This window comes from Streptomyces sp. WAC05374 (assembly GCF_004353505.1).
Lineage (GTDB): Bacteria > Actinomycetota > Actinomycetes > Streptomycetales > Streptomycetaceae > Streptomyces.
Genome location: NZ_SMNQ01000001.1, coordinates 396,752 through 453,028, shown reverse-complemented (window position 1 = coordinate 453,028; position 56,277 = coordinate 396,752). Strand labels below are relative to the sequence as shown.

48 protein-coding genes and 3 pseudogenes (1 of these 51 running past the window's edge) are annotated in these 56,277 nt (G+C 73.5%); 16 read left to right on the top strand and 35 right to left on the bottom strand.

Annotated elements, in window-relative coordinates; translation table 11 throughout:
* Window positions 1-816, bottom strand: the 5' portion of a protein-coding gene (locus tag E2B92_RS02115) for an aminoglycoside phosphotransferase family protein (RefSeq protein WP_126888058.1). Its footprint begins 303 nt before the window's first position; the window shows 816 of its 1,119 coding nt (coding positions 1-816); its start codon is at window positions 814-816; its stop codon lies off the left edge, out of view.
* Between the two features lie 234 nt (window positions 817-1,050).
* On the opposite strand from E2B92_RS02115, the gene E2B92_RS02110 reads away from it, so the two are divergent.
* Complete coding sequence (locus E2B92_RS02110) at window positions 1,051-2,538, top strand: DNA-binding protein NsdB (RefSeq protein ID WP_126888059.1); 1,488 nt, start codon at window positions 1,051-1,053, stop codon at window positions 2,536-2,538.
* A gap of 359 nt (window positions 2,539-2,897) precedes the next feature.
* Here the strand turns inward: E2B92_RS02110 and E2B92_RS02105 are convergent, their stop codons facing one another.
* On the bottom strand, window positions 2,898-4,343 hold the full coding sequence (locus tag E2B92_RS02105; RefSeq protein ID WP_126888060.1) for a PP2C family protein-serine/threonine phosphatase: 1,446 nt from the start codon (window positions 4,341-4,343) through the stop codon (window positions 2,898-2,900).
* A gap of 160 nt (window positions 4,344-4,503) precedes the next feature.
* On the bottom strand, window positions 4,504-5,298 hold the full coding sequence (locus E2B92_RS02100; protein WP_126888061.1) for an SDR family NAD(P)-dependent oxidoreductase: 795 nt from the start codon (window positions 5,296-5,298) through the stop codon (window positions 4,504-4,506).
* Window positions 5,299-5,483: 185 nt separating this feature from the next.
* On the opposite strand from E2B92_RS02100, the gene E2B92_RS02095 reads away from it, so the two are divergent.
* A complete protein-coding gene (locus E2B92_RS02095; protein WP_399432221.1) occupies window positions 5,484-6,503 on the top strand; it encodes an SDR family oxidoreductase in 1,020 nt (339 codons plus the stop codon).
* A 172-nt stretch (window positions 6,504-6,675) separates the two neighbouring features.
* The gene (locus E2B92_RS02090) at window positions 6,676-7,569 is read left to right on the top strand and encodes a hypothetical protein (RefSeq protein ID WP_126888063.1); all 894 of its coding nucleotides are present in this window, start codon (window positions 6,676-6,678) and stop codon (window positions 7,567-7,569) included.
* Here E2B92_RS02090 and E2B92_RS02085 read toward each other — a convergent pair.
* From E2B92_RS02085 to E2B92_RS02070, 4 genes are all read right to left on the bottom strand, one after another.
* Window positions 7,557-8,828: a cation:proton antiporter gene (locus E2B92_RS02085; RefSeq protein WP_126888064.1), complete on the bottom strand. Its 1,272-nt coding sequence runs from the start codon at window positions 8,826-8,828 to the stop codon at window positions 7,557-7,559. The two genes, E2B92_RS02090 and E2B92_RS02085, sit on opposite strands and share 13 nt — an antisense overlap.
* On the bottom strand, window positions 8,825-9,631 hold the full coding sequence (locus E2B92_RS02080; protein ID WP_126888065.1) for a VOC family protein: 807 nt from the start codon (window positions 9,629-9,631) through the stop codon (window positions 8,825-8,827). Before E2B92_RS02080 ends, E2B92_RS02085 begins: the two co-directional genes overlap by 4 nt.
* Window positions 9,632-9,760: 129 nt before the next feature.
* Window positions 9,761-10,642: a ribonuclease BN gene (locus E2B92_RS02075; protein ID WP_126888066.1), complete on the bottom strand. Its 882-nt coding sequence runs from the start codon at window positions 10,640-10,642 to the stop codon at window positions 9,761-9,763.
* A gap of 96 nt (window positions 10,643-10,738) precedes the next feature.
* Window positions 10,739-11,434, bottom strand: a complete 696-nt coding sequence (locus tag E2B92_RS02070; protein WP_133087364.1) for an HAD family acid phosphatase — start codon at window positions 11,432-11,434, stop codon at window positions 10,739-10,741.
* Window positions 11,435-11,593: 159 nt separating this feature from the next.
* Between E2B92_RS02070 and E2B92_RS02065 the strand changes: the two genes are divergently transcribed.
* On the top strand, window positions 11,594-12,541 hold the full coding sequence (locus E2B92_RS02065; protein WP_126888298.1) for a GNAT family N-acetyltransferase: 948 nt from the start codon (window positions 11,594-11,596) through the stop codon (window positions 12,539-12,541).
* A gap of 2 nt (window positions 12,542-12,543) precedes the next feature.
* Here E2B92_RS02065 and E2B92_RS02060 read toward each other — a convergent pair whose 3' ends face one another.
* Entirely contained in the window at window positions 12,544-13,119 is a 576-nt protein-coding gene (locus E2B92_RS02060; protein ID WP_126888297.1) for a TetR/AcrR family transcriptional regulator, read from the bottom strand.
* 51 nt (window positions 13,120-13,170) lie between these two features.
* On the opposite strand from E2B92_RS02060, the gene E2B92_RS02055 reads away from it, so the two are divergent.
* Complete coding sequence (locus tag E2B92_RS02055) at window positions 13,171-14,070, top strand: DUF2867 domain-containing protein (protein WP_126888296.1); 900 nt, start codon at window positions 13,171-13,173, stop codon at window positions 14,068-14,070.
* A 4-nt stretch (window positions 14,071-14,074) separates the two neighbouring features.
* On the opposite strand, the pseudogene E2B92_RS33210 reads toward E2B92_RS02055, so the two are convergent.
* A pseudogene (locus E2B92_RS33210) lies at window positions 14,075-15,298 on the bottom strand (tannase/feruloyl esterase family alpha/beta hydrolase); the annotation flags it as partial.
* A gap of 561 nt (window positions 15,299-15,859) precedes the next feature.
* Window positions 15,860-16,861: pseudogene (locus tag E2B92_RS34070) on the bottom strand (extracellular catalytic domain type 1 short-chain-length polyhydroxyalkanoate depolymerase); the annotation flags it as partial.
* Between the two features lie 259 nt (window positions 16,862-17,120).
* Between E2B92_RS34070 and E2B92_RS02045 the strand changes: the two are divergent.
* Window positions 17,121-17,312 (top strand): hypothetical protein, encoded by a 192-nt coding sequence (locus E2B92_RS02045; protein ID WP_126888295.1) that lies wholly within the window; start codon window positions 17,121-17,123, stop codon window positions 17,310-17,312.
* A gap of 96 nt (window positions 17,313-17,408) precedes the next feature.
* Here E2B92_RS02045 and E2B92_RS02040 read toward each other — a convergent pair whose 3' ends face one another.
* The 4 genes from E2B92_RS02040 to E2B92_RS02025 all read right to left on the bottom strand — a co-directional run bounded on the left by E2B92_RS02040 (window position 17,409) and on the right by E2B92_RS02025 (window position 23,633).
* Window positions 17,409-17,759: a hypothetical protein gene (locus E2B92_RS02040; RefSeq protein WP_235023645.1), complete on the bottom strand. Its 351-nt coding sequence runs from the start codon at window positions 17,757-17,759 to the stop codon at window positions 17,409-17,411.
* 57 nt (window positions 17,760-17,816) lie between these two features.
* Complete coding sequence (locus E2B92_RS02035; protein ID WP_126888294.1) at window positions 17,817-19,601, bottom strand: ThuA domain-containing protein; 1,785 nt, start codon at window positions 19,599-19,601, stop codon at window positions 17,817-17,819.
* A 19-nt stretch (window positions 19,602-19,620) separates the two neighbouring features.
* Window positions 19,621-22,452: a PQQ-dependent sugar dehydrogenase gene (locus tag E2B92_RS02030; RefSeq protein WP_133087363.1), complete on the bottom strand. Its 2,832-nt coding sequence runs from the start codon at window positions 22,450-22,452 to the stop codon at window positions 19,621-19,623.
* A gap of 263 nt (window positions 22,453-22,715) precedes the next feature.
* Window positions 22,716-23,633 carry a S1 family peptidase gene (locus tag E2B92_RS02025; RefSeq protein WP_126888292.1) on the bottom strand — a complete coding sequence of 306 codons (918 nt, stop codon included), beginning with the start codon at window positions 23,631-23,633 and terminating at the stop codon, window positions 22,716-22,718.
* Between the two features lie 892 nt (window positions 23,634-24,525).
* On the opposite strand from E2B92_RS02025, the gene E2B92_RS02020 reads away from it, so the two are divergent.
* Both E2B92_RS02020 and E2B92_RS02015 read left to right on the top strand, forming a co-directional pair.
* Window positions 24,526-24,720 carry a hypothetical protein gene (locus E2B92_RS02020; RefSeq protein ID WP_126889654.1) on the top strand — a complete coding sequence of 65 codons (195 nt, stop codon included), beginning with the start codon at window positions 24,526-24,528 and terminating at the stop codon, window positions 24,718-24,720.
* A 384-nt stretch (window positions 24,721-25,104) separates the two neighbouring features.
* Window positions 25,105-25,644 (top strand): hypothetical protein, encoded by a 540-nt coding sequence (locus E2B92_RS02015; protein ID WP_126885502.1) that lies wholly within the window; start codon window positions 25,105-25,107, stop codon window positions 25,642-25,644.
* Between the two features lie 10 nt (window positions 25,645-25,654).
* Here the strand turns inward: E2B92_RS02015 and E2B92_RS02010 are convergent, their stop codons facing one another.
* The 9 genes from E2B92_RS02010 to E2B92_RS01970 all read right to left on the bottom strand — a co-directional run bounded on the left by E2B92_RS02010 (window position 25,655) and on the right by E2B92_RS01970 (window position 32,702).
* Entirely contained in the window at window positions 25,655-26,917 is a 1,263-nt protein-coding gene (locus E2B92_RS02010) for a PP2C family protein-serine/threonine phosphatase (protein WP_399431605.1), read from the bottom strand.
* 61 nt (window positions 26,918-26,978) lie between these two features.
* Window positions 26,979-27,362, bottom strand: coding sequence for a hypothetical protein (locus tag E2B92_RS02005; RefSeq protein ID WP_126885501.1), 384 nt, complete (start codon window positions 27,360-27,362; stop codon window positions 26,979-26,981).
* 63 nt (window positions 27,363-27,425) lie between these two features.
* Window positions 27,426-27,800, bottom strand: a complete 375-nt coding sequence (crcB, locus tag E2B92_RS02000; protein ID WP_126885500.1) for a fluoride efflux transporter CrcB — start codon at window positions 27,798-27,800, stop codon at window positions 27,426-27,428.
* The gene (locus E2B92_RS01995) at window positions 27,797-28,150 is read right to left on the bottom strand and encodes a DUF190 domain-containing protein (RefSeq protein ID WP_126885499.1); all 354 of its coding nucleotides are present in this window, start codon (window positions 28,148-28,150) and stop codon (window positions 27,797-27,799) included. Before E2B92_RS01995 ends, crcB begins: the two co-directional genes overlap by 4 nt.
* Window positions 28,147-28,557, bottom strand: coding sequence for a FluC/FEX family fluoride channel (locus tag E2B92_RS01990; protein ID WP_126885498.1), 411 nt, complete (start codon window positions 28,555-28,557; stop codon window positions 28,147-28,149). Before E2B92_RS01990 ends, E2B92_RS01995 begins: the two co-directional genes overlap by 4 nt.
* Window positions 28,558-28,578: 21 nt before the next feature.
* Complete coding sequence (locus E2B92_RS01985; protein ID WP_126885497.1) at window positions 28,579-28,851, bottom strand: hypothetical protein; 273 nt, start codon at window positions 28,849-28,851, stop codon at window positions 28,579-28,581.
* Between the two features lie 71 nt (window positions 28,852-28,922).
* Window positions 28,923-30,218 (bottom strand): vanadium-dependent haloperoxidase, encoded by a 1,296-nt coding sequence (locus E2B92_RS01980; protein ID WP_235023644.1) that lies wholly within the window; start codon window positions 30,216-30,218, stop codon window positions 28,923-28,925.
* A 123-nt stretch (window positions 30,219-30,341) separates the two neighbouring features.
* Entirely contained in the window at window positions 30,342-31,703 is a 1,362-nt protein-coding gene (locus E2B92_RS01975; protein ID WP_126885496.1) for a phytase, read from the bottom strand.
* A 123-nt stretch (window positions 31,704-31,826) separates the two neighbouring features.
* Entirely contained in the window at window positions 31,827-32,702 is an 876-nt protein-coding gene (locus tag E2B92_RS01970) for an MBL fold metallo-hydrolase (RefSeq protein ID WP_126885495.1), read from the bottom strand.
* A 326-nt stretch (window positions 32,703-33,028) separates the two neighbouring features.
* Here E2B92_RS01970 and E2B92_RS01965 point away from each other — a divergent pair, with 326 nt between their 5' ends.
* Window positions 33,029-35,212 (top strand): SpoIIE family protein phosphatase, encoded by a 2,184-nt coding sequence (locus E2B92_RS01965; RefSeq protein WP_126885494.1) that lies wholly within the window; start codon window positions 33,029-33,031, stop codon window positions 35,210-35,212.
* A gap of 60 nt (window positions 35,213-35,272) precedes the next feature.
* Here the strand turns inward: E2B92_RS01965 and E2B92_RS01960 are convergent, their stop codons facing one another.
* On the bottom strand, window positions 35,273-35,785 hold the full coding sequence (locus tag E2B92_RS01960) for a hypothetical protein (protein WP_126885493.1): 513 nt from the start codon (window positions 35,783-35,785) through the stop codon (window positions 35,273-35,275).
* Between the two features lie 133 nt (window positions 35,786-35,918).
* On the opposite strand from E2B92_RS01960, the gene E2B92_RS01955 reads away from it, so the two are divergent.
* On the top strand, window positions 35,919-37,022 hold the full coding sequence (locus E2B92_RS01955; protein ID WP_126885492.1) for an AI-2E family transporter: 1,104 nt from the start codon (window positions 35,919-35,921) through the stop codon (window positions 37,020-37,022).
* 374 nt (window positions 37,023-37,396) lie between these two features.
* A complete protein-coding gene (locus E2B92_RS01950) occupies window positions 37,397-37,687 on the top strand; it encodes a hypothetical protein (protein WP_126885491.1) in 291 nt (96 codons plus the stop codon).
* A gap of 124 nt (window positions 37,688-37,811) precedes the next feature.
* On the opposite strand, the gene E2B92_RS01945 is transcribed toward E2B92_RS01950, so the two are convergent.
* From E2B92_RS01945 to E2B92_RS01930, 4 genes are all read right to left on the bottom strand, one after another.
* Window positions 37,812-38,117: a hypothetical protein gene (locus tag E2B92_RS01945; RefSeq protein ID WP_126885490.1), complete on the bottom strand. Its 306-nt coding sequence runs from the start codon at window positions 38,115-38,117 to the stop codon at window positions 37,812-37,814.
* A gap of 122 nt (window positions 38,118-38,239) precedes the next feature.
* Window positions 38,240-38,860, bottom strand: a complete 621-nt coding sequence (locus E2B92_RS01940; protein WP_126885489.1) for an L-threonylcarbamoyladenylate synthase — start codon at window positions 38,858-38,860, stop codon at window positions 38,240-38,242.
* A 59-nt stretch (window positions 38,861-38,919) separates the two neighbouring features.
* Window positions 38,920-39,702: an SGNH/GDSL hydrolase family protein gene (locus E2B92_RS01935; protein ID WP_126885488.1), complete on the bottom strand. Its 783-nt coding sequence runs from the start codon at window positions 39,700-39,702 to the stop codon at window positions 38,920-38,922.
* Window positions 39,689-40,303, bottom strand: coding sequence for a PadR family transcriptional regulator (locus tag E2B92_RS01930; RefSeq protein ID WP_126885487.1), 615 nt, complete (start codon window positions 40,301-40,303; stop codon window positions 39,689-39,691). The genes E2B92_RS01935 and E2B92_RS01930 overlap by 14 nt, the downstream gene beginning before the upstream one ends.
* Window positions 40,304-40,422: 119 nt before the next feature.
* On the opposite strand from E2B92_RS01930, the gene E2B92_RS01925 reads away from it, so the two are divergent.
* Entirely contained in the window at window positions 40,423-40,878 is a 456-nt protein-coding gene (locus E2B92_RS01925) for a nuclear transport factor 2 family protein (protein WP_126885486.1), read from the top strand.
* An 89-nt stretch (window positions 40,879-40,967) separates the two neighbouring features.
* Here E2B92_RS01925 and E2B92_RS01920 read toward each other — a convergent pair whose 3' ends face one another.
* Window positions 40,968-41,597 (bottom strand): class I SAM-dependent methyltransferase, encoded by a 630-nt coding sequence (locus tag E2B92_RS01920; RefSeq protein WP_126885485.1) that lies wholly within the window; start codon window positions 41,595-41,597, stop codon window positions 40,968-40,970.
* Between the two features lie 36 nt (window positions 41,598-41,633).
* On the opposite strand from E2B92_RS01920, the pseudogene E2B92_RS01915 reads away from it, so the two are divergent.
* Window positions 41,634-42,545: pseudogene (locus E2B92_RS01915) on the top strand (IS5 family transposase).
* Here the strand turns inward: E2B92_RS01915 and E2B92_RS01910 are convergent.
* On the bottom strand, window positions 42,542-45,445 hold the full coding sequence (locus E2B92_RS01910) for a tetratricopeptide repeat protein (RefSeq protein ID WP_133087362.1): 2,904 nt from the start codon (window positions 45,443-45,445) through the stop codon (window positions 42,542-42,544). The pseudogene E2B92_RS01915 and the gene E2B92_RS01910 sit on opposite strands and share 4 nt — an antisense overlap.
* Window positions 45,446-45,575: 130 nt before the next feature.
* Between E2B92_RS01910 and E2B92_RS01905 the strand changes: the two genes are divergently transcribed.
* Both E2B92_RS01905 and E2B92_RS01900 read left to right on the top strand, forming a co-directional pair.
* Window positions 45,576-46,745: a serine hydrolase domain-containing protein gene (locus E2B92_RS01905; protein ID WP_126885483.1), complete on the top strand. Its 1,170-nt coding sequence runs from the start codon at window positions 45,576-45,578 to the stop codon at window positions 46,743-46,745.
* A gap of 202 nt (window positions 46,746-46,947) precedes the next feature.
* Complete coding sequence (locus E2B92_RS01900) at window positions 46,948-47,895, top strand: alpha/beta hydrolase (RefSeq protein WP_235023643.1); 948 nt, start codon at window positions 46,948-46,950, stop codon at window positions 47,893-47,895.
* Between the two features lie 69 nt (window positions 47,896-47,964).
* On the opposite strand, the gene E2B92_RS01895 is transcribed toward E2B92_RS01900, so the two are convergent.
* Together E2B92_RS01895 and E2B92_RS01890 are read right to left on the bottom strand one after the other, a co-directional pair.
* Window positions 47,965-48,981, bottom strand: a complete 1,017-nt coding sequence (locus E2B92_RS01895; RefSeq protein WP_126885481.1) for a hypothetical protein — start codon at window positions 48,979-48,981, stop codon at window positions 47,965-47,967.
* Window positions 48,982-49,154: 173 nt separating this feature from the next.
* Window positions 49,155-50,126, bottom strand: a complete 972-nt coding sequence (locus tag E2B92_RS01890) for a GlxA family transcriptional regulator (RefSeq protein ID WP_126885480.1) — start codon at window positions 50,124-50,126, stop codon at window positions 49,155-49,157.
* A 429-nt stretch (window positions 50,127-50,555) separates the two neighbouring features.
* Between E2B92_RS01890 and E2B92_RS01885 the strand changes: the two genes are divergently transcribed.
* Complete coding sequence (locus E2B92_RS01885) at window positions 50,556-51,032, top strand: hypothetical protein (RefSeq protein WP_235023642.1); 477 nt, start codon at window positions 50,556-50,558, stop codon at window positions 51,030-51,032.
* Between the two features lie 51 nt (window positions 51,033-51,083).
* Here E2B92_RS01885 and E2B92_RS01880 read toward each other — a convergent pair whose 3' ends face one another.
* The 3 genes from E2B92_RS01880 to E2B92_RS01870 form a co-directional block, all read right to left on the bottom strand.
* The gene (locus E2B92_RS01880; protein ID WP_126885479.1) at window positions 51,084-52,604 is read right to left on the bottom strand and encodes a diacylglycerol/lipid kinase family protein; all 1,521 of its coding nucleotides are present in this window, start codon (window positions 52,602-52,604) and stop codon (window positions 51,084-51,086) included.
* An 83-nt stretch (window positions 52,605-52,687) separates the two neighbouring features.
* Window positions 52,688-53,995 (bottom strand): hypothetical protein, encoded by a 1,308-nt coding sequence (locus tag E2B92_RS01875; RefSeq protein WP_235023641.1) that lies wholly within the window; start codon window positions 53,993-53,995, stop codon window positions 52,688-52,690.
* Window positions 53,992-56,139, bottom strand: coding sequence for a transglycosylase domain-containing protein (locus tag E2B92_RS01870; RefSeq protein ID WP_126885478.1), 2,148 nt, complete (start codon window positions 56,137-56,139; stop codon window positions 53,992-53,994). Before E2B92_RS01870 ends, E2B92_RS01875 begins: the two co-directional genes overlap by 4 nt.
* Between the last annotated feature and the right edge of the window lie 138 nt (window positions 56,140-56,277).

The following is a 56,277-nucleotide window of genomic DNA, read 5'->3' as shown; positions in this document are numbered from 1 at the left end:
CGTCGCCAGGTCGTAGCCCGGCAGGTACCAGCCGGCGTGCTCCCAGTCGACCAGCACCGGACCGGCGGGCGACAGAAGGATGTTGGAGAGCAGCGCGTCCCCGTGGCAGAACTGGCCCATGCCCTGGCGTCCACCGGCGTGCGCCAGGCCGTGCAGCAGCTTCTGGAGGTCGTCCCGGTCCCGGTCGGTGAACAGCCCCAGCTCGTGGTAGCGGGAGATCCGCGACCCGTAGTCCAGCGGGGCGTCGAACGTCCCGGCGGGCGGCCGCCAGGTGTTCAGCCGGGTGATCGCGCCGAGCGCGGCCCGCAGGTCCGCCCGGGGCGGGGCCTCCAGCGGGTGCCGCGTCAGGGCCGCCGCGCGCCCCGGCATCCGCTCGATGACCAGCGTGCAGTTGTCGGGGTCGGCGGCGATCAGCCGCGGCACCCGCACCGGAGGCCGGTGGCGTACGAAGGCCCGGTAGGCGGCGATCTCGTGCCGGAACCGCTCGACCCACGCGGGGGAGTGGTCCAGTAAACACTTCGCGACCGCCGTGGCGCGTCCGGTGGTGCCGACCAGCAGGACGGAGCGTCCGCTGCGCCGCATCACCTGGACCGGGTTGAACTCCGGGCAGATCCGGTGCACCGACGCGATCGCCTTCCGCAACTGCGCGCCCTGCGGGCCGGACAGGTCGATCCGCCCGCTGAGCGGGCCGGCCACCGTCCCCGCCCAGCGCCGGGCCCGGCCCGCCTGGGTGGGATCCAGATACGGTCCGCTGCCGGCCGGGACGGTGCGCTGCGGCCGGGGCGGGGCGGACACGGAGGACGATGCTGTGTACATGGGCGAGACAGATCCCTTCGTGTGCCGGCGATGTACGTACGCTGCCCCGTCCCGACAACCGGCCGACACCCTGGGGAATGAGGGCCGGTTGCCGGGGCGGGGTGGCGCTTTCCTACCTGACACCCGGGCGCGGGTGGCACACCATCTGGCGGACCCTGGCGAACCCTGGCGAATAGTCGCCAGCCCTATGACAGCGGGTTAGTGTCAACTCAGCCGAGAACCTGGGGGCTTGACGTGACCGGAGAACCCAACACCCGCCTTGCAGACCTGTTCGGCCTGGCCGGCTGGTCCAAAGGGGAGCTCGCGAGACTCGTGAACCGGCAGGCGGCGGCCATGGGCCACCCCCAACTGGCGACCGACACCTCGCGGGTCCGGCGCTGGATCGACATGGGGGAGACCCCGCGCGATCCCGTCCCCCGGGTGCTGGCAGCCCTGTTCACCGAGCGACTCGGCCGTGTCGTGACCATCGAGGACCTCGGGTTCGTACGACACGGGCGCGCCGGGAAACGGCGGGACGTCAGGAACACCGACAACCCTGACGGGCTGCCCTGGGCGCCCGAGCGTACGGCTGCGGTCCTCACCGAATTCACGGGAATGGACCTCATGCTCAACCGACGCGGCTTGGTGGGCGCGGGCGCCGCGCTCGCCGCAGGCTCCGCACTGACCAGCGCCATGCACGACTGGCTCCACACCGACCCCGCTCACGCCTCCGAAGCTCCCCGCCTCAACGACCCCCTGCACGCCGACCCCGCGGGGTTCGACCGTTACGAAGCCGCCCCCATCGGATCGCAGGAGATCGAGGCGCTGGAACGCTCCGTCGAAGTGTTCCGCGCCTGGGACGCCGCCCGTGGCGGCGGGCTCCAGCGCAAGGCCGTCGTCGGCCAGCTCAACGAAGTGGGCGGCATGCTCGCCTACCGCCACCCCGACCACCTCCAGCGCCGCCTCTGGGGCGTCGCGGCCAACCTGGCCGTGCTGGCCGGCTGGATGTCCCACGACGTGGGCCTGGAGCCCACCGCCCAGAAGTACTTCGTCATCGCCGCCCACGCGGCCCGCGAGGGCGGTGACCGGCCCCGTGCCGGTGAGGCCCTCTCCCGCGCCGCCCGCCAGATGGTCCACCTGGGCCGTCCCGACGAGGCCCTGGACCTGATGAAGCTCGCGAGGTCCGGTTCGGGCGAGCAGATCCTTCCGCGTACGCAGGCCATGCTGCACACCATCGAGGCCTGGGCACAGGCGTCCATGGGCCGCGGCCAGGCGATGCGCCGCACCCTGGGCGAGGCCGAGGAGCTGTTCGTCTCCGACAAGAGCGACGTTCCGCTGCCGAGCTGGATGCAGACCTTCCGGAGCGAGGACCTGTACGGCATGCAGGCGCTCGCCTACCGGACGCTCGCCGAGCACGAGCCGGCCGCCGCCAAGCAGGCCCAGTACTTCGCCCAGAAGGCCCTGTCGCTGCGCAACGACGGCCGGCAGCGGTCGAAGATCTTCGACTACCTGTCGATGGCGTCGGCGTGCTTCATCGCGGACGACCCCGAACAGGCCGACCGGTACGCCAGGCTGGCCCTGATGTCCATGGGCGAGACCTCGTCCCAGCGCACCTGGGACCGGCTGCGGGAGATGTACCGGCTGACCGGGCAGTACGCCGGCTACTCGAAGATCGAGGACCTCCGGGAGGAGATCCAGTTGGCCATGCCCAAGGCGGCGGCCAAGCGGCCCCGGCGGGCCTGACCAGCCCCCAGGGCCCGGGCACCCTGCCCGACGACGCCCCGCGACCGGCCCACCACGCACCCGTTCACCGGCGCCCGGCCGCCACGACCCACCTGAAACCCCGACCAGCCATCGTGCGTGACGCACGCGTGCGCGAAGCACACCTCGTGCCCCGCGCACACCACGGCCACCGTCCGCCACCACGCATGCCCACGTGTCACAGCCGACGCAGCAGGCATCACAACGAACGCATCACAACCAACCCATCACAACGAACGCGTCACCACGACCACGACCACGGCCGACGACCACGACCAACCCTCCAGCCCCGCCCGCGCCCACGCATCACGGCCGTACCGGCATGACGCATGGGCCCGGACTCACGACGGGCCGCCGACGCGGGCGACCATGACGCAGGCGTCGCCCTCACGGGGTGAACGGCCGAACTCCTCGACCACCGACCGTACGCATTCCTGTGCGTCGCGCGCCCCGGCGAAGCGCGGTGCCAGCTCCAGCAGCCTGTTCCTGCCTCCGCTGTCGCGGGTCAGCCCGTCCGTGTGCAGCACCAGCAGGTCCCCGGGGAGCAGCCGGACCTCGGCCTGTTCGTACGCCGTCCCGGCCGTCGCCCCGAGGAGTACACCCTCCGGGCGTGTCAGCGCGTGCCCCGTCCCGCCGCGGAACAGCAGCGGGGCGGGGTGGCCCGCCTGCGCCCAGGTGAGCGTGCGGGTGCGCGGGTCGTAGCGGCAGCAGACCGCGCTGCCCAGGGCGGGCTGCGAGGAGGAGTCCAGCACCTGGTTGAGGTAACCCATCAGCGCGCCGGGCCTGATTCCGGCGACCGCCATGCCGCGCAGGGCGCCCAGCAGCATCGCCATCGTGGATGTCGCGGACACCCCGCGCCCGGTCAGGTCACCCACCGTCAGCAGGGCTTCGCCGTCCGGCAGTTCCAGCGCGTCGTACCAGTCGCCGCCGATCGTGGCGCGGGACCCGGACGGCAGGTACTGCCCGGCCAGGTCCAGTCCGGCCGGTCCGCCGTGCGGGAAGCCGGAGCTGCCGCGCCAGGGGGGCAGGACGGCCTCCTGGAGCTCCACGGCCATCCGGTGCTCGGTCCGCTCGATGTGCTGGGCACGCTGGAGGGAGTCCCGCGACTCGCGCACGGCCCGCTCGCTGCGGCGCAGCTCGCTGACGTCCCGTAAAACCGCCCACATCGACGCGGTGCACCCGTCGACGTCGAGGACGGGCTCGCCCATCATGTGCAGCGTGCGCACCCGGCCGTCCGTGCGCACTATCCGGAACTCGCCGTCGATGGGCTTGCCGTCGATCAGACAGCCCGTCACCATCGCCGTCAGCAGTGCCTGGTCCTCGGCGAACACCATGGAGGGCAGCTCGTCCAGGGTCATCGGGCCGGCTTCGGGGGAGCGGCCGAAAATCACGTACAGCTCGTCGGACCAGCTCACTTCATCGGTGAGAAGGTTCCACTCCGCGCTGCCGACCCGGCTGAGCAGCGACCCGGTGGGCGGCGGGTCGGCCGCTGCGGCGCCGTCGTCGGCGTCCATGTCGCCGTAGAGCTCCGCGGGCTGTGCCGGGCCGTCCGGGACGCCCTCCTTGAGCTGGCCCAACTGGGCGCCCAGGTCGTCGAGTTGATGGACGGCGAGGTCGCACAGCGCCCGCTGCCAGCGGCCCTGCGGGTCGTCCTCGTCCACCACGGCGTCCCGGCGCACGGCATCGACGTCTCCGCGCAGCCTGCGGGTCTGCGAGATCAGGGCGTCCAGCGTGCCGCGCTCGGGCGGCTGTGGGGCGGGACGGTCCGCGAACAGATGGGACGGCATGTCGTACTCCGATACGGGCGCGGCGCGGCCAGGGTCTGAAAGTGAGGACCGGTTACGACTGTTGCACAGGCGGAGACCCCCTGTAAGGGGTTTGGCAACACTCGATACGGTGGTGCTTGTGGCATATGCCAAAGGCCCGGTGGGAACCGGCCACCGCGGCCTACGGCAGGATCGAGTCGACGTACCCGCCGTCGACCCGCAGCGCCCCTCCGGTCGTGGCGGACGCCTGCGGAGAGCTGAGGTAGACCACCATATGGGCGATCTCCTCGGGCTCGATGAGCCGCTGGAGCAGTGACTGCGGCCGGTGCTTGCGCATGAACACCCGCTGGGCCTCGTCCCAGGCGAGGTCCCGGTCCACGAGCTCGTAGACGAAATCCTCGACACCACCCGTATGGGTGGGTCCCGCGATCACCGAGTTGACGGTGACGCCCGTGCCCGCGGCCTCCTTGGCGAAACCGCGGCTCACCGCCAGCAGCGCCGTCTTCGACATGCCGTAGTGGATCATCTCGGCCGGGATCACCACGGCCGAGTCGCTGGCGATGTACTGCACCCGCCCCCAGCCCCGGCCCGTCATGCCCGGCAGGTACGCACGGGTCAGCCGCACCGCCGCCAGCACGTTCACCTCGAAGTACCGCCGCCACTCCTCGTCCGTGATCTCCAGGGCCGGGCGCGGCTCGAAGACCCCCAGGTTGTTGACGAGGATGTCCACCTCGGGCAGCAGCTCCACGGCCAGTTCGGCACCCTCCTCGGTGGCGATGTCCGCCGCCACCGGGACCACCTCCGCGTCCGGCACCCGCGCCCGCAGCCGCTTCACGGCCTCCGTGACACCGTCCGAGGTGCGCCCGTTGACCGCCACCGTCGCCCCCGAGCGCGCCAGGGCGGTGACGATCGCCGCGCCGATGCCCTGCGTCGAGCCGGTGACCAGCGCCGTCCTGCCCGTGAGGTTCACATGCATCCGCCCGGTTTCCCTTCTCGCGTGCGGTCCCCCGCGTCTCATGGTGCCCGTGTGCTCCCGTCCCCATGCCGCGCGCGCGACGGACGTGGAGTGCCGCGCAGCGGGTACCCGGACCTCCCGACGCCGGAAGGTCCGGGCCGGGAACGGGGCAGAGCCGTCGCCGTCGGAGGGCAGGAGCCGTGAACATGAACGCCGGGAAGCGGGTCGTCGTCACTGGAGCCACCGGAAATGTCGGCACCAGTGTGGTGGCGGCCCTCGCCGATGACCCCCAGATCTCGTCCGTGCTGGGCCTGGCCCGCCGGCTGCCCGGCTGGTCGCCGCCGAAGACCGACTGGGCGGAGGTGGACCTCCGCGAGGAGACCGACCTGGTCAGGCACTTCGAGGGCGCCGACGCCGTGATCCACCTGGCCTGGGCCTTCCAGCCCACCCACGACCCGGTCGCCACCTGGCGCACGAACGTCTCCGGCAGCCTCCAGGTCTTCCGGGACGTCTCCGCCGCGGGCGTGCCCGCGCTCGTCCACGCCTCCTCGGTCGGCGCCTACTCGCCCGGGCCGAAGGACGGCACCGTCGACGAGTCCTGGCCCACCCACGGCTGGCCCGGGGCCGCGTACTGCCGGGAGAAGGCCTACCTGGAGCGCGTCCTGGACACCTTCGAGGCGCGCAACCCCGGCGTACGGGTGGTGCGGATGCGCCCCGCGTTCCTGTTCAAGCACGAGTCCGGGAGCGAACAGCGGCGGATCTTCGCGGGACGCTTCGTGCCCGGCCAGCTCGCCGGCCCGAAGACCATCCCCGTCGTTCCGGACATCCCCGGCCTGCGCTTCCAGGCCCTGCACACCGACGACGCCGCCCGGGCGTACCGGCTCGCGGTCACCAAGGACGTCACCGGCGCCTTCAACCTGGCCGCCGAGCCGGCCCTCGACGCGCGCCGGCTCGCCGACCTCCTCGACGCCCGGGTCGTCCGCCTGCCACGCCCCGCCATCCGGGCCGCGCTGGCGGCCGGGTGGGGGCTGCGCCTGATACCCGCCTCGCCGCAGCTCTTCGACGCCGTCCTGCGCGTGCCGATGCTCGACTGCTCGCGGGCCCGGGACGAACTGGGCTGGAGCCCCGAGCACACTTCCCTGGAGGCCATCGAGGAGATGCTCGAGGGCATGCGCACCGGCGCGGGCATGGACACCGCACCGCTCGCGGGCCGCAAGGCGAGCTGACCCGGCCGGCGGCGCACCGGCGCGCCCCGGCGCACGATGGCCGGTCCCGCACCATGCGGGCGCGCCGGAGGTGACGGGCCCCTCCGCAGTGGGCAGACCGACAGGAAGAGCGGGACGCCCCGGCGTCCCCGTGCGCACGGGCATCCGGTCGGACCGGTGAAGGGGGGCCTCAGTGCCGGACAGGCGTCCTCGCGGTTATCAGCCCGACTGGCAGCCACGCCCCGCCACCCAGGAGGTGCTGGCCGCCGTCGAGCTCATCCTCGGCAGGTACGCGGCGCAGTTGCCGCTGACGATACGTCAGATCTGGTACGCGGCCGTGTCCGACGGTGTCCTCGCCAAGCAGGAGCGCACGTACAAGCGCCTCGTGGACCTCCTCGGGATGGCCCGCCGCTCCGGGCGGATCTCCTGGCTGGCCATCCGGGACGGCACGGACACCGTCATGGAACCCGTGGCCTACGACGGCCCCGAGGGGTTCCGCCGCGCGCAACTGGACGCCGCCCGGGCGTTCCGGCTCGACCGCCAGGCCGGCCAGGAGGCCCGGCTGGAGGTCTGGTGCGACGCGGCCGGCCTGGTGCCGCAGCTCGCCACGGTCACCGACCCCTGGGGGGTGCCCGTGTACGCGTCCGCCGCCGGGCTCTCCGGCAAACGCGCCGCCGCCCAGCGCGCGGCCGTGGGCGGCCACAGCGCGGTACGGATCATGGTGATCGGCGACTGGGACCCCACGGGGCTGCACCTGTTCACGGCCCTCGCCGAGGACGTCACCGCCTTCGCCGCGCTCGACGCGCCGGACGTGACGGTGCGCTTCGACCGGCTCGCCGTCACCGAGCACCAGATCGCCGCGTTCCACCTGCCCACCGCCCCGGTGAAGGCCAGCGACCGGCGCTCCTTTCCCGGCACGTCCACCACCCAGGCCGAGGCGCTGCCGCCCGACGCGCTGGCGGCGCTGGTACGGGACGCCATCAGCGGCAGCCGGGACACCGGCATCCTGGCCGAGGTGCTGGACCGCGAGGAGGCCCAGCGGCGGGCCCTGCTGCACGGCTTCCCCGAGGCGGCTCAGGGCGGCTGATCCAGGGGCCCCGTCCGCCCCCGCATCCGGTCGAGCCGGCTGATCACCGGGGTCGCCGTCACCCCGTGCACGACCACCGAGAGCAGGACGGTGAACGCCACGGCCGCCCACAGCTCCCGGCCCAGCCCGCCGAAGTCGTCCAGCCCCAGGGCGTACGCGAGGTAGTAGAGCGACCCGATGCCCCGCAGGCCGAACACCGCGACGACGAGCCGTTCGCGCGGCCCGGCGGCCGAGCCGATCAGCGCCAGCCGGCCGGTGAGGGGCCGGACGGCCACCACCAGCAGCACCGCGACCACCGCCGCCTCCCAGGTCAGGGCCGCGAGACCGCCCCCGGCGACGTACCCGCCGAGCACGAACAGCAGCAGCGCGGTGAGCAGCCGCTCGATCTGCTCGGTGAACTCGTGCAGCACCTTGTGGTAGCCGTGGCTGCGCTCGGCGGCCCGCAGCGTGCACGCGGCGACGAACACCGCCAGGAAGCCGTACCCGTGCAGCAGCTCCGTCACCCCGTACGACAGGAACGTCGCCCCGAGCGCCACGAAGCCCTCCATGTGCTCCGACAGCCGCAGCGCGGACGCCCGGGCGCGGAAGAACATCCACCCCAGCAGCCGGCCCACCACCATCCCCGCGGCGACCCCGATCGCGACCCGGCCGAGCGCGTCGGTGGCCACCCAGCCGCCGATCCACTCCGCCGACCAGCCGGTCCCGGCGGCGGCGGCGAGGGCGACGGCCGCGAGGACGAACGGGAAGGCGAGCCCGTCGTTGAGCCCCGCCTCACTGGTGAGCGTGAGGCGCACCTCGTCCTCGTCCTCCTCCGCGTCGGTCGGCTCGCCCACCCGTACCTCGGCCGCCAGCACCGGGTCGGTGGGCGCCAGCACGGCCCCCAGCAGCAGCGCCACGGCGGGCGGCCAGTCCAGCAGCGCCCACGCGAGCACGGCCGTCACCACGACGGTCAGCGGCATGGTGATGCCCAGCAGCCGCCAGGGGCCCGCCCAGGAGCGCAGGCCGGGCGGCCGGTTGATGGCGAGCCCGGCGCCCATCAGCGACACGATCACACAGACCTCGGTGACGTGCTCCACCCACGGCCGGTCCCCCAGGGGGTCGATCACGGGCACCGGCAGGGGCAGGAGCTGCACGGCGACGCCCGCGGCGAGGAACACCATGGGCATGGAGAAGGGGCGGCTGAAGACCACCCGCGGCAGCACGGCGGCAAGCAGAGCGCCGACACCGAGGCCGGCGTACACCAGGTCGGAAAAGGTCATTCAGTGAGAGTGCGCGTGGTGACCGTGAACAAACCGCCGTCGGGGTCGCGGAGGGTCGCCTGCATGCCCGGGTCGTACTGGACGACGGTGCCGCCGTGCCGCTGGGCGTCCGCCACGCAGGCGTCGACGTCGCGGACGGGGAAGTGGACCTCCCAGCGCGGCCGGATCGCGGGGTCGGGCGCGGCCTCCAGGGCGCCGGAGCTGAGCCGGGCGACCACGTGCCCGCCGCTGCGCAGCACGACCTCCTCCTCCTCGTACTCGACGTCGCAGCTCCCGGCCCCGCCGGAGGCCCAGTCGAAGACTTCCCCGTAGAAGATCGCCGCCTCGAAGGCGTCCCGGGTCTGGAGGCGCAGCCATGCGGGCGCGGCGGCGCGCCAGGTCTCCCACCCGGACAGGAGCTGGCCCTCCCAGATACCGAAGACGGCGCCGTCCCGGTCGGCCGCGAGCGCGCCGCGCCCGACGACGAACCCGACCGGCCCGACGGCGACCGTGCCGCTGCGCTCCCTGATGCGGGCCGCCGTCTGGTCGGCGTCCTGCACGGCGAAGTACGGGGTCCAGGCGACGGCCACCTGGAGGGCGGAGGCCAGCGCTCCTATCCCGCCGACGGGCTTGCCGTCCTCCAGGGCGACGCTGAACTCCTTGCCGAGCCGCGCCGGACGGAACTCCCAGCCCAGGACCGCACCGTAGAAGTCCTGTGCGGCGCGCAGGTCGCGCGTCATCAGGCTGACCCAGCAGGGGGCACCGAACACGGAGCTGCTGGACGTCACCCCTGACGCCGTGGTCGCTGTCGGCTTCCTGTTCATGTGCAAAACCGTCCCCGGGTGTCGCCAGTGGTGCGCATCTGCCGCAGGTGTCCCTGCATGCTCTGTTGTCTCTTCTGCCTCTGCCCGGTGTCCATCCTTGCACTCTTTGTGGGGGATAGCCCTTCCGGCTCAGCCGCGCCGGCGGGGCAGCCGCAGCCGGGCGCGCAAGCGGTCCCACAGCCTGGCCAGGTCATGGCGCTCCTCGTACAGCAGCCGGCCCACCAGCGCGCCGCCGAAGACCACGAAGCCGACGCCGACCAGCCAGGACTGGACGACCAGGAACGTGCCGACGGGCCCGTACGCCACCGCGTTGGAGGCGATCAGCGGGGAGAAGACCAGCCGGGAGAAGACCCGCAGCCCGGCCAGCCCGATCACGGTGCACAGGGCGCCCGGCAGGAGGGCGAGCCAGGGCACCCGGCCGCCCAGCAGCAGCCGCTGCGACCACCAGAAGAAGACCACCGCGCTCACGAAGGCGAGGATCACCCGCCAGACGAGGTCACCGCCGGTCGCCGGGCGGGAGAACACGTCCGCGGACAGCAGCAGGTACCCGATGAGCAGGGCGAGCCAGACCGCGTGGCGCCACATCGTGTGCCAGCGGGCGGCGGGCAGCTCCCACACCTTCTCGTAGCCCGTCTGGACCACACCGCCGAAGGTCAGACCGAACACGGCGGTGGCGGCGATACCGAACCCGGTGATGGACTCCAGCGCCGCTCCGGGCGGTGCGAAGAGCCGTTCGACCTCGTCCGTGGAGCCCTGGGCGACCCCGAGCCCGTCCGAGAGCCACTGCGCGAATCCGGTGCCGCCCGCCGGGTCGGCCGCGGCGATCACGATCAGCAGGGGTACGAGGGTGAGCAGCCCGAGCGCGGCGAACCCCATGGAGCGGTGCATCAGCTCCAGATCGGTGCCCCGCCGCCAGCCGCGTCCCGCGGCCGAGCGGTGGAAGGCGCCGTGCAGCCGCCTGGGCCACCACGCGTGGGTCCCGCCCTCGGCGCCGGGAGACTTCTCGGACATGCACCTCGCATACCCGGCGGCGGCCCGCGGGGCGCGGGTGGGGGCGGGGGAGGGCCCGAATGGACGCCTCCGCCCGCCCTGCCGCGGGTGCGGGGGCTACGACAGCTTGCCGTCGTAGTCGGGCAGCTTGAACGTCCGCTCGGCGTGGCCGCCGACCAGGTCGGTGGGCCGGTTGCCGATGTTGGCGATGATCGTGTAGCCCTTGGCCTCGATCTCGGCGCGCTTGGCCGTCTTGTACGCGCTCACCTCGTCGAACAGGTCCGGCAGGTCACGCACGTACAGGCCGTCGACGGGGTAGCCGGCCGCCCGCAGGTTGTACGCGGTGGGCGCGTGGAGGATGCCGGGGCGGGCGGTGACGAAGAAGACGTCCACGCCGCGCGAGTCGGCGTAGCGGGCCAGGTCCAGCACGGGCCGGACGGCCGGCGTGGGGAACTCCCAGAAGTAGTGGAAGTCGGTCTCCAGCGAGGTGTTGTCGATGTCGAGCACCACGGCGAGCCGCTGCCCGGAGGAGGACGCGGTGCGCTGCTCGATGTAGGGGCGGGCCTGGGTGAGGGCGGAGGCGACGTCGCGCTGCCAGGTCGCGTAGTCGACTCCGGCGAGGCGGGCGCCGGTGGTCTGGGTCGCGGCGCGTGGCGGGACGGGGGCGGAGACAGCGGCGGGGGCAGGGGCGGAGGCGGCGGCCGTGGCCGGTGCGGCGCCGGCCGGTGCGGCGGTGGTGGCCGTGGTCGCCGTGGTGACGGCGAGGGCGGCGAGGGTGAGGGCCGCTCGGGTTCTCCATCGCGCTGCATGCATGGGCGTTCAACTCCTGTGGGGGTGGCGGTCGGTGAATGCGTTGGCATGCTCGCGTTCAATGATGGACGGAATGAGACGTTCCATCTACTGGTCGGTAGCCATTTGATGGTTCGTGAAATCCGTTTGCGCCGCGGGCCACCCGGCACGGACAGTGGCCCGATGCAGACGGGACCCATACCGACCGTCCGGGCCGCCCGGATGGAAGACGCGCCGCACATCTGCGAGCTGCTCAACACCATCGACACGATCGAGATCGGCGCCCCCGAGACCGATCTGCACTCCGTCGAGGCCGACCTCACCCACCCGGAGGCGGACCTCGCCCAGGACTCCTGGCTGGCCTTCGAGGACGGCCGGCTCGTCGCCTACGCGCTGGTCTGGTGCGAATCGGGCGGTGAACGCGTCGACATGGACCACTACGTCCTGCCCGGCCACCAGGCCGCCGGCGAGCGGCTGCTGGAGGCCGCCGAGGAGCGGTGCCGGAGCGTGGCGCGCGGGAACGGGGCCACCCGGGCCGTGGTCCACCTCCACCTCAACCAGCGGCCCACCACCGACACCGCCATCCTCACCCGGCGCGGCTGGCGCACCGTACGGCGCTACCAGGTGATGGTCCGCGACCTGACGCCCCACCAGGAACCGCTGCCCGAGCCGCCGCCCGGAGTGACCCTGAGCGCGTGCACCGACGAGGCGGGCCGGCGGCGCGCCCACGCCCTGGTCCAGGAGACCTTCGCCGAGCACTTCGACCACCAGCCGCGCACCTACGAGCAGTGGCTCGACGACATCGACGCCGCCCGTCTGGACTGGTCCCTCGTCTGGGTCGCCGCCGTCGAGGGCGCCGGCGACGCCGCCGTGCTCGTCTCGCGCAACGACCGCTCCGGCATGGGCTGGATCGGACGGCTGGGTGTCGTCAAGGACATGCGCGGACGGGGTCTCGGCGGCCACCTGCTGCGCCACGCCTTCGCCGTGTACGCGGGCCTCGGCCGCGACACGCTCGGGCTCGGGGTCGACACCCTCAACGAGAGCGGCGCCCTGCGGCTCTACGAGGCGCACGGCATGCGGCTGCACTACGCCGTGGACACCTGGGAGGTCACGCTCCCCGCCGGCACCTGACGTCAGGGACGCAGCAGGGCGTCCAGGACCGACTCCAGATAGGCCGGGTCCGCCGGGAGCGCGTCCGGCACCGCGTGGACGAGCTGGGTGTGGCCCAGGTACGTCGTGTACGCCATGAGCCCGCGCCGGGCCGCCGCCGCGGGCGGGAAGCCCAGCTCCTCGAAGAGGCGGGCGACGTAGCCGATCCGGCGATCCGTCACCCGCCGCAGCACCCCGGCCACACCGGGGTGGCCGGCATCGGCCAGGAGCGAGACCTCCAGGGGGTCGTCCACGGCCTCCCCCATGACCGTCCGGAAGAGCGAGCGCAGCCGGGTCTCGGGGTCCGGCTCCCGTTCGACGGCCTGGATGATCCGCTCCGTGTGGACCTCCTCCCACCGCTCCAGTGCCGCCGCCACGAGGGCGTCGCGGCCGGTGAAGTGCCAGTAGAAGCTGCCCTTCGTGGTGCCCAGCCGGGCGGCCAGCGGCTCGACCGCCACGGCCGCCAGGCCGCCTCCCTCCGCCATGGCCGTCAGGGCCGCGTCGGCCCAATCCAGGGCCGTGAGGCGCTTGCGGGCGCCGGCCGGTCGTTCGCGCGTCATGACCGTACGGTAGCGTATGGAGAAACATACGCTCCCGTATGGAGGTGCGGCATGCGCACGGTCCGCAATGTCCACGCACGCGTCATCGAGGCCCCCGCCGAGCAGGTGGGCGCCCTGCTCGACCGGATCGCCGGCGACGACGACCCGCTCTTCCCCACCCCCGCCTGGACGCCCGTCCGGTTCGACCGGCCCCTCGGTGTCGGCGCCGACGGCGGCCACGGCGGCGTCCGCTACCGGGTCACCGCGTACACCCCGGGCCGCGGCATCCGGTTCGACTTCGCGCCGCCCTCCACCGGTCACCACCGGCTGGACGTCGAACCCCTCGGCCCCGGCCGCTGCCGGCTGGTCCACACCCTGGAGGAGCGGCAGGGGCCCGGCCAGGCGCTGCTCTGGTCGCTGTTCATACGCCCCCTGCACGACTCGGTGATCGAGGAACTCCTCGACAACGCCGAACGCGCCACCTCCGGAACCACCGCGGGCCGCCCCGTCACCCGCTCGCCCTGGGTACGGCTCCTGCACCGCCTCGAACACGCCCGGCCCGCCGCCACCCCGGTGCCCGCCGCCGCGCGGCTCGCCCGCGCCGCCTTCGACCGCCCCGACTTCACCGACGCCTGGCGCATGCCGCTCGCCCCCGGCATGGACCGCGACCCGCGCGCCTGGCGCGGCGTCCTGCCCTTCCCCGTCAACGCGGTGGAGGGCGGCGAACTCCTCCTCGGCCAGGACGCCGCCCACCTCGACTTCCGCGCCTCCCTCCTGGTGGAGGACCACTCCGTCACCCTCAGCACCGTGGTCAGGACGCACAACAGGCTCGGCCGGCTGTACTTCGGCGCCGTCCGCCACGTCCACCCGTACATGGCCCGGATGATGCTCCGGCGCACCTACCGCAGAATCGCCCTCGCCGCCCCGACGGCCGGCGAACGGCACTGGGCGCGCGAGGCCGCCCGGCGCTGAGCGGTCAGAGCCGGCACCCGGCCAGCAGCGCCGCCGGGTCCGCCCCGGCCGGCACGGGCACCGTCCGTCCGGCCGGCGGCCGCTCGCCGCGCCCCACCCAGCCCTCCAGGGCCGTGAACGCCGAGCGGTGGCACGGCACCAGGGGCCGCAACCGGTCCGGGAAGGCGTCGACCAGGGCGTCGGTGTGGGTGCCGCCCTCGACACGGTAGTAGCGGTGCAGCCCGCCGCGCCCGGCCTCGCGCACCATCCGGGCGTACACGTCGGAGCCCCGCGCGATGGGTAGCAGCACGTCCAGCGTGCCGTGCACCGTGATCAGCGGCTTGCCGATGCGGCCCGTGAGGGCGATGCCGCCGACGGCGTCCCGGACCTCCGCCGGCCGGGCGCCGTAGTCGTAGTCCGCGTCCGCCCCCGCGTAGCCCGGGTCCAGCTCCTCGCGGTAGAGGCGCTGCGTCAGACCCCAGTAGTACGTGTGGTGGTACGGCCACAGGAACTCGGACCCGGCCGGGTAGCCCGCCGCGTGCATCGCCCCGCGCGCCGCACCGGCGGCCGGGCCGCCCGCCGCGTACACCGGGTAGTGGCGCAGCGCCGGCGGCAGGAAGGTGAGAAGGTTCGGGCCGTCCGCGCGCCACAGGGTGCCTTCCCAGTCCACGCCGCCGTCGTACAGCTCCGGATGGTTCTCCAGTTGCCAGCGCACCAGGTAGCCGCCGTTGGACATCCCGGTCGCGAGGACACGGGCGGGTGGCCGGTGGTAGCGCTGGGCCACCACCGCGCGGGCGGCGCGGGTGAGCTGGGTCAGCCGGGTGTTCCACTCCGCGACGGCGTCGCCGGGCACGCGCCCGTCGCGCGGGAAGGACGTGCCGGTGTTGCCCTTGTCCGTGGCGGCGAAGGCGTACCCGCGCGCCAGCACCCAGTCGCCGATGGCCCGGTCGTTGGCGTACTGCTCACGGTTGCCGGGAGTCCCGGAGACGACCAGGCCGCCGTTCCACCGGTCGGGCAGCCGGATGACGAACTGCGCGTCGTGGTTCCAGCCGTGGTTGGTGTTCGTCCGGGAGGTGTCGGGGAAGTACCCGTCGATCTGAACGCCGGGCACGCCGCCGGGCGTCGGCAGGTCCTTGGGCGTCAGGCCCGCCCAGTCCGCCGGGTCGGTGTGCCCGGACGCCACGGTCCCCGCGGTCGTCAGCTCCGCCAGGCACGCCCCCCGCTGGTGCTCGGCGCCCGGCACGCGGGGAACGGCACAGCCTCGGGCGGCGGTGGCGCGAGTGGTGGACGTGACGGCCGCGGCGGCGGTGGCGGGGTCGCAGCCGTCGTCGGCGAGCGTGTAGTGGCCGGCGGGGGACTCCCTGAGGGTGTGGGTGACGAAGGTGTTGTACAGGCCCATCGCCTGGTTCGAGCCCTTGGCGTACGTGTGGCCGCCGCTCGTGGTCGCCCGCCCCGCCCGCACGTGCTCGTAGTTGCTGCTCGTCCAGCAGGCGGCCGGGACACCGCCCGGGGTGCGTGCGGTGACCGTCCCGGACAGGGCGCCGGACCGGCCGTCCGCGTCACGGGCGGCGACTGCGTAGGTGTGGGCGGAACCGGGCGCCAGCCCCGTGTCGGTGAACGGGGGCGCGGAGGGCGTCGCCACCGGCGCCCCGTCGCGGTGGACCGTGTAGCCGGCCGCGCCCGGCACGGCCGCCCAGTCGAGCGTGACCGACGTCTCCGTGACGCCCGTCGCGGCCAGCCCGGCGGGCGCGGGCAGACCGCCCGTGCCCGGCGGGCCTCCGGCGCCGTGCAGCCCGAAGAAGCCGGTGATCCAGTGGCTGGAGCAGATCGTGTCGAGGAAGTACGCGCCCGCGGCACCGCACTGCGAGGGCCCCGTGCCGGGGTCGACCGGCGTTCCGTGGCCCATGCCCGGTACGCGGTCGACCTCCACGGCGACCGTCCCGTCCCCGGCGACGTACTGCTCCTGGCGGGTGGAATTGGGGCCGATCAGCTCGGTGCGGGTCGGCGTCTGCGACAGGCCGTGCAGCGCCGTCCACTGGTCGCGCAGCTCGTCGGCGTTGCGCGGCACCACCGTGGTGTCCCGGTCACCGTGCCAGATCGCCACCCTCGGCCACGGTCCCGTCCACGAAGGGTGGGCGGCCCGCACCCGCCGTGCCCACTCGGCAGGGGTCAGGTCCACACCCGGGTTCATGCAGGAGTACGCGGCGGCGGTGTCCCTGGCGCAGTCGTACGGCAGCCCCGCGACCACGGCGCCCGAGGCGAAGACGTCCGGGTAGGCGGCGAGCATCACGGAGGTCATCGCACCCCCGGCGGACAGGCCCGTCACATGGACCCGCCGCGCGTCCGCCCCGTAGGACGACACCGCGTGCGCCACCATCTGCCGGATCGACGCCGCCTCGCCCTGGCCCCGGCGGCTGTCCGGCGTCAGGAACCAGTTGAAGCACCTGCTGGGGTTGTTCGACGTGCTCTGCTCGGCCAGGACCAGCAGGAAACCGTGCCGGTCGGCGTACCGCGGCAGGCCGGAGCCGTCCGCGTAGCCCTGCGCGTTCTGCGTGCACCCGTGCAGCGCGACCACCACGGGCGCCCCGGCGGGCAGGGACGCGGGGCGGTACACGTACATGGCCAGGGCGCCGGGGTTCGCCCCGAAGGCGGTGACCCGTGTGAGGCCCACGGCGGCGCGGGCGGCGGGCACGGGTCCGGTGAGGGCGGCGACGGCCGCCAGGATCAGGACGGTCAGGACGGCGAGCAGTCCGTGTGGACGCGACGGGGCGTCGCCTCCGAACGGCGTACGGCGGATGAAGGAGGGGGGCATCACGGCTCCTCGGTGGTTTTCCGCACCGTAGGACCGACGGGATACCGGCCGGTATGGCAGCGAGCACCACAGTGACCCGCACGGTGGGCGGAGGCCGGGGGATTGCGCCCCGCCCGGGCACCTGTTAGGGCGTGTCCTGCCTCCGGCCGCCCGGGGACGGGCTGCGCGCACCGGGCCCGATCATGCCCCGTACACTCGTCCACCGCTGCCCGCAGCGGCGGTGAGCGATCAACAGACGGCTTCGGAAAGGTATTTCGACATGGACTCCGCCGTGCGAGGCGACGCGCCCATCTATGACAGCCTCATCGACGAGCGGGGTGACGTCCCCGCCGACGTCCGCCGGGTGGCCGAGGAGACGCTCCGGCAGCTCACGCGCGCGCTCGACTTCGGTGCCGTGGGGCGCTCGCCGGGGTACCCGGGCATGGGTTTCCCGCCCCCGGCGTCGATATGAGCCGTGCGGGCACGCGCTGACGCCCCACGGCCGCCGGTGACCCCTCAGCACCCCGTGCCGCACGGGCGCGCGCACCGCACGCCTCAGGACCGCGCCTCAGGGCTGCTCGTCCACGAGCCCGCACACCCACGCCAGCACGTCGTGGACGCCACGGACGTGGGCCGCGCGCTCGGGACCCTCGGTCGGGTCGCCGAGCTGCACCACGGCGGCGTCCAGCTCGGCCGTGAGGAGCTGGCTGGACGGAACGCCACCGCCGGCGGAGGCGCCCGTCACCGGTGCCGCGGCGGCCCGCCCGAGAACCCACCGGTAGGCCGCCACGGCGCCCAGCGAGAACGGCGTGCCCAGGCCGGGCGCGGCCGCCTTGTGCTCCAGCCGCTGGTACGCCGCCTCGACCTGGGTACGGGGCTTGGTGCCGATCAGCACATTCTGGTTACGTTCGGAATCCACTGCCATACGTATACGTCTGACCGCAGCGGCCCGAGCGATGCCCCGAAATGTCGATTTTCAGGGCAGGGTCCATTTCTGGTTGGGTCCGGTGTGGCAGGTCCACAGGTGCAGGCGGGTGCCGTCGTTCCAGGTGGCGCCTTCGGCGTCGAGGCATTTGCCGGACGCGGGGTTGCGCAGGGTGCCGTCGGTGTGGGGCTGCCATTGCTGGGCTCCGGTGCCGTTGCAGGTCCAGAGCTGGATCTTCGTGCCGTCGGTGGTGCCGGCGGCGCTGACGTCCAGGCATTTGCCGAGTGCCCGCAGGGTGCCGTCGCCGGGGACGGTCCATGTCTGGGCGGCGGTGGTGTTGCAGGTCCAGAGCTGGATCCGGGTGCCGTCGGCGCTCGCGCCGCCCGCGACGTCGGCGCACTTGCCGTTCACGCCCTTCACCGGCCCCGTCCGCGGACCCGGCGGCGGGGTGCCGCCGGACGTCCTGATCCGGACGTTGCGGAACGACACCTGGTCGCCGTCACCGTGGTTCTGGAGCCCGACGTACCCCTGCGCGAGGCTGCGCGCGGGGTCGGTGTTGGTGAAGTCGTTGATCTTGCGTCCGTTGAGGAAGACCTCCAGACGCTCGCCCGTCACCCGGATCTCGTACGTGTTCCACTCGCCCGGCGGGTTCAGCGCGGCGTCGCGTGCGGCCGTGTCGGCCGACTTGAAGCCGTACACGGCGCCCGTCGTGCGGTCCGCGGCGTCCGTGGCGTCGATCTGGATCTCGTACCCGTTGTTCACCGCCGACCAGGGGTCGTCGGACGCGGGGAAGCCGATGAGGACGCCGGAATTGTCGTCCCCGTCCATCCGCCAGTCCAGCTTCAGCGAGTAGTCACCGGTGAACTCCCTGCCCGCGTACCACAGCATCCCCAGGCCGCCCTGGGACGTGAGCGTGCCGTCGCCGAGGGTGAACGAGCCGGGGCCCGCCTGCCTCCAGCCCGCCGTGCCCGAACCGTCGAACAGCGGCACGTACCCCGTCTCGGGACGGCAGTCCGCCTCCGTCATCCCCGCCGCCCAGCGGATGCCGCCGAGCAGGTGGCGCCGGAAGGCGGGATCCGTGAACGACTCGTCCGTGTGGCCGCCGCCCGTGTAGAAGGCGCGGCCGCCCTGGTAGTCCTTGCACCAGGCGATCGGGTGGTCCCCGGACATGTTCCCGCCCGTGTAGCTGGACTCGTCGAGCGAGGCCAGGACGTGCGCGGCGGAACGCGGGTTGGAGCGGTAGTTGTACCACTCGTCGAACCGCTGCCAGGTGCGGCCCAGGTGCGCCGTGGCGTCATGTGCCCGGTCCTCCACCCGGAGCGTCGCCGTCTGGTTGTGCGGATGGGAGTGGAACAGCGCCCCGGCGAGCCCGGCGTAGAACGGCCAGTCGTACTCGGTGTCGGCGGCCGCGTGCACCCCGACGTAGCCGCCACCGGCCCTGACGTACTGCTCGAACGCGGTCTGCTGCGCCGCGTTCAGCACGTCCCCGGTGGTGGAGAGGAAGACGACGGCCTTGTACCGCGCGAGGTTGCCGGCCGTGAACGCCTGGGCGTCCTCGGTCGCGTCCACCGTGACGTTGTTGCCGCTCCCGAGCTCGCGCAGCGCGGCCAGCCCGTCGTCGATGGACGAGTGGCGGAAGCCCGCCGTCTTGGAGAACGCGAGGATCCGGTACGCGGGGTCCGCGGCGGCCCGCGCCGTCTCGGGAGCCGCTTCCCGCACGGAAGCCCGGGGCGGGGCGGCCGGCTGGTGGCCGAGGGCCTGGGCCGCCGGAAGGGCCGACACGCACAGCAGCGCGGCCGCGAGCCGGCACCCGGCCCTGGTGAGAGTGGTGCGCATGGTTTCGCCTCCTCTCCTGCTACGGCAGGGTCCATTTCTGGTTGGGTCCGGTGTGGCAGGTCCACAGGTGCAGGCGGGTGCCGTCGTTCCAGGTGGCGCCTTCGGCGTCGAGGCATTTGCCGGACGCGGGGTTGCGCAGGGTGCCGTCGGTGTGGGGCTGCCATTGCTGGGCTCCGGTGCCGTTGCAGGTCCAGAGCTGGATCTTCGTGCCGTCGGTGGTGCCGGCGGCGCTGACGTCCAGGCATTTGCCGAGTGCCCGCAGGGTGCCGTCGCCGGGGACGGTCCATGTCTGGGCGGCGGTGGTGTTGCAGGTCCAGAGCTGGATCCGGGTGCCGTCGGCGCTCGCGCCGCCCGCGACGTCGGCGCACTTGCCGTTCACGCCCTTCACCGGCCCCGTCCGCGGACCCGCGGCCCCGGTGGTGAGGCGGAAGTCGTCCACGTCGAACAGCGCGCCCGCGCCTCCCTTGAAGACGAGGTACAGCGCCGTCGTCCCGGCGGGCCGGTTGGTCAGCGCGGTCGAGACGTCCTGGAAGGTCTCCCAGCCGCCCGTCACCGGCACGGTCGCCGTGCCGAGCAGGGTCCCGGTGGGTGAGCCCGCCCGTACCTCCAGGGTGCCGCCGATGCCGCCGGAGGCGACGCGGGCGGTGAAGCGGGTGGCGTCATCGAGCGCGTACGGGGTGAAGGAGATCCAGTCCCCGTTGTCGATGTGCCCGACCGTCCTCCCGCCGTGCGCGGGGGTGTGGCTGACGACCTGGACGCCCGAGGAGCCGCCGTAGTGCTCGGCCTGCCGGTGGCTGGGCTGGCTGATGTTCTGGTCGTGCGTCGTGAGCGCCGGCTGGCCGTTCGCGCCCTTGTCGGTGTACTCCGCGTCCCAGACGCCGAAGATGTTGGCGTTCGGGTCGTGCTCGCCGTCCGCGATGGTCTGCACGGTGCCCGAGCAGCCGGTGGCGGAGGTCTGCGGGTGGCCGTGGCTGTCGTGCCCGATGATGAACGTGACCTTCACCCTGGCGCAGTCGACGGTGCCGTCCTCCGGGTCGGTGACGGTGACCTTGAACGGGACGGCCGCGCCCGGGTCGATGATCCGGCCCTCGGCCGGCAGCTCCAGCCTGACGGTCGGCGCCGTGTTGCCGACCGTCACCTGGACCGAGGCGGTGGCGCTGCGGCCGGTGCCGTCGGAGACGGTGAGGGTGGCGGTGTACTGCCCGTTGGCCGTGTAGGTGTGGGAGGGGTTCGCGGCGGTGGAGCCGGCGCCGTCGCCGAACCTCCAGGCGTACGTCAGCGGGTCGCCGTCCGGGTCGGAGCTGCCCGCCGAGGAGAAGGCCACGGCGAGCGGCGCCTGCCCCGAGGTGCGGTTCGCCGACGCCTGGGCGACCGGGGAGCGGCCGGCGGTGACGTGCTCGATGCGGTACAGGGCCGAGTTGGCGTCCCCGTTGAAGTAGCCGGTGCCGTAGTCCAGGACGTACAGCGCCCCGTCCGGGCCGAAGGCCATGTCCATCACCTGGGTGCCGGCCCAGGGGAAGGCGTTGATGGACTGGACGGTGCCGTCGGCGCCCTGGGCGATGCGCTTGATCCACTTGCGGCCGAACTCGCCGGCGAAGAAGTTCCCGTCGTAGCTCTGCGGGAACTTGACGGACGAGGTGGAGGCCGCGTCATAGCGGTAGACGGGCCCGCCCATGGGCGACTCCGAGCCGCTGCCGAACTCGGGCACCGAACCGCCGTCGTACGGTATCCAGGCGGGCTGGGCGGGCGGCAGGTCGGTCAGGCCGGTGTTGCGGGGCGAGGTGTTGCGCGGAGCGGCGCAGGTGAACCTCGCGCCGGTCGCGCCGGTGGCGAAGTCGTGGTCGACGTAGGCGTCGTTCTTCCCCGTGCAGTACGGCCAGCCGAAGTTGCCCGCCTTGGTGATGCGGTTGAACTCGACCTGGCCGGCCGGGCCCCGGGTGGGGCTCGCGGTGCCCGCGTCGGGGCCGTAGTCACCGACGTACACGATGCCCGTGGGCTTGTCGACGCTCATCCGGAAGGGGTTGCGAAAGCCCATGGCGTAGATCTCGGGGCGGGTCCTGGCGGTGCCGGGGGCGAAGAGGTTGCCGGTGGGGATGGAGTACGAGCCGTCCGCGTTGACCTTGATCCGCAGCACCTTGCCGCGCAGGTCGTTGGTGTTGCCCGCCGAACGCTGGGCGTCGTAGGCAGGGTTGCGGGAGGCGCGCTCGTCGATCGGCGTGTACCCGTCCGAGGCGAAGGGGTTGGAGTCGTCGCCGGTCGACAGGTACAGATTGCCCTGGGCGTCGAAGTCGATGTCCCCGCCCACGTGGCAGCAGATCCCGCGCGAGGCGGGTACGTCGAGGATCTTCTTCTCGCTCGCGGCGTCGAGGGTGCCGTCCGTGCGCAGGACGAAGCGCGAGAGGCGGTTCACGCCGTCGAAGGGGGCGAAGTCGGCGGCCGTGCCGTCGCCGGGCGCGTCACCGGCGGGGGTGGACAGCCTGGGCGCGTAGTACAGGTAGACGTGCCGGTTCGAGGTGAAGCCCGGGTCGACGCCCACGCCTTGGAGGCCCTCCTCGTCGTGGGAGTAGACGTCGAGCTTCCCCGACACCTTGGTCGTGCCGGCGGCGTCGGTGAGCCGCAGGGTGCCGTCGCGCGAGGTGTGCAGGACGGAGCGGTCGGGGAGAACCGCCATCGTCATGGGCTCGCCGGTCTCCGCCACGCCCTTGGCGAGGGTGACCTGCTGGAACTCCTCCGCCGCCGCTTCCACCGCGGTGGCTGTGGCGGAGGCCGGGGCGAGGAACGCCGCGGCGAGTACCGCGGCGAGCAGGCAGGCGGGCCCCCGACGACGGGGCCGTTGTGGTCGTGTGCGCACAGGAGTCTCCCGGAAACGGTGGGGGTGACCCGGCGGTCCGGGCGGTGGACCGCAGGGGGGAGCACAGGCGCGCGCCGTCGCGCCGGAAGGTCACCGGTCAGGCTCATGACCGGTTCATTTCAAGGAAGTTAGCGGGCTTGGTCCGGTCGCGTAACCCCTTTCGCGGCGGCTTTCGCAACTTCTTCCTCGGTCAGGACAAAGAACCGGCGGCCCGCCCTGCAGGGGGCGGACCGCCGGTGGGAGGAGAGCGGTGGAGCCGTTGATCAGAAGACGCTCACGCCGTACGCGCTCAGCGCCTCGGTGACGGGCTGGAAGAACGTGGTGCCGCCGCTGGAGCAGTTGCCGCTGCCGCCGGAGGTCAGGCCGAGCGCGGTGCTCCCCGAGAACAGCGCGCCGCCGCTGTCGCCGGGCTCGGCGCAGACGTTGGTCTGGATCATGCCGTAGACGACGTCGCCGTTGCCGTAGTTGACGGTCGCGTTCAGGCCGGTGACCGTGCCGCCGCGCAGGCCGGTGGTGCTGCCGCTGCGCTGGACGGACTGGCCGACGTACGCGTTGCCGGCGCCGGTGATGTCGCGGTAGCTGCCGTTGTACAGGTACACGCGGCCGTCCGCCGCCGAGGCGTTGGAGTGGCGGATGATGCCGTAGTCGTTGTTCGGGAAGCTGGAGCCGGTACGGGTGCCGAGCAGCGTCGTGTTCGACGAGTTGGTGTACCAGGTGCTGCCGATGTTGGTGCAGTGACCGGCGGTCAGGGCGTAGTACGTGCTGCCGCTGCGGACGTTGAAGCCGAGCGAGCAGCGTCCGCCGCCCGCGTAGATGGCCTGGCCGCCCGCGATCAGCTTGGAGAACGTGCCCGGGGTGCGCTTGATCTCGAGGGCGCCGGCGCGGCTGCCCGCGGCCTCCTTGATCTTGGCGAGCTCGGCGGCCGAGACCGTGGAGTCCGCCGTGACGACGAGCTTGCCGGTCTTGGCGTCCGTGTACCAGGCGGTGCCCGGCACGTCGGCGGTCAGGACCGCGTCGCTCGCCTGGGCGAGCTGGGCGGCGGTGGCCCGGCCGCCGTCGAGCGGCGCGGCGCCGGCGCTCGGGGCCGCAAGCGCGGAGGCGGCCAGGAGAGCGGCGGCGACGGCGGTCAGCCGCGCGCCTCTCGCGATGCCGCCGAGGGGGGTGAAGCGCTTGAAGTTCACTGCATCCTCCGGTGGGGGATCCGTGGCCCGCTGGGTGGGCGGGCCCGACAGGCGTCGGCAGGACGGCGTCCGACGGTTGTTTGCCGTCATGTGCCTGTCAAGCCGACGGGAGGAATCCTGGGCTCCGGTCGGGTACCTGGGCAAGATCGCCTTTTGGCCGTGCTACGCGCGTCCGCCGGTCGTGGCTCCCGGGGGCGGGCCGCGGGGGAGCGGTGGGCTCCGGCCGTGGGGCGCTCCGAGCAAAGGCGCGCGATGTTTGCTGATTGTTCGTCAGGTCGCGTCGGTGGCCGCTCGACGGCTCGTTCGGTGACCCGGCCGGCGTCCGGTGAGCCGGGCGGGGCGGGGCGCGGTGGGCGGCTGCCGCGGGGGCCGTTCGGGCTGTTCAGCGTTGAACGGAACGGGAGGGGGGTGCGCACGGCGGGGTCACCGGTGCGGGCCGGGTGGGCCGCCGTCCGCCGGACGCCGGCCGGGCGGCGACCGGGCGTCGGCGTTGCAGTGGCGCCCGCAACCGGACGCCGGTCGGCGGGCGGGTGCCCCTCGGGGGCGGAGGGGCGCGCGCCTCCACCCCCTGAGGGGCACCGGGGAGTCCGTCATGGCCCCCGCCGACGCGCGCGTCACTTCCTTATGCGCCAATCACGCCCGTTCGCCCGGGGTACCGCCGTGTCCGAATCCAGCCCCCTGCGGTGGAGCCCCGCCGGTGGACGCCGGGGTGGTCGGCCTTGGCGAGCCGCAACTGCCGCAGGTGGCCCAGGTCTGTCGTCACGCTCCCATGCCGGCACGCACCACTGACAACGCCCCGGGCTCCGCGGACTCCCACCAGGTGTAAAGGCCCGGCGGTGAGGAAGTCGGGAAACACCGGCGAAGCCGGGTGAAGGAGAGGCGAAGGAGAGAGATGAACCACCGCGATCACAAGCCCGAGACCGCCGCCGACGAGGTCCTGGACGAGTTCGAGGAAGCCGAGCTGCGGCTCGACGACGGGGGCCCGGACGAGCACGACAAGGAAGCGGCGGACACGCTCACGCCCAGTGTGACCGGCCAGGAGTCGGTCCAGAAGGACCGGCACCGCCGGGACGACGACACCGCCTGAGCGCCCCGCCCGCGCCCGGCGCCGTCGGCACCCCGGCGCCGGGCGGCGCGGAGCCCGCCACCCCGGCGCCGAGCGGCACCCGGGACCAGATCCCGTCACCCGTGACCGCCCGCCCCGCGTTCGCGCCATGAGCGCGGCGCACCCCAACTCCCCCGACGCCGGACCCGTTCCGCACCCCCGCCGCGACCCCCGCCGAGACCGTCGTCGCCCACGCCGTCCGACGCCCCCGCACCCCCGCACGGCGCCCGAGCCATGGCCCACGCATACGGCTCCGTACCTGGCCGGACACCCAACGCGACGGGAACGGCCGGTATGCGCCGACGTACGTAACGGGTTGGGCCCGGACCGGTGCGCCGCTCCCGGAAGTGCCGGTACGGTCCGCCCATGGACGACTTCGAGTTGACCACGGGCCTCGACGCATGCGCGCCGCCCGACCAGTTCGTGCGACTCCGGCTGGCCGCCTACGACGCGGCCGCGGACGCGGGCATCTCCTGGTCCCTCAAGGCCCAGCAGCCGCGCCGGGCCGAAGTGCGCATCGCGCGGGAACTGCACCAGGACATCCAGGCGGCCCGGGCCGCGTGGGCCGCTCCCGACACCCCCGACGACCACTGGCCCCAACTCGTCCGCAGGCTGCACAGCCTGCTCCACATCAGCCACCTCATACCCGCCCTGCTGGAGACCAGCACCGGTCAGGACCTCGACCCGGACCTGGTCCAGGCACTGCGGACCGCAGCCGTCATGTGCGGCGGCTTCGACGGGCCGCTGACCGAACTGGAGGAGTCCCTCCGCGACGCCTCGCCCCGGCACCGCCGCGCGCCGGACCTCGACCTCATCGCGGCCGCCTCCCGGCACGCCCTGACCGCCCTGCTGCTCCTGGACAAACAACTGCTGTCGAAGATCGCCGCGCGCGGCGGCACACCGTGAGGACCGCCCCTCACGCCGCCGGTCCCGCCGGATGCCGCTCCGGACGGTGGCGGATGCGCGCGGCCAGCACCGCGACGTCATCCTCCGCGCCGTCCGCGCCCAGCCGGTCGACCACCTGGTCGAGCAGCTCCCGCGGACCGGCCCCCGGTGGGAGGCGCAGCGCGGCCAGGCGGGCCAGCGACACGTCGATGTCCTCGCCGCGCCGCTCCACCAGGCCGTCCGTGAACAGCAACAGCGTGTCCGACGGCGTGAGGTCACGGCCGGTCAGCTCGTAACCCCCCACACCCGTGCCCAGCGGCGGCCCGACCGGCAGGTGCACCAGCTCACCGGTGCCGTCCATGGCGAAGACCGCCGGCGGCAGGTGCCCCGCACTGGCGAACGCCGCCTTGCCGCGCGCCGGATCGACCCGGACCAGCACGCAGGTCGCCGGCCGGCGCCCGGCGTCCTCGGCGACGGCGGCGTCGAGCTGGCGCAGCACCCGGTGCGGGGGCAGATCGGTGGAGGCGACGTACCGGAGCATGGACCGGTAGGCGTTCATGTCGACGGCGGCGTCCAGGCCGTGCCCCATCACGTCGCCCAGCACCAGCAGCGTCCGCCCGTAGTGCAGCCGTACCGTCTCGAACCAGTCGCCCCCGACCAGGGCGCCGCCGCCCGCGGGCAGGTAGCACGTGGCGAGGTCCAGGTTCGGGTGGGGCCGCCCCGGCTCGGCCAGCAGGGCCCGCTGGAGGTTCAGCGCGGTGCTGTGCGTCGCCGTGTGCCGGCGGGCGTGTCCGAGGTGGACGGCCGCGAGGCGGGCCGCGTAGTGCGCGGCGGCCGCATCGTCGTCGCTGAACGGCGCACCCGTGCGGACCGCCAGCAGCACCCCGTACAGGCGGCCCTGCCCCAGCAGCGGTACGGACATGGCGCTCAACGGGACGCCGTCCGACGCGCCGACGGCGTCGGTGATCGGATGCCCCTCGTCCAGAGCGCGCACGAGCAGAGACCCCGCGTCCCCCGCGCGGGCGAGCCCCGGGGCCAGCAGCTCCGCGCGGCCGGCCGTGGCCACGCGCTTCAGCTCCGGCCCGGCCGCGCGCCGCGCGGTTTCGTCGCCCTCCGGCAGCAGGTCCACCGCCGCGGCCTCGCACAGCCGCCCGCACAGGAACCGGGCCAGCTCCACGCACGTCGTCCGCTCGTCCAGGGTGGTGCCGATGGACTCGACGGCCTGCTCCATCGTCCCGAGCCGGGCCACGGCGGGTGCGGCGGTACCACGCGGCAGGTCCGTCAAGGGGACCACCACCCCGCCGGCCGGTTCCGTACCGCTCCGGGAGGCGCCCCGGGCCCTTCGCCGCGGGCCGTCACCGCGACCGCCCCCCGAGCCGCCGCAGCAGCCTGCGCAGCGACCGCCGCAGCCGTCGCACCGGCCGGTACGGCCCCGGGCGTGCGGGGCCTTCCCCGGCGCCGCCCAGCGGAACCTGCGGCATCAGATAGCGCATGCCGCCGGTCTCCAGCACACAGAAGGGCACGCCACCCATCTCGCCGGGGTTGCTGACGATCACGCGCACCGGCCGCGGCGGGTCCCCGGGCAGCTCCGCCGTCACCGCGCCGCCCGCGCGCCGGCCGGAGCCGTACGCCACGACCTTCCCGTCCACCAGGACCTCGAACCGTCCCGAGGCGCCCAGGAACTGGACGGTGACCGAGTGACCGTCCTGATCGACGTGGAAACGGTGACCAAGGGCCATGACACACTTCCCGGGCCGGAACGGGACGCCACAACCCCAGCGTACGTACGCCGCCGCCGGGCCTCAGGCCCAGAGCACTCCGGCCACCAACACTCCGGCGAACACCGCACCCACCCCGGCGGCCACACTGCCGGCCACGTTGGCGGCCGCGTAGAGCCCCGCCCCGCCCTCCACCAGCCGCAGCGTCTCGTACGAGAAGGTCGAGTACGTGGTGAGCGCCCCGCACAGCCCCGTACCGAGCAGCAGCCGCAGCCCCGGCGGAGCGGCCCCCGCGACGACCGCACCCGTCAGCACGCCCAGGACCAGACAGCCCACGACATTGACGGTGAACGTCCCCCACGGGAAGACCGAGTCGTGCCTCGCCTGCACGGCCCGGTCGGTCAGGTACCGCAGCGGTGCCCCGACCGCCGCGCCCACGATCACCCACAGCCAGTTCACCGCGCCCGCTCCCCGCCGGCGTACCGCACGGTCTCGCACGCGTCGAGCACGACCAGCCCGTCCGCGACCAGCCCGTCCAGTCGCGGCAGGAACGCCCGTACGCGCTCCTCGTCGTCCACGATGACGACCGCGACGGGCAGGTCCTCGCTCAGCGACAGCAGCCGAGCCGTATGGACCAGGGACGACGCCCCGAAACCCTCGATGCCCCGGAAGACCGACGCGCCGGCCAGGCCCGCCTCGTGGGCCCGGTGCACGATCTCGCTGTACACCGGTCGGTGCCGCCAGACGTCGTTCTCGCTCACGAAGACGGTCGCCCGCAGCGCCCGGGCGCCGCTCACCGGTCCGGTCATGCCGGCCTCCACGCGCGTACGCGGCGCGTCAGCCACGCCGCCGTTGCCACCGCCACCAGCGCCGTCGCCGGTGTGAGCGCCAGGTACGCCAGCGCTGCCGCGACCCGGTCCCCGGTCAGCAGGTCACGGACGTCCACCGCGTACGCCGAGAACGTGGTGAACCCGCCGAGCACCCCCGTGCCGAGGAAGGGCCGCACCAGCGGGTGGGCCGGCCCGAACTCGGTGATCACCACCATCAGCATGCCCATCAGCGCACAGCCGCCGGCGTTGACGCACAGCGTGGTCCAGGGAAAGCCACCGGCCGCCGTCGGCCACAGCAGCGACGCGCCGTGGCGCGCGCAGGCGCCCAGGGCCCCGCCCGCCGCCACGACCGCCACCACCGGCCCCTGTGCCCGCCACGCCGTCATGAACGACAGCGTACGAGCGCCTTACCGGCCCAGGCCGTCCAGGGGGCGCAGGTCGGCGTCGGTCAGGGTGCGCCCGGCGCTCTGCGGCTCGGGGGCGCCGGTGTTGCCGTAGGACTGCGTCGAGAAGTTGCCGTTCTGCGTGTGCACCTCACGGTCGCCGGCCGCGGCGGCCAGGGGGGCGGAGGCACCGAGAACGGCCGCGGCGAGGCCGGCGGCGGCCAGAACCTTCTTGATCATGGGCTCGTCCTTGTCGTCGGGGGTCACCGGGGCGACCGGATTCCGGAGCTGCGTCATTCCGGACTGCGTAACGGTCGCCCGACGACGGACGTATGCCGCATTCACCCGTTTGCCGGGGCGGGGCGCGGTCAGGGGCGTACCGGCCGGAAGTACCGCTCCAGGGCCCAGGCCGACAGCCGTCGGCCGGCCGCGTTGGCGACGGTGTCGGCGGTCCGGGTGTGGATGCCCGCCCAGACGCGGGCGTCCACCACATCGCGGTGGTAGACGTCCGCGTGGTGGTAGTGCCGGGTCTTCCCGGTGGTCCTGGACAGGATGCGCACGTCGACGCGAGGGCTGCCGGCCAGCCTGGTCAGGGTCGCCATCAGGGCGCCGCCCGCCGCCGCGTGGCCGCTGAGGTAGTCCGGGTGGGCCGGGGTGGTGAGCAGCGGCTCCCAGTGGGCGTCGGGCCGGCTCGCCGGGTCGCCGTCCCGGTCGGCCTCCCGGATGGCGGTGATGGGCCGCCACGTGCCGTAGTGCAGCTTGGCGTCCCACGCGGTGATGACCGCGTCGAGCTGGGTGCTGTTGGCGGCCGCGAACAGCCGGGCCGTGTCGGCGATGTCGAGACGGTGCCGGGCCGCGAGGTCCCCGAGGGCGCCCTGGATGTCGAGGTTGCTGAAGTAGCGCGCGGTGTCGGTCTGCCGGGGAGTGCGGAACGATCCGGTCCGGGCGCCGAACGCCCGCACCTCGGCCAGGTCCCGGGCGTACCGCACGGAGCCGGGACGCGGCGGCGGGCCCGGCCGGAACTGGCTGGGGGAGTGCAGCAGCATCGGGCGCAGCCTGCCCAGCCAGGCGCTGGTGAACGGCTGGTGGGCCGGTGGCGTGGGCCGCCAGACCCCCGGCTCGGGACGCGCCGGGAAGGGCACCGACGCCCCGCGGCCGTCCCCGGCGCGCAGCGCGAGGACGTGGCGGGCGGCGCGCTCCCCGAACGCGACGCCCTCGTCCTCCGCCCGGCCGTCCGGCACCCGCGCCAGGCTCGCCGCCAGCAGCGCGCGCAGTTCCGGGGCCGCCGCGGGGAACCCGGTCCGCAGCACATGGTGCGCCGCCGCCGCGGCCGCGGCCTCGGAGGAGGCCGTACGCGGGCCCCGCACGCGCCAGCGGTACGGCTCGTACCGGCCTTCGACACCCACCACCGCGTTGTAGACGGCCGTGGAGACGAACGTGTGCCAGACCAGCTCCTCCGGGGTGGTCAGCTCGTGCGTCGGGTCGACCGTGCCGGTCACCGCCGCCAGCCACTCGCTCACCACGGCGCCCGAGGGCGGCTCGGCGCCCCGCGCGGGTCCCGCCGTGGCGTGCGGGACGGCCGCCGCCAGCGAGGCCAGCCCGGTCACCGCGGCGACCGCCACGGCGGCCCACCGGGCCGGCCGTTCCGCATTCTTCCGTCGCACAGCGCACTCCTCGTCCGGGAACCCGTTCTACGGAGCTGTTGACGCGGGGGCGGGCGGGTAACCCGCCCGCCCCCGGGCCTGCCCTGACCGGGGCAGCGAGGCCACCCGGACGGAGTCCGCCGCTCAGCCGTCGACGCGGTCCAGGACGTCACCGAGGTCGACGAACGTGAAGTCGGTGCCCTCGCGCCCGCCTTCCACCGGAGAGTCGTGACCGTCCTGGACGACGAGCAGGCCGCGCGGGTACTTCGTGCCGAGCGGTGCGTTGAGGACGGCGGCGCCGTCGCACTCCTCCGAGCCGTCGACGGTTCCGTCGGCCGTGCCGGTGACGCGGAAGCCACCCTCGTACTCGTTGGCGTCCTCCAGCTCACGGTCGTACAGCGCGAAGGTGTCGTCGCCCTGGCTGGAGGCGAGGAGGTAGCCGTCGCCGTCGGCCTCGGTGAGCAGCGTGAGGCCCTCGACGTCGGCCGACAGGCGCGAGCCGCCGAAGCCCGGGTCGGCGCCCGGCACGCACTCCTCGCTCTCCTCGTCGAAGGCCGCCGGTACGCCGTACTCGCGGACGCGGTCGATGAGCTGGGGCGCCGCGCCCGTCAGGTCCGCGCGCACGCGCCAGATGCCGACGTCCTCCTGCCCGGCGTACAGCATGCCGTTGGCCGGGTCGACGACCATGCCCTCCACCTGGGGCAGTTCGCCCGGCTCCCCGCACGGCGTCCACGACGTGCCGTCGGGCAGCCGGAACGAGGACGGCAGGTCCAGGCTGCGGACCTTGCGGTAGGTGACGGTGCCGGCCGGGGTGGGCAGAAGCTCCAGCAACGCGATCGTGGTGCGGTTGCGCCGGCTGACGAGCGCGTACGAGCGGCCGGTGGCGCGGTCGGTCCAGGTGGCGAGGCCGTAGGCGGTGTGCTGGTCGTTGATCTCGTCCTGGCCGGCCGAGAAGACCGGCGGCGCGGCGGGGTCGGTCACGTCGGTGAGCGGCCCGCCGGACCGGCCGGGCGTGATGCGGTGGACACGGAGCCGGTCGTGGCCGCGGTCCGAGGTCACCGCGACGTCGGCGCGGCCCGACGGGAGCCGCAGGCCGTGGACGAGGTCCACGTTGTTGAAGCGGCCGGGTGCGTCGTCCGGCCCGGCGGCCGGGGGAGCGGGCACCGACTGCACCAGGCGGGCGTCGAGGTCGTACACCCGCAGGCCGCCCTCCTTGGCGGTGGCGATGACCAGGCTGCGGCCGGGCTGGGCGGCGTCGCGCCAGATCGCGGGGTCGTCGGCGTCGGCGTTGCCGCCCGGCTCGTCGTCGTACAGCGTGGCGGTCTCCGCGCGGGGCGCGACGCCGGGCAGGGACCGGACGTCACCGGCGGCGCGCGGGTCGGCAGGGCGCGCACCGGTGGAGTGCGCGCCGGAGGGCTGTGCGCCGGCGGGGACGGTGGCGGCGAGCGCTGCCAGGGCCGTACCGAGGACGAACGCGGCCGACCGGACAGGACGGTGCCTGAACACGAGAGAAACCCCTTGCTGTCGGGAGCATGGCAAACCGGTGCCGAGCCTGGAGCGGCTCGGTGACCGGCCGCCCTACGCGGGGTGTGCCTCTCGTGAACTCATCGCGTCGGGGCCCACCGCGGCTCAGGTGGGCGCTCCGGGCGCGGGCGCCTCGGCGGGCATTCCCTCCGGCACCGCCACCGGCCCCGGCGCCGGTCCGCCGGGCTCGAAACCGGCCAGCATGCGTTCCAGCTCCCGCTGGTCGGGGCCCATGAAGGGGTCCGCCCCGGGGGCCGCGCTGATCGAGTCGACCATCCGGGAGGTGAGCCCCGTGGCCACGGGCAGGTGGGTGCTCAGGACGGTCTCCGGGTCCATCTCCCGCAGCGGCCGTACGGTCGCCAGGTACTTGTCGGTGTCCACCGCGTGCACCCAGGGGCTGTCGACGGTGGCCCACAGCAACTGCGCGGCCCGCAACTGCTCGGGAACGAGGCCCCCGGCGTCGTCGCCCTCGGCGAGGTCCGCGCTCGGCATGGGCGCCCCGAAGCAGTCGGAACTGAAACAGGCGCGCGACCGGTCGTCGTAGAAGCCCACCGTCGCCGGGTTGTCGAAGAGCGGCGGCCGGAACGCGGAGAGCGTACGGTCGCCGACGTCCAGCGACTGCCCCGGGTTGAGCAGGAACACCCGCTCCCGCGGCAGCGGCCGCTCGGTGGACATGATCCCCGCACCGATGTAGGTGGTGACGACACGTGCCTGCGGAGCCGCGTCCAGCAGGGCGAACAGACCGCCCGTGTGGTCCCGGTCGGGGTGGGTCAGCCACACCCACCGCACCTCGGCGGGGTCGATCGCCGAACCGAGCACCTCCAGGAAGTTCCGGTCGGGCAATCCGAGGCCGGTGTCCACGACGACCGGCGCCTCGGCGTGCAGGACGAAGGCGTTGACCGGCAGGAAACCGATGCCGGGCACCTCCAGGCAGTCCGCGAGCACACTGATGTCGCGGCCGACTCTGTGCATGGTGGTCATGGTGGAACTCCGAAGCCCCCCAGCGCTGGAGAACGCCCGCGGCCGCCGACGGGAAGCGGCACACCGCCCCCGCGCCGCCTCCCCACCCTTCCATGGTGGTCCGTCCCGTACGCGACCGCACTCCCGCTGCCCGGGCGTCCCGGCGTGGGCCGGGCGGCTCCGGCCGCGGGCTGCCACGGGGCGGGAGGTGCTCCCGCGCGGGGCGCCCCGATCGGTGGCGTTCGACCTCGGGAGCCGGTGGTACTCGGCCCAGCGGCCGTTTCGGGCCCCTCGGCGTGCGCGCGCGCCGGTACGGAGGCACGGTGGCAGCACGGAGAGGAGCGGTCATGGGCGGCGCAGAGGGCACCCCGGCCGACCGTGGCACGGCGGGCGGGGCGGCGACGACGGGTGCGCGCGCGGACCCGGGGGCCGCGGCACCAGAGCCGTCCGCCGGGGCGGCGGGCGGGGGCACGCGCGCGCGTGCGGGCCCGGCCGGAACGGGTGGCGTCGAGCCGTCGACGGCGGAGGGCCTGCTCGACGTCCTCGGGGTCGCGGCGGTGGTGCTGGACGCGGAGGGGCGCATCGTGCTGTGGAGCCCCCAGGCCGAGCGGCTGCTGGGTTACACGGCCGAGGAGGCGCTCGGCCAGTACGCGGCGCACGTCCTGGTCGCCGAGGAGAATCACGATGCGGTCCTCCGCCTCTTCGAGCAGGTGATGAGCAGCGGCGCGTGGGCGGGCGACTTCCCCGTCCGGCACAAGGACGGCACCACACGCCTCCTGGAGTTCCGCAACATGCGGCTCCTGGACGACCGCGGCGACTACTACGCACTCGGCCTCGCCACCGACCGGGCGACCCTGCGCCGGGTGGAGCGGGACCTGGCCCTGTCGGTCCGGCTGGTGGACCAGTCCCCGATCGGTCTGGCCGTACTGGACACCGACCTGCGGTACGTGGGCGTCAACGCCGCCCTGGAGCGGATCGACGGCCTGAGCGCGGAGCGGCACAAGGGCCGCAGGGTCGCGGAACTCCTCCCGTTCGTCGACGCCGAGGCGGCCGAGGAAGCGATGCGGAGCGTCCTGGTGAGCGGCGTACCGGTGCTGGACCGCCAGATGGTGGGCCGTATCCCGGCGGACCCCGGCACCGACCGTGCCTGGTCGGTGTCCCTGTACCGGCTGGAGGACGTCGGCGGCCGGGTCCTGGGTCTCGCCGTCTCGGTGATCGACGTGACCGACCGCTACCGGGCGGCGAGGGAGGCCGAGCGGGCGCGCGACCGCCTGGCCCTGGTGGCCGACGCGTCGGTACGCATCGGCACCACGCTCGACCTGGAGCAGACCGCCCGCGAACTGGCCGACATCGCGGTGCCCGAACTCGCGGACGTCGCCGCGGTCGACCTCCTCGACACCGTGCTGGAAGGGCGCCCCTCCCGGATCCGGGGCGACGGGCCCGCCGTGATCCGCGCCCTCGCCGTGGCGGCCGCCTACCCGACCGTCGCCGTCCAGGCCGCCGACCGACCCGGCGAGCCCGCCCACTACAGCGCCGACCGGCTCGTCACCCAGTGCGTGCGCACCGCGCGGCCGGTCATGGTGGCCGAGGTCGACGACGACGCCCTGTCCTGCATCGCCCGGGACCACCACGCGGCGGATCTCCTCGCCGAGGCCGGGCTCCACTCCTACCTGGCGGTGCCGCTCATCGCCCGGGGCGAAGTGCTGGGCGCCCTCGACCTGAAACGCGCCCGCAACCCGCTGCCGTTCACCGAGGACGACGCCCTGCTCGCGAGCGAGCTCGCCGCCCGCGCGGCGGTGTGCATCGACAACGCCCGCCTCTTCCGTCAGCAGCGGGAGACCGCCCTGACCCTCCAGCGCAGCCTGCTCCCCGAAACACCCCGCCACCTCGTCGGACTGGACGTCGCCTCCCGCTACCAGCCGGCCGGGGCGGGCAGCGAGGTCGGCGGCGACTGGTTCGACATCATCCCCATGGACGGCGGGCGCACCGCACTCGTGGTGGGCGACGTGATGGGCAGCGGCATCAACTCCGCCACCACCATGGGCCGGCTGCGCACCGCGACCCAGACACTCTCCCGGCTGGCCCTCGGACCCGCCGAAGTCCTCCGGCACCTCGACGAGATCACCGCCGGCCTGCAACCGTCCCTCGCCACCTGCGTGTACGCGGTGTACGACCCCCACCGCGGCCAGTGCCGCGTCTGCACCGCCGGCCACCCCCCGCCCGTGCTGATCCGGGCCGACGGCGGTCCCCGGCTGCTCGACCTGCCCACCGGTGCCCCCCTGGGCGTCGGCGGCGTCCCCTTCCACGACGTCACGGCCGAACTCTCCCCGGGCGACCGGCTCGTGCTCTACACCGACGGCCTGGTCGAGACGCGCGACCAGGACATCGACACCCGGCTGGGCCGGCTGCTCGAACTCCTCCGCACCCCGGACCCGTCCCTGGAGGACACCTGCGACCGCCTCCTGCGCGAACTGCGCCACGGCGGCAACCACGACGACGTCGCCCTCCTCGTCGCCCGCGTCCGCCCCTGACCGCCCCACGCCCTGTGGACGGCGTCGTTCCTGTGCCGTTGAGGGCCGCGCCCGCACGGGTCACCGCGCGTCGGAATCACCCGAGCGCAGACGGAACAGCGCGAGGCTGAGGTCCTTCACGGCGAGCCGGGCGGCTTCGGCGTCGTCGCCGTGGTCAATGGCCTCCAGCGCGGCCGCGGCAGCGGTGCGCACCGCGTGCGGCAGTCCGTCGTCGGCGGCGATGCGGTAGGCGACGGTCCGGCGCGCCGACCGCTCACCGGCACAGACACCACCGCCCGTCAGGGGGAACACCGCGGCCTCGTACGTGGCGATGCCCAGGAGCACCGCCTGCGCCAGTCCTTCCGCGTACCCGTGGTCGTGGGCCTCCTTCGCGGCCCCGTCGATCCCGGCGAACACCCGCCTGCGGATGGACCGGCAGCCGAGCAGGACACCCGCGCCGGTCACGGCACCCGCGACCAGCGCGGCGACGGGTCCGCTCACGAGGAGGCCGCCCAGAGCGGCGAGCACGGCGCCGGCGAGCGTCAGTTCCACGGAGATGAGCAGGTGTACGCGGGCGATGGCGCGGGTGTTCATGCCGCGATTATGCCGACCGGACCGACGGGCGCGGCCCGGCGGGCCCGGCGCGGCAGGCACTCCCCAACAGCCCGGCGTTTTCCCGGTCGGCGGCGATTGCGGGGCGTGAACGGCGTACCCATAGGGTGCCCCCATGCCTGCTTCGCTGAGTTCCCGGAAAACCGCTGCCGCGCTGCGCACATCGGCACGCGTCTCCGTCGAATTGCTGTTGGTCCTTGTGGCGGTTTCGGTGGCCCTGTGGCTGCTGGGGCGGATGTGGTCGGTTGTCTGGCCTCTCATAGTGGGCCTGTTCCTCACCACACTGACCTGGCCCGTCGCCCGCTTCCTGCGTCGGCGCGGGTGGCCCCCGGCCCTTGCCGCGTCGGTGGTGACGGTGCTGTTCCTGCTCGTGGTCACGGGAATCGTGGCGCTGATCGCGGTTCCGGTGGCGTCGCAGTCCGGCGAGCTGGCCGACGGTGTGGTCGCCGGCATCCAGCGGCTGCGCGAGTGGGCCGCCGGACCGCCGCTCAACATCGGTGACGACCAGCTCACCGGCGCCTTCGACTCGGCCGTGGCCCGCGTCCAGGACAGCATCGGCAGCATGGTGACCGCCGTGGTCGCGGGAGTGAGCACCGTGGTCAACGGTGTGGTGACCGCGGTCCTGGCGCTCTTCCTGATGTTCTTCTTCCTCAAGGACGGCCCGCGGTTCCTGCCCTGGCTGACCCGGCAGCTCCCCGGACGGCTCGCCACGGACGTCCCGGTCGTGGCCGCGCGCGGTTGGGAGACCCTCGGCGCGTTCGTCCGCTCCCAGGCGTTCGTCGGTCTGCTCGACGCGGTCCTCATCGGCATCGGACTGTGGATCCTCAAGGTCCCGCTGGTACTTCCGCTCGCGGTGCTGACCTTCGTGTCGGCGTTCGTGCCCATCGTCGGCGCCCTCTTCGCCGGGCTCGTCGCGGTGCTCATCGCCCTGGTCTCCAACGGCCTGACGGACGCGCTGATCGTGCTCGCGATCATCGTGGTCGTGCAGCAGCTCGAGGGCAACGTGTTCCAGCCCATGATCCAGAGCCGGGGGCTGGGACTCCACGCGGCGGTGGTCCTCCTGGCGGTCGCCCTGGGCGGCAGCCTGGCCGGCATCGTGGGCAGCCTCCTCGCGGTACCCGCCGCCGCCCTGATCGCGGTGGTCTGGAATTACGTACGCGAGCAGTTGCGGGAACCGGAGGCCGACGAGTCCCCCGCCGAGGCGGCCGTCGCCTCATAGCCCCGGCCCGCCGGGCAACGGGCGGGCATGGCCCCGAAGTTCGACACATATCTATGTTGACCAGTGTCGAAGCAGGTGCCATGCTGGCGCCGCACGCCCTTTCGAGGGGGCGTCATGACGTGTCTGCCGGAACCCCGTGCGCGGAGCCGCTGCCCGGGGTCCCGCGCGGCCGCGCACCGTGACGTCCTCGACGGCACCAGGCGGCCCGCGACCGGCACGGGGGACCGGTCGCGGCCGTCCGGGGCGCTCACGGGCGGCGTGATGGCGGCTCGTCCTTCCGGCCGCCCCCGCGATGCGCACAACGCGAAGGCTCGTGGAAACGGACGTAGGCGGACAAGCCGTGACCGGTGGTTGATTGAGGCGTTGGTCGGGTTATGACCAAGACTCAGCGTCTCCTCACCGCACTCGTCGTCGCCGCCGGTGCCTCCGCCCTGTCGGCCCCCTCCGCCGGAGCGGTCATCGTGCCCGCGCCCGGTCCCCAGGGGCCGTCCCTCCTCAACCGGGTCGACGACCTCGCGTCGATCGCCGTGGCCCCCGAGCACCGGTCCAAGGTGCCCACGGTGACCGAGCAGTTCGGCGGCCTCGACGGGCTCCAGCGTCTGGGCGAGGCGCGGCAGCTCATCGAGCCGGTGGCACCGGTGCTCTGGCTGCTGCCGCTGGGCTAGTGGCGGGCTGGGCGATGCGGGCGGGGAGCGGATCCGGCGACTGCTGCCGCCGGATCCGCCGCGTGGCGGTCGATCCTCGGTCGCAGCAGTCTTCCTCTGGGGCCCAACCTGACGCCAAGGCCGGTCACCTCTGCCAGGGGAGCGCCTCAATCGCCGCGACATCACCCGCCGCCAGCAGTCCGAAGAGCCGAAGAACCTCCTCGCGGGCGACATCGCGCATCTCTCCCGGAGCCATCGCATCCTCGTCCGGGTTCTCCCAGACCAGCAGACCGCCGCTGAAGGCGCTCAGGCACCACCCGCTCTCGTGGGTGAGTGAGACATCGGGATGCTCGTCATCGGCCTGCGCCAGACCGTCGAGCACTCGTCTCATCGTCTTGGGGTCAGGCTCGTCGACCGTCCCACCCGTGACGTCGTACATGAAGTAACGCATGGATCAATTACCTCATGTGGTCCACGGGACACTGCCAGCCCCGGCCACCGTCACAGGGGTGGCCCCCGGCTCGCGCCGGGCTGCTGGTCACGGGGGCGACCCTGGGCCGGCCCCGCGAGTGGCTACTCGAACCGTGCCGGGTCGCCCGCCCCACGGCGTAGGACCTCGGGCTCGCCGCCGGAGAAGTCGACGACCGTGGTCGGTTCGGTGCCGCAGTCGCCCGAGTCGACCACGGCGTCCACCACGTGGTCGAGCCGCTCCTTGATCTCCCACCCCTGTGTCAGGGGCTCCTCCTCGTCCGGCAGGAGGAGGGTGCTGGAGAGGAGCGGCTCACCGAGTTCGGCCAGCAGGGTCTGCGTGACGACGTGGTCGGGGATGCGGACGCCGACGGTCTTCTTCTTCGGGTGGAGGAGCTGGCGGGGCACCTCCTTCGTCGCGGGGAGGATGAAGGTGTAACTGCCCGGCGTCGCCGCCTTGATCGCCCGGAACACGTCGTTGTCGACGTGCACGAACTGGCCCAGTTGCGCGAAGTTCTCGCACACGAGCGTGAAGTGGTGACGGTCGTCGAGGTTGCGGATGGACCTGATCCGGCCGATGCCGTCACGGTTGCCGAGCCGGCACCCCAGGGCGAAACAGGAATCCGTCGGATACGCGACGAGCGCGCCGTCACGGATGAGGTCGACCACGCTGCTGATGGTGCGCCGCTGAGGGTTGTCGGGGTGCACGTCGAAGTACTTCGCCATCCGCCGAGCCTACGGGATTCCGCCACCGGGCGACTGGAACGGGCCGTGGGCGCCGTCCCTCAGGGCCGCGGGTGCAGGGGCAGCAGCTCCGGGCGCTTCGCGGTGCGGGCGTCGCCGGTGGAGCGGCCGCGCAGACGGCGGGCCAGCCAGGGGGCGAGGAAGGCGGCCGCCCAGCGCACTTCGGCCCGGGCGGCGTGCCAGGGCGAGGCGGCCGCCCGGGCGGGCAGGGGGAGCGCCCAGCTTTCGTCGCTGCCGGGCAGGCCGAGCGCGTGGGCCACGGCGGCGGCGATCCGCTCGTGGCCGAGGGGGCCGGCGTGCAGCCGGTCCTCGGTCCACAGCCGTGGGTCGGTGACGACCGCCGACCGGGTGGTGTCGGCCACTGTGACGCCGTGGCGCGCGGCCGCGGCGCCGATGCGGGCGTTCAGTTCGAACACCCGGGACCTGAGCGGCCGGGCGAGTGGTGCGATCCGCCCCACGTCCGGGAACGTGAGCGTCACCACCCGGGCGCCGGCGGCGGTCAGCGCGGCGAACATCTCCTCCACGTGCCCGGCCACCTCCGCGGCGTCGAACCGGGGCCGGAGCAGGTCGTTCACCCCGGCGACCACGGTGGCGACGTCCGGGCGGAGCGCCAGGGCCGGTGCGAGCTGCTCGGCGCGGACCTGTCCCGCGAGCCGACCCCGTACGGCCAGATTGGCGTACCGGAGACCGGGGTCGACGGCCGCGAGGTGCTCGGCGAGCCGGTCGGCCCAGCCCCGCAGACCCACGGTGTCGTCCCCGTCGCCGACCCCTTCCGTCATGCTGTCGCCCAGGGCGACGTACCGCAGGTGGTCACCGCTCGCCACGGCCGGCCTCCCGCCCCTTCGCTGACCGCCCCTGTCCGTGGGGCTCCCGGGCCTGCCGCTTCCGCAGGACGGCCGCGATCCGCAGGCACCAGTCGCGGTGCTCCCGCTCGAAGGACAGGCCGCGCAGGCAGGTGAGGTACGGCCCGATCCGCTCGCCCCGGAGCAGGAATTCGTCCTCGCCGGCGTCGCCCCGCAGGTGCCGCAGCAGCTCGTTCAGCATGCCGATCTTGGCGTCGGCGGCGGCCGCCCGCTCCTCGAGCTGCTCGATCACGGGACCGGTGCCGACGCGGTCGGCGGCCTGGACCTTGACGAGCAGGTCGTCACGGATGAACGACGGCTTGGAGGCCGCCGCCGCGAACCTCTCCAGCTCCGCGCGGCCGGCGTCGGTGACCCGGAACAGGCGCTTGTTGGGCCGGGTCTCCTGGACCACCTCGCGGCCCGCGACGAGCCCCTCCTTCTCCAGCTTGGTCAGCTCGGCGTAGAGCTGCTGGGGCAGGGCGTGCCAGAAGTTCGCGACGCCGATGTCGAACGCCTTCGCCAACTGGTACCCGCTGTACTCGTCGTCCAGCAGCGCCGCCAGGACGGCATGCCGCAAGGCCATCGCGCGGCCCCCTTCCCTTTCGTCGTCCGTCCGCGCATCATACTCAAAAAAGTGAGTAGTCAGTTTTTTGACTATGGACTCGGCAAGGGTGGGCAGGTTTCGGTATGGGAGGAACAACCATGGAGAAGACCGTCGAGCAGTTCCGCGCCGCGGTGGAGGCAGGCGATCTCGCCGCACTGGACGACCTGTTCACCGAGGACATCCGCCTCTACAGCCCGGTGAAGTTCACCCCCTTCGACGGCAAGCCCGCGGTCCTGGGGCTGTTCGGCGTCCTGATGCGCACCTTCGAGGACTTCCGTTACATCGGGCACTTCGAGGGCGAGGCCGAGACCAGTGGCGACGGCCGGGCCGCTGCCGCGGTGATCCTGCCGTTCCGGGCGACCGTGCGGGGCAAGGAGATCCACGGCATCGATCTGCTCCACCCGGACGAGGCGGGCCGGATCAGGGAGTTCACCGTCATGGTGCGGCCCCAGTCCGCCGTACGGGCCCTCGGCGAAGCCGTGCTCGACGGCCTGGTCGCCGACGGCCTCGCCCCCGCGGACCCCGCCCCCGTACCGGCGGGGCCGGGGGACTAGGGCCTGTCTGACAATCTCCGTCGGATCAGCGAGCGCCCGCCTGGCCGGCAGCCCGGAGTGACCACCCGGCGGGCATTGCCGGGCAGGACCTACGAACGGCGGGCCAGCAGGTGGGAGTCGAGGAAACCCCGTTCAGAGGCCGGATCGTGGAGCAGCCGGGCGAAGGGAACAAGCCCGGCATCGGCAAGCAGTTCGGCGAGGCGGTCCGCCGGCCAGCTGTAGGCAGGTGTCACCTTGTGGTCGAACTGGACCGGCTCCGGTCCGTCGGTCCCGAAGAAGGAGATCAGGAGCAGGCCACCCGGAGCCAGGACGCGTCCCTGCTCGGCGAGCAGCTTCGGGAGTTCTCCCGGAGGGGTGTGGATCATCGAGTAGTGGGCCAGTATGCCGCCGAGTACGCCGTCTTCGATCGGCAGGGACTCCATCCGCGCCTCCTGGAAGCGCAGTGCCGGATGGGCCCGCCGGGCGTGATCGACCATGCCAGGGGAGAGGTCGAGTCCGAAGGCGTCCAGGCCCAGTTCGTGCAGCATGGCCGTCAGATGTCCGGGCCCGCACCCGACGTCCGCTGTCTGCAGGTTGCCTGTCGCGCGAACCAGTTCGGCGAAGGTGCCGATCATGGCCCGGGCAAACGGTTGTGTCTCCAGCCGGTCCGCGAACAGTGATGCGTACAGCTCGACGACTCCGTCGTAGGCCGCCCTGGTCTCGTCTTGATGATTCGCCACAGGCGGGACTCTATAGCCGGTCTGATCATTGATCTTGTGGCAGGTCGAGGTGAGCTGACGGATGCGGCGTGGGAGCGAATAGAGCCCTTGTTGCCGAGGGTGGGCGGACACGGTCGTCCGTGGCGTGATCACCGGCAGGTGGTCAACGGGGTGCTGTGGCGGCTGCGGACCGGGGCTCCGTGGCGCGATCTGCCCGAGCGGTACGGCCCCTGGCAGACCGTCTACGAGCGGTTCGCCCGCTGGGAAGCGGACGGGACCTGGGCGAAGCTACTGGAACACGTCCAGGTCCGCGACGACGCAATGGGCCGGGTGGAGTGGACCGTCGCTGTCGACTCCACGATCAACCGATCTCACCAGCACGCGGCCGGCGCCCGTAAAAAGGGGCCGCGTGCGGGGACGAACCGGAAGATCCGGGCCACTCGCAGGCGCGCCAGGCCCTCGGCCGGTCCCGGGGCGGGCTGACCACCAAAGTTCATATCGCCGTCGACGGCCGCGGCCTCCCGCTGTCCATCACCTTCACACCCGGCAACGTCAACGACGCCACCGCCTTCGGCCAGGCCCTCGACAGCATCCGCATCCCGCGCGCCGTTACGGGCCGACCTCACACGACACCGACGCGGGTGCTGGGCGACAAGGCATATTCCAGCCGGGCGATACGCCACCTGCTGCGGCGCCGGGGCATCGTTGCCACGATCCCCGAACGCCGCGACCAGGTGGCCAACCGCCTGCGACGTGGAACCCGCGGCGGCCGCCCACCCGCCTTCGACAAGGAGATCTACCGCGATCGCAACGTGGTCGAACGATGCTTCGCCCGCCTCAAGCAGTTCCGTGCGATCGCGACCAAGTTCGACAAACTCGCCACCCGTTACCGGGCCGGAGTCGTTCTGGCCTCGCTGATCCTCTGGCTTCGCGAAGCAACCAGGTGATCATTTGTCAGACAGGCCCTAGCGGGCGTCGTCGAGGGCGCGGCGGACGCGGTCGGCGGCATCGGCGCGGCCTTCGGCGGCCAGCCGTTCGGCGAGCCGCGAACCGACCGCGTGCCGCAGCCCCGTGATCCCCGGGGGCACGTCCCGGCACCGAGCGAGCACCTCCGCCGCCTCGCCGAACAGGGCCACGGCCTCGTCCAGCCGTGCCCCGCCCGCCTCCGCGCGCACACCCGTGGCGTTGAGCAGGGTGAAGGCGTACCGCGGGGCGATCTCCGGATCGGCCTCCGCCATCCGGCGGCGTACGGCCGCGCACTCGTCCGCCACAGCGACGGCCTCGTCCAGTCGGCGCGTGACCAGCAGCATCGTGCTCAGCGCCCCCAGGGCCTCGGCCAGCGCGTGAGCGTGCGCCTCCGGCTGACGGGCCGCCAGCCGGCGCAGGATCGTCACCCCTTCGTACGCCGCCGACAACCCCTCCCGCGGCTGACCCGCCTGGAGCAACCGGAGGGCGAGCCCGGCCAGCACGTCCGCCAGCTCCGGCTCGTAGACGGCCGGGTTCACGGTGGCGAGCCGCCGGTAGAGGTCCGCCGCCTCCCGCGCCGTGGGAACGCCGTCCTGATGGCCCGTGCGGGCGAGCGCCGCCGCCAGATTGGACAGGGCGTTGGCCAGGGCCGGGGCGTACGCGGACGGCTCCGCCGTAGCGAGCCGGCGCAGGATGGCCACCCCGTCGCGCACCGCCGCCACCGCCTCCCCGGGCCGGCCCGTCTGCCCGTGGCACAGCCCGAGCGTGACCAGCGCCGCCGAGAGGTCCGGCTCGTGCTGCTCCGGGTCCGACGCGGCCAGCGCCCGGTGCAGGCGTACGCACTCCTCGGCCGCGGCCGCCGCCTCCCGCCAGCGGCCCGCACGGGACAGATCGCGCCCCAGGGTGAGCAGGGCGCCCGCCAGTGCGGGCACGAACCGCTCGTCGTGACCGGCCAGCCCGCGCAGCAGCGTGACGGCCTCCTCGGTGACCGCCAGCGCCTCGGCGCGCCGCCCGAGGGAGGCGAGCCGGGTGCCGTACGTCTTGAGCGCCACGGCGAGGTTCGCCTCCACCTCGCGCGCCGACGGAGGATGCGGGATGCGGCGCCGGTCGACCGCCCGTAACGCCGTGACGGCGGCCTCCGCCATGGCCAGGGCCTCCTCCAGCCGCCCCGCGTGGAAGAGCCGGATGCCGTGCTGGTGGTGCTCGATCGCCCGCTCGTTGACGTTCGCGGCACGCGCCAGCCGGTGGGGCAGCAGCCGGCCGCTGACGGCGGCGATGCCCGCGTCCAGGTCGGGGCTCGGCCGGTGGTACGACGGGAAGTGGGCGGCGACGGCCTCCAGGAGCGCGGGCGGGATGTCGTCCAGCGCGGCCAGGGTGCTCAGCGCCGTGGCACCACCGGTGACGGCCAGTTCGGGGGCCGCGTCGAGGAGCGGGAACAGATGCCGGGGCCCCACGTGGGGCCAGTGCTGGGCGGCCGCCGCCAGGAACGTGACGGCACGGGGCGTCCAGCTCGGACTCCCGGCCGCCCCCGACCGCCCCGCAGGCGTACCGGGGGCGGCCCGCAGCAGGGTGCCGACCGTGCGGGCGGCCCACACCTGCGCCGGGTAGTCCGCCTCGTGGCCCGGCAGGGTGAGCGCCAGGAAGTCCTCGCTGAGCCGGTCCGGGTAGAGCGGCTCCAGCACGGTGTCCCGGCCCGGGTCGGCCGGCGGATAGCACACGGCGTGGTCCGCGAGCACCCGCTCGACCGGTAACCGCAGGTCCAGCCCGCCGAGGGCGGCCCGGCCCGCGGCGGGAGCCACCGGGCCGGTGAGGGCGGCGGTGAAGACCGTACGGTTCATGACGTCGGGCGGTGTCACGAACGCCGGACCGGACGGGGCGACCTCGTGGCCCCCGTCGCCGTGGAGCCGCGCCCAGTGCAGGTGCTCCCGGTCCAGGAGGTACCCGGTCAGCCCGGCCAGGTCCGCCGGGGCCCGGCGACCGGAACGGCGGGCGTCCACGGCGACCAGCGCCGCCATGTGCACCGCCAGGGTCAGGCCGAAGTCCGCACCGGTGAGCGCGGCGGGCGGGGCGATCCCGGCGGACGGGACGCCGTACCGGGCCGCGAAACCGTCACGGGCGACGGCGAACATCTCCGCACGCGGGGCCCCGGCACCGGTCGCGTCCGAAAGCACGGAACCGGCGCCGGCCTCGGCTCCGTCGAAGGCCACGGAACCGGCCCCGCCGGGGGAGGTCTCGGACAGGGGCGGCAGGAACTGGGACGACGTGCCCGCACGGCGCTCGGCCACAGCGGCGCGTACGCCGGGCCACGCGTCCTCGCCCCGGGCGAGCAGCAGCACCCGCGCACCGCGCCCGCCGGGGCGATCCAGCAGCGCGTTGCCCAACAGCAGCAGCAGGTGCGACAGGGGCCAGCGGTCGGCATAGTCCACGATCAGCAGCGTGCCGCGCTCCGGCGCCGCCCCCGCCCTGAGGTCCTGGCTCCCCGGAGGCGGCAGGACGGTGCCCGGACCATGCGTCGCGGTGACGACCAGCCACCCGTCGCCCGCCGCCTCCTGCGCGAAGTGCTCGGCCAGCCGCGTCTTCCCCTGGCCACCCGGCGCGTGCAGCCACCGCACGGCCAACCCGGCACCCTCGTCCCGCCAACGCCGCAGCGACGCCAACTCGGCCGTACGCCCGGTGAACTCCACCACCTGGAAACGGGCGTTGAGCATCCGGCTCGGCACCTCGCACAGGAACGCGTCGTCGGGCCTGCGACCCGGTGCCCAGCGCTGGAGCAGGTACACCGGCACACCGTCGCCGAAGACATGGACGTCCGCCCCGATCACACCGTAGGCGAAGCCGCTCTCGGCGCGCACCGACTGCCTCACGAGCACCCCCTCGCACACGAGAACGACCCGGGTGGTCACCGTCGCGCAAGCGTACGCGCCACCCCCTCCGACGGACCGGCGATGATCGAAAATCATTACCCCGTTGTCCACTTGGCCGGATGGGAAGGCTGTCGCGCACCACAGGACGACCCGATCAGGGAGCGACGGCATGACAACGGCGGACGTGCACGGCATCTGTGCACCCGGATTCGAGGGCGTACGGGAGGAGTTCGCCCGCTGCTTCACCGAACGCGGCGACATCGGCGCGGCGGTGCGCGCCACCGTGGACGGTGAGACCGTCGTCGACCTGTGGGGCGGCACCGCCGACGCCGAGGGCCTCCGGCCGTGGCGGCGCGACACCCTGGTGACCGTCTACTCGACCACCAAGGGGCTCACCGCCCTCTGCGCCCATGTGCTCGCCGACCGTGGCGCACTCGACCTCGACGCCCCCGTGGCGGCCTACTGGCCCGAGTTCGCCCAGGAGGGCAAGGCGGACATCCCCGTACGCTGGCTGCTCGGCCACCGCGCCGGACTGATCGCCCCGAGGGAGCCGCTCACGGTCGAGGAGGTCCACGACTGGGACCGGGCCTGCGCAGCGATCGCCGCCACCAGACCGTGGTGGGAGCCGGGAACGGCGGCGGGATACCACGGCATGACGTTCGGCTTCCTGGTCGGCGAGGTCGTACGGCGCGTCTCGGGGCAGTCCCTCGGCACCTTCCTGCGCACCGAGATCGCCCAACCCCTCGGCGTCGACCTGTTCATCGGCACTCCCGCGTCCGAGCACGGCCGGTGCGCCGACATGGTCGGGCACCCGGACCTCTCGCGGGTGGCGGACACCGTCCCGGGTGCGCCCCGGCCGCCGGTGACCTCCATGGACGCGCACCCCATGGCACCGGTCGTCCTGGCACTCGGCCACATGCCCTTCGGCGAGGTCAACAGCGCGGCCTTCCGCAGCGCCGAGATACCGGCCACCAACGCCTTCGCCACGGCCCGGGGGCTCGCCGCCGTCTACGGGGCGCTGGCCAACGGCACGCTCGTGGGGGAGGGGACCCTGGAGGCCCTGCGGACCCGGCAGGGCGCGCCCGGCGACCCGGACCTCGTGCTGGGCGACGGAGGCGCGTGGGCGCTGGGCTTCAAGCTCAACGAGGGCGGCGCCGGCCCCAATCCACGGGCGTTCGGGCACGCGGGCGCGGGCGGCTCGTACGCGTTCGCCGACCCCGAGAACCGGGTCTCGTACGCGTACACCATGAACAGGTACGTGAACGGTGGCACCGACGACGACCGGCGCAGCGACAGCCTCGTCCGGGCCCTGTACGCGGCGCTCGGACAGCGGCCCTGACCGCGCGTGCCCGGCGGGCGACGGCACCGTGTGGCCGGAATCCGGTGATCAGTGCGGAGCCCGCTCGTAGATTCGCCCCATGACTGAGGCGAACAACGCAACGGACACGGGGTCGGAGACAGGGTCGCGGACGGGGAGGGGGGCGCAGACGCCGGCGTCCGGAGGGAGTGGTCGCTCGCGTCGTACGGTCCTGAGGGCCGCCGTGGCCGGTGCCGGCGCAGTCGCCTCGGTGGGCGCGGCGACCACGGCGACCGTGGCGGCGTCCACGGAGGGCGCCGCCGACCGCAGGCGCCACCGTTCCGCCTCGCCCACCTTCGTCCTGGTGCACGGCTCCGGCAGCAACTCCTATGGCTGGTCACCCCTCGTGGGCGAACTGGCCCTGCGCGGACACCGCTCCGTCGCCGTGGACCTGCCCGGGCACGGCCCCGGCGCGTACTTCCCGCTCTCCTACCAGGCACCCCAGGACCTGGAGCGGCTGAGCACCGAGCCCTCCCCGCTCGGCGAGGTGACCCTGGCCGACTTCGCCGAGCACGTGACCGGCGTGGTACGGCGGGCCCACCGCAACGGTCCGGTGGTGCTCGTGGGCCAGAGCATGGGCGGCGCCACCCTCAACGCCGTGGCGAACCAGGTCCCGGAGCTGCTCGCACACCTGGTCTACGCGTCCGCCTTCTGCCCGGCGAAGACGGCCACCGTGATGCAACTGATGCTGTCCACCGAGGGCCTCACCAGCGTCCTGCTCCGGCTGACCGGCGTCCCCACTCCACGGGAGCTGGGTGTCAACCGCGTCAACTGGCGCAGCAACGACCCTGGCTTCTTCCGGACGGCCAAGGAGGCGCTCGCCGGCGGCTACCCGGACGACGAGGTCCGCGCGCTGCTCAACATCCTGGAGCCGGACGAGTCGGCCGCCGTCGCGGAAGCCGACGCGCGCGGCCTGCCCGAGCGGTGGGGCCGGGTCCCGCGGACGTTCCTGCGGTTCACCGAGGACCGCGCGATCCCCCTCGCCCTCCAGGACCGGATGATCCGCGAGGCCGACGAGCTGACCCCGGGGAACCGCTTCCGCGTACGCTCCCTCGCGGCACCGCACATCGGCCCCCGCGACCCCGCCCTGCTCGCCGACGAACTGGAACGCGTCGCGCGCCTCTGCTCCTGAGGCGGAGTCACCACACGCCCCCCGGCAACCCCCAGGTTGCCGGGGCGGAGCCGCGTGGCGGCCGGGGGTTCAGGCGGCGGGCGCCTGGTACAGGCCGCGGCCCGCACGGCGGGCACGGGAGGTGGCCACCAGACGGTCGAGGGTGCTGCGTACGGTGTTGATGGCGCCGGTGGAGTCGTCGCGGCCGAGCTCCTTGGCGACGTCCCGGGCGCGCAGGGGAGTGTCACCACTGCGGGCGAGCACGGCCGCGACCTGATCGGTGAGCCCGGCGGTGTCCTGCCCGGCGGCGGAGGAGGCGCTGCCGGCCGCCTTCTCGTCCTTCTGGTCCTTGGCGGCCTTGGTGACCTTCTGGGTGCTGGTGGCCTTGGCCGTCTTCGCGGCCTTGGCGGTCCCCGTGGCCTTCGGGGTCTGCGCCGTGGTCGTGGTCTTGGCCTTGGCGGTCTTCGCCGTGGTCGTGGCCTTGGTGGTCCGCGTCGCCTTCACGGCGCCCGACTTCTTGGCGGGGCGGGACGTGGCCGTCTTGGCGGCCCGCGCGGGCTTCTTGGCGGCGGGCTTCTTGGCGGTGCTCTTGCGCGCGGTGGTGGCGGTGCTGCGAGGCGTGCGCTGTGCCGGGACCTCCTTCGCGGGAGCCTCCTGCGCCGGGGTCTTCGGAGCCTCCTGCGCGGGGGTCTCCTGCGCGGGGGTCTCCTGTGCGGGGGTCTCCTGTGCGGCGGCCGGGTTCGCGTCGGCCGCCGGCTCCTGTGCGGCGGCCGGCTCCGTCTCGGTGTTGGATTCCGTCCCGGTGTTGGATTCCGTCACGGCCGCGGGCTCCGCCGTCGCGTCCGGCTCCGGAGCCGTCGTCGGCTCCTCTTCCACGGGGGTCCCGGCGGCGGGGGCCACGGGCTCCTCGGCGCGCGGTGCGGGGACGGCCACGGTGGACAGCGCCTTCAGCGCGGTGAGCGCACCACGGACGGATTCGAGCCGTTCCGTGACGGCCGCGAGGTCCTTCTCCAGTGCCTGCTGCTGCTGCTCGAGTTGGGGCAGCTCCTCCATCAGCAGAGCGGTGGTCGCCTCGATGCTGCTTGCTGCGGTTGCCTGTGCGGGCATGTGTCCTCCTGCGGGCCGTTGGCGTATGTGAAGGATGCGGACTGAGCCGAAGGGTACGGCTGCCGTGTTGTGTCAAGCAAACAAGGTCCCTCACTCGCCTTACGGACGCGGGACACATGAATGCGGTGGTGCCCCGGGTCTCCCACTGCTCTCCCGGACACAACTGTTGTGCTTCACAAGCGCGTTGTGTTCAGCACGGCCGTCGACTGCGTGGCCCGGTAACGGGACGGGGAAACCCCGTACCGGCCGGTGAACGCCTGGCGCAGTGATTCCACGGTGCCGAACCCGCAGCGGGCGGCCACGCTCGCCATGGGCAGCTCCGTCGACGCCAGGAGCTGTGCGGCGGCCTCGGTGCGGGCCTGGCGGACGAACCGGCCCGGCGACTGCCCGAGGTGCTCGGTGAACAACCGTGTGAGGTGACGCGGTGTCACCCCGGCCCGGGCGGCGAGCGCCGTCGTGCCGAGGTCGTGGTCAGGGTGGGCGGTGATGTGTTCGACGAGCTCGCGCACCAGCTCGTTGCGGGGTGGCGGAGCGGAGGTGAACAGGCTCATCTGTGCTTGGTTTCCGGGGCGTTGGAGGTACACGACCAGGCCGCGGGCCACCTTGCGGGCCAGTTCGGGTCCGTGGTCCTCCTCGATGAAGGCGAGCGTGAGGTCCAGGGCGCTGGTGACACCCGCGGCCGTGTAGACGTTCCCGTCACGAACGTAGATGGGAGCCGGGTCCATGGTGACGCCCGGATAGCGGGCGGCGATCTGTGGCGCGTACCGCCAGTGCGTGGTGGCGCGGCGACCTTCCAGCAGCCCGGCGGCGGCCAGCACACCCGCTCCCGTGCACACGGACGCCACCCGCCTGCTCTCCCTGGCCAGTCGCCGGACGTGTCCCACGAGGCGGGGGTCGTCCGCCGCCCGCTCGAACCCGGTGCCGCCCGAGACGATCAGTGTGTCCACGGGGCCGACGAGCCGTTCGAGGGACTGCTGACTGCCCAGGCTCAGCCCCGAGTCGCAGACGATCGGACCACCACTGGGCCCGACCACGATCACCCGGTAGGGCACGGCCGGGGCGCCGATGGTGTTGGCCATCGCCAGGCTCGTGGTCACGCACGCGATGTCCAGCAACTCGGCCGCCGCGTATCCGACCACCACCATCAGCCGCTCCGCCCGCGGCCGTTCCGGCCCCGGCTGTTGTGCCGTCTCCTGTTGTGCCGCTTCCTGTTGTGCCGCAGGCCGGTCCGCCGCAGGCTGGTCCGCCCCCGGCTGGTCCGCCCTCGGCCGTTGTGCCCCCGGCCGTTGTGCCGCGGGCCGTTGTGCCTCCGGCCGTTGTGCCGCGGGCTCGTCCGTCGTGGGACGTTCCCTTGGGTGCCGTCGCGCCGAAGGCCGTTTCGCCGTACGCCCCGTGAGCCGTTCCGCCATGGGCGCGACCCTATGCCGGAAGGACAGGTACCCCAAGGTGCCGGACATGGATTGTGCCGACGCGCGCGCCGGCAGCCACCGGGCCGGACACTGGAGCCGGGCACCACCCCCGTGACGTCCGCCGCCCCTCGCCCACCACTCGACCTTCAGCACCCGGGAGACGCCATGATGATCAGGGACAGCCAGGCCGGCCAGGACGGCCCGACCACCCGTGCCCAGACCCCGCCTTCCGGGGCGGCAGGCGTTTTCGCCGCCGTCGTGCACCGGTGGCCCACGGTGCTGGCGCTCGCCCTGGTCGTCGCGACCTTCTTCGACGGCGTGCCGCCCCTGGGCCTCCTGGCGGGCCTCCTCGTCATCATGCCGCTGTGCTACCTGGTCTTCGGAGCACTGCGCGGCGAACTGCGACGGCCCGGAGTGCTCCCTCTCCAGCTCGCCGGGCTCGTCGGCTTCGTGGCCGTGGCGCTGATCGCCCTGGCCATCGACGACACCCTGGGCCGTTACTTCCTGGCCACCGGCTGGCTGGCCCACGGCGTCTGGGACTTCGCGCACCACCGGGCGGACCGGGTCGTGCCCCGGGCATGGTCGGAGTGGTGCTGCGTCGTCGACGCCTTCGGCGCCGTGGCGATCGTCGTCATGGCCTGAGGCCGACCGGCACGCAAGGGGAACGCCACGCCACCCGGTGCCCGGGAGCCGTCACCGGCCGGTCCGGTGCACCTTGCCCGCCGGGCGGCCCGTCACCGCCGTACGGCCCACCGCCGCGGCCAGTTTGCGCAGACGGCGCCAGTCGAGCCGGGGCTGCGCCTGCGGAACCCCGGGCCGCTGCCGGGGCACCCGGACACGCAACGCCCGCGGTGCGATGGTGCAGCGGACGGGGGCGGGCAGGACCAGCGCCTCACCGTCGATGCCGACCTCGATGGCCGGACGGTCGGCGTCGACGACCACCTCACGGGCCGTCAGCACTGTCAGCCCGCCCGCCTCCGGGTCGAGGAGGAGCGCCGCCGCCTCCGCGGCGCTGTCCACACGGACGCCCAGGACACCGAGCACGCCGGAGTCCAGCCGCTCACGGCGGCCGAGCCCCGTCGGGTCGTCCCGGCGGTAGGGGTTGTTGCTGACGAGCACCGCCTGCGGGTCGCTGAGCGTCGTGCCCCCGGCACGGGCGGTCAGCCGCGGCCCGCTCTGCCGGGTGAGCAGGTCGGGCAACAGATCAAGGGCCGTGCCCACCTTGTCCTCCCGGTAGGCGGGACTCTGCACCACCGACCCGTACACACCGAAGGAGACGTTGTTGACGAACGGGCGCCCGCCCGCGAAGCCGAGGTCCACATGGAGCTCCACCCCGTCGGTGAGCGCGTCCAGGCACGCCGCCGGATCGTCGCGGTCCAGGCCCAGGTCCATGGCGAAGTGGTTGCGGGTGCCCGCCGAGATCACCAGGAACGGCAGTCCGTGCTCGGCGGCGACCGCGGCCACCAGTGCCTGCGTGCCGTCACCACCCGCGACCCCCAGGAGGTCCGCGCCGTCCGCCACCGCCCGCCGGGCCAGCTCCGTGACGTCCCGGGGCTTCTCCGGATCGAGCAGCACCACATGGGCGCCCAGCCGCTCGGCCTTCTCCTTGAGGGCGAACCGCTCCACCTTGGCGCCGCCCGAGTGCGGGTTCATCACGAGGAACGGCCGCCGTGGTGGCGGAGTGCGGTGCTCCTTCACCCGGACGGGGCGCAGACCGGTGCTGCGCAGTGCGTACCGGCCGGTCCAGACGGCGATGACCCACAGCGCGAGCGAGACCATGACCACCCACAGCAGGTTGGCGGCCGCGAACATGGTGATGACGGCCACGGGCGCCGCCACCGCGAGTGCCGCGGCGGCCACGCGTGCCGTGCCGCGCCGCGTCAGCGTCCACCACAGGCCCGCCACCGTGACGGACATGCCCGCCGCCCCGGCCAGGAGCAGCAGCACGCCGCCGACGCCCCCGGCCAGCAGCGGCAGCAGCGCCGCCAGTGTCACCGCGCCCAGCGACGCCCTGGCCGACCACCGCTGCCCGCGGTGCGCCCGCCCGTCGACGTCCCACCCGGTTCCGTACGCGCCCCCGGCTCCGCCTCCGGTCCGGTACGCGCCCCCGGCACCGTTTCCGGCCCCGGTTCCGTACACGCCCCCGGCTCCGCCTCCGGTTTCCGGCTTGTAGCCGTCGCCGGCCGTGTCCCCGCCCGTGTCCCCGACCCCCATGGGTCCTCCCCTCGTCCGCGGACATCGTAGGAGGCCCGGGCGGGTCGCGGACTGTGTCGCGCCCGCCCGGGGCGGACCGTGGCTCACCTGCCCGCGGACGACCAGTCGGCGGGCTGTGCGGGGTCGAGCGTGCGCCACCGCGCCAGAACCTCCGGGTCCTGGGCGTCCAGCCAGTCGGTCAGTTCACGGAAGGAGACGCAGCGGACCTCCTTGCGCGGGCAGACGCTCCGCATCACGTCCTCCACGGCGTCCATGTATATGCCGCCGTTCCAGTTCTCGAAGTGGTTGCCGACGAACATGGGAGCGCGGCTGCCGTGAAATACCCGTTCGAAGCCGGCGAGGTAGGAGTCGCGGGTCTGCGCACGCCAGGTGGCGTACTTCGCGGGATCGCCCTCGGTGAGGCCCCGGGACTGGTTGTAGAGGTAGTTGAAGTCCATGGACAGCACCTGGAAGTCCTTGCCCGGGAACGGCAGCATCTGGAGCGGCAGGTCCCACACCCCGTCCTTCTTCGACGGCCAGATCTGGAAGTCTCCCGAGGAACTCGCGTCGTAGCGCCAGCCGAAGGGCTTGGACGCCGGTATGAGCGTCTTCTGCCCCTCGAGACAGGGCGCCCGCCCACCGGTGACCTCACGGGTGGGGTCGAACGGCAGCGGGTCGAGGTCGGTGAAGCCGGTGTTCGTCTTCCAGTTCTGCACGAAGGAGTAGAACTGGTCGATCTCACTGGTCCACTCGGCCGTGCTCCAGTCCCCGCCTCCCTTGGCCCCGCAGAAGTGGCCGTTGAAGTGCGAACCGATCTCGTGCCCCTCCTTCCACGCCTTGCCGAGCTGATCGAGGGTGGTGCGGATGTGCTCGCGGGTGGGGTAGGAGATCGCCGCGGCCCCGGTACCGTGCTGCGGCGGCCGGTAGAGGTTCTTCTTCTCCTGCGGCAGGAGGTAGATGCCGGTGAGGAAGAAGGTCATGTGGGCGCCGCTCTCCCGCGCGACGCGGCGGAAGCGGGAGAACAGCCGGTCGTCGCCCTCCAGAGCACCGTCCCAGGAGAAGACGACGAACTGGGGCGGTCGCTGCCCCGCTTTGAGCCGCTCGGGCTTCAACTGCCCCGGCTGGGGGCCGGTGTAGGAGGTGGAGCCGTCGCCCAGGATCCTGACGCGGCCGTCCCACTTCTCGTCGGCCTCCTTGCCCTGCCGGCGCTTCTGCCCGGCCGAGGTACGTGGTGCCGGTGCGGAGCTCCGGTCGGTCGGGGCCGCCAGGCCGTCGTCGGCCTCGCGACCGTCCGTCACCAGGGGGAGCAGGCTCGCGCCGGTGGCGATGAGCACGGCGGCGACACCGAGGGCGACGCCGCGGGTGGTCGCGCGCTCGCGCAGACGCCGCAGCGCCGGGCTGTTGCGGATCATCGTGTCTTTCCCCCACTGTGTGACGCGGCACGGCCCGCGGTGCCGTTCGCGCCGGCCGTCGCGTGCGTGTACTGGTTCCAGATCCGGGCCGGGTGGTCGGACCCGGCCGTGGAGTCGCCTCCAAGGCCCCGGAGGGGCAGGGGGGCGAGGCTCTTGGTGAGGTCCATGCGGTAGACGACGACGGCCGTGGCTTCGGCCGGCGTGTACCCGGCGTACCAGCGTGCGGTGTCGTCCCGGGTGCCTCCGGCCCTGCCGGCGATCGTGCCGTCGACGGCGGTGCCATCGGCGGCGGTGTCACCGTTGGCACCGCCGTCGGTGGCGGTGCCGTCCGCTCCGGTCCGTCCGTCGCTCGTGCCCCGGGCAAGGGCGTCGGTGACCTGCTCGGCGACCGTGGGGCTGATGGCGCGCTGCCTGCGGGGCGTGGCCAGGGGGACCGGTTCGCCCTTGTGCGTCACGCGCAGCACCGAGTAGGGCTCCGTGTGGGTGCCCTGGGCGGCGAACATGCTGTACGCGCTGGCCATGCGGATGGCGCTCGGCGTGGAGTTGCCGAGGGCGAAGTCGGGCACCGGGGGGCCGAAGCTGGAGGCGAGCAGCCCGGCGGCCTGCGCGGTGCGGCGCACCTGATCGAGACCGACGTCCATGCCGAGCTGGAGGAAGGGAGCGTCCGCCGACTCGGCCAGGGCGCGGCGCAGGCTGACGCGTCCGTGGGAACGGCCGTCCAGGTTGGTGCCCTTGACCATTTTTCCGGCGCGGTCCCAGTAGGGCCCCTCGGGGGTCCTCAGGGGTACGCCGTTGTCGCCGTCGTAGACGGTCGTGGGTGTGACGGGGGTGCGGGGGCCGCCGCGCTCCCGCCGGACGCCGTGTTCGAGGGCGGCGGCGTAGACGAACGGGGTGAAGACGGTGCCGGCCGGGACGGTGGCGGCGTTGGACTCGTTGAACGCCTGCTTCTGGTAGTCGGGTCCGCCGTGGACGGCGAGTATGCGGCCGTCGGGCGCGACGGAGGCGGCTCCGAACCGGGCGAACCGGTCCGCCGCGCGCTGCTTGGGGTCGAGTGCGGCGCGTGCGTCGTTGACGGCCTTGGTGAGGGCGGTCGTGCGGGGCTTCTCGAAGGTCGTGTAGACCTGGTAGCCCCCGAGGTCGAATTGCGCGTCGCTGATGCGTCCCGCGCGCTTCGCGTACGTCTCCGCCAGCTCGACGAGATAGCCGCTCTGCCCGCCCGCGCTGCTGGGCCTGGTCGGCACCCTGGGCTCGGGGAAGGTGGTGTAACGGGCACGCTCTTCGGCGGAGAGCCTGCCGATCTCGACCATCCGGTCCAGGGTCCAGGCCCACCGCTCGACGGCGCGTTCGCGATTGGCGCGCGAGAGGGCAGGGTCGTAGAGCGAGGCGCCTTTGAGGAGGGCGGCGAGGAAGGCCCCCTCACTGGCGTTGAGCTGGGTGACGTCCTTGCCGTAGTACGCCTGGGAGGCGCGTTGCAGGCCGTACGTGCCCCGCCCGAACCAACTGGTGTTGAGGTAGTCCTCGAGAATCCGGTCCTTGCTGTGGTGCCGGTCGACCTTGATGGCGAGCAGCACCTCGGTGAACTTGCGGGAGAACGAACGGTCCTGGCTGAGGTAGACGTTCTTGACGTACTGCTGGGTGATGGTGGACCCGCCTTGGGTGTCGCCGTCGCCGATCGTCTTCCACAGGGCCCGCGTCACTCCGCTCGCCGAGACGCCGGGGTCGGAGTAGAAGTTGGCGTTCTCGGCCGCGAGCACCGCCCACCGGACGTCCTCGGGGATCTTCTCGAGGGGCATCTCCTGGCGTCTCACCCAGCCGGTGCGGGCCATCGGCGAGCCGTCGGCCCAGTAGTACACGTTGTCCTGCTGGGTGGCGAAACCGTTGAGGTCCTCCGGGATCTCGGTACGTATGTACGCGATGGTGACGACGCCCACGAGCGCCGCGACACCCGTGAATAACGCGGCCAGGGTCTGGCGCCAGGACGGGACCCACCGGCGCCAGCCGCTCCTGCCGGAGCGCGGGTAGTCCGGCCTGCCCAGCCGTCGCCGGGCACGTGGTCGGGCTCGTCGGCCGCGGGCCCTGGTCAGGGGTCTCGTGGCGGCACGGAGCGCGTCCGCGACTCTTCTGTGGTCGATCTGCTTGGTCATCCCCGTCCAGCCATGAGTTGCGGCCCGGGCCCTCGGCAGCCGAGAGCCCGGGCCGGCATACGAGTTACCGGCGCGATGAAGCCATCACAAAGGCCCACCCCAGAACATGACTGAGCGTGACGCCCGCGATGTAACGCA

Excerpts from the sequence above, each read along its gene's own strand:
- E2B92_RS02105 (WP_126888060.1), bottom strand. The coding sequence starts at position 4,343 with ATGCCGTCCCATCTGTTCGCGGACCGTCCCGCCCCACAGCCGCCCGAG.
- E2B92_RS02100 (WP_126888061.1), bottom strand. The coding sequence starts at position 5,298 with ATGCATGTGAACCTCACGGGCAGGACGGCGCTGGTCACCGGCTCGACG.
- E2B92_RS02095 (WP_399432221.1), top strand. The coding sequence starts at position 5,484 with ATGAACGCCGGGAAGCGGGTCGTCGTCACTGGAGCCACCGGAAATGTC.
- E2B92_RS02085 (WP_126888064.1), bottom strand. The coding sequence starts at position 8,828 with ATGACCTTTTCCGACCTGGTGTACGCCGGCCTCGGTGTCGGCGCTCTG.
- E2B92_RS02080 (WP_126888065.1), bottom strand. The coding sequence starts at position 9,631 with ATGAACAGGAAGCCGACAGCGACCACGGCGTCAGGGGTGACGTCCAGC.
- E2B92_RS02075 (WP_126888066.1), bottom strand. The coding sequence starts at position 10,642 with ATGTCCGAGAAGTCTCCCGGCGCCGAGGGCGGGACCCACGCGTGGTGG.
- E2B92_RS02070 (WP_133087364.1), bottom strand. The coding sequence starts at position 11,434 with ATGCATGCAGCGCGATGGAGAACCCGAGCGGCCCTCACCCTCGCCGCC.
- E2B92_RS02065 (WP_126888298.1), top strand. The coding sequence starts at position 11,594 with ATGCAGACGGGACCCATACCGACCGTCCGGGCCGCCCGGATGGAAGAC.
- E2B92_RS02060 (WP_126888297.1), bottom strand. The coding sequence starts at position 13,119 with ATGACGCGCGAACGACCGGCCGGCGCCCGCAAGCGCCTCACGGCCCTG.
- E2B92_RS02055 (WP_126888296.1), top strand. The coding sequence starts at position 13,171 with ATGCGCACGGTCCGCAATGTCCACGCACGCGTCATCGAGGCCCCCGCC.
- E2B92_RS02045 (WP_126888295.1), top strand. The coding sequence starts at position 17,121 with ATGGACTCCGCCGTGCGAGGCGACGCGCCCATCTATGACAGCCTCATC.
- E2B92_RS02035 (WP_126888294.1), bottom strand. The coding sequence starts at position 19,601 with ATGCGCACCACTCTCACCAGGGCCGGGTGCCGGCTCGCGGCCGCGCTG.
- E2B92_RS02020 (WP_126889654.1), top strand. The coding sequence starts at position 24,526 with ATGAACCACCGCGATCACAAGCCCGAGACCGCCGCCGACGAGGTCCTG.
- E2B92_RS02015 (WP_126885502.1), top strand. The coding sequence starts at position 25,105 with ATGGACGACTTCGAGTTGACCACGGGCCTCGACGCATGCGCGCCGCCC.
- E2B92_RS02005 (WP_126885501.1), bottom strand. The coding sequence starts at position 27,362 with ATGGCCCTTGGTCACCGTTTCCACGTCGATCAGGACGGTCACTCGGTC.
- E2B92_RS01995 (WP_126885499.1), bottom strand. The coding sequence starts at position 28,150 with ATGACCGGACCGGTGAGCGGCGCCCGGGCGCTGCGGGCGACCGTCTTC.
- E2B92_RS01990 (WP_126885498.1), bottom strand. The coding sequence starts at position 28,557 with ATGACGGCGTGGCGGGCACAGGGGCCGGTGGTGGCGGTCGTGGCGGCG.
- E2B92_RS01985 (WP_126885497.1), bottom strand. The coding sequence starts at position 28,851 with ATGACGCAGCTCCGGAATCCGGTCGCCCCGGTGACCCCCGACGACAAG.
- E2B92_RS01970 (WP_126885495.1), bottom strand. The coding sequence starts at position 32,702 with ATGACCACCATGCACAGAGTCGGCCGCGACATCAGTGTGCTCGCGGAC.
- E2B92_RS01965 (WP_126885494.1), top strand. The coding sequence starts at position 33,029 with ATGGGCGGCGCAGAGGGCACCCCGGCCGACCGTGGCACGGCGGGCGGG.
- E2B92_RS01960 (WP_126885493.1), bottom strand. The coding sequence starts at position 35,785 with ATGAACACCCGCGCCATCGCCCGCGTACACCTGCTCATCTCCGTGGAA.
- E2B92_RS01955 (WP_126885492.1), top strand. The coding sequence starts at position 35,919 with ATGCCTGCTTCGCTGAGTTCCCGGAAAACCGCTGCCGCGCTGCGCACA.
- E2B92_RS01950 (WP_126885491.1), top strand. The coding sequence starts at position 37,397 with ATGACCAAGACTCAGCGTCTCCTCACCGCACTCGTCGTCGCCGCCGGT.
- E2B92_RS01945 (WP_126885490.1), bottom strand. The coding sequence starts at position 38,117 with ATGCGTTACTTCATGTACGACGTCACGGGTGGGACGGTCGACGAGCCT.
- E2B92_RS01940 (WP_126885489.1), bottom strand. The coding sequence starts at position 38,860 with ATGGCGAAGTACTTCGACGTGCACCCCGACAACCCTCAGCGGCGCACC.
- E2B92_RS01930 (WP_126885487.1), bottom strand. The coding sequence starts at position 40,303 with ATGGCCTTGCGGCATGCCGTCCTGGCGGCGCTGCTGGACGACGAGTAC.
- E2B92_RS01925 (WP_126885486.1), top strand. The coding sequence starts at position 40,423 with ATGGAGAAGACCGTCGAGCAGTTCCGCGCCGCGGTGGAGGCAGGCGAT.
- E2B92_RS01905 (WP_126885483.1), top strand. The coding sequence starts at position 45,576 with ATGACAACGGCGGACGTGCACGGCATCTGTGCACCCGGATTCGAGGGC.
- E2B92_RS01895 (WP_126885481.1), bottom strand. The coding sequence starts at position 48,981 with ATGCCCGCACAGGCAACCGCAGCAAGCAGCATCGAGGCGACCACCGCT.
- E2B92_RS01890 (WP_126885480.1), bottom strand. The coding sequence starts at position 50,126 with ATGGTGGTGGTCGGATACGCGGCGGCCGAGTTGCTGGACATCGCGTGC.
- E2B92_RS01885 (WP_235023642.1), top strand. The coding sequence starts at position 50,556 with ATGATGATCAGGGACAGCCAGGCCGGCCAGGACGGCCCGACCACCCGT.
- E2B92_RS01880 (WP_126885479.1), bottom strand. The coding sequence starts at position 52,604 with ATGGGGGTCGGGGACACGGGCGGGGACACGGCCGGCGACGGCTACAAG.
- E2B92_RS01875 (WP_235023641.1), bottom strand. The coding sequence starts at position 53,995 with ATGATCCGCAACAGCCCGGCGCTGCGGCGTCTGCGCGAGCGCGCGACC.
- E2B92_RS01870 (WP_126885478.1), bottom strand. The coding sequence starts at position 56,139 with ATGACCAAGCAGATCGACCACAGAAGAGTCGCGGACGCGCTCCGTGCC.